We start from the raw sequence: 57,671 nt of genomic DNA, 5'->3' as shown, positions 1-57,671 counted from the left end.
TTCGCGCAACTATATGCACTACTACACCCCGTCCTTCCCATACGAGAACACGCCGTGGATGGAGCAGATGGCGGCGGAGCGCGAGGGCTTCTACGTCTATCCGCACACCTATTCCTGCTGGACGCAGACCGTGCCCGTCCTCGAACGCGCACTGACGGAAAAGAGCCAGTACAACGACAAGGAGTTCTTCGAATCGGCATCCCTTCTCGACGTGGCGAAAAAGATCGGCTATCATACCTACTGGTTCAGCAATCAGGGGCGCTATGGGCAGTTTGACAGTGCGATCACGATGGTCGCAAAGACGGCGGACGTGGCAGAGTGGACGGACGACTCGTATACCTTCACGACAAAGTTTGACGAGAGCCTGCTTCCGTACCTCACACGTATTGACCCGAACGTGAACAACTTCATTGTCCTGCATCTGATGGGCAGTCACATCTACTACAACAACCGCTATCCCGATGAATGGGCGAAGTTTACTGCCGAAGACGGCGAATCGGCGATGACAAGCGCACCGTCGTACGCGAACAGCATTCTCTACACGGACTACATCCTCTCGCAGATCTTCAGCTATGCCGAGAAAAATCTGAACCTCCGCGCGATGGTCTATTTCTCCGATCACGGGGAAAATCTCAAGATCTCGCACAACCCCGACGTGTTCAGCTTCGATATGGTGCGCATTCCGTTCTTTATCTACCTCTCGCCGGAGTACCGCGCCGCACTCCCGAATCGCACGGCGACGCTTGCGGGGCGCAGGGAGGCGTACTTCACAAACGATATGATGTACGATACGGTCTGCGGGCTGCTCGGTGCACCGTCAAACCGCTACGATCCGCGACAGGATTTCTCAAGCCCTGCTTACGGCTTCACGCGTGAGACACTGACCACGATGTTCGGTAACCACGCGCTGACCGAGGATCATACCGATGAGGGGGCTGGAACAGAAGGAATGACGAAAACGCCGTAAATCAAAGGGGCTGCTGCACAAAGTTTTCTAGCTTCGTGCAACAGCTCCCGATATATTGAAACTTCATATGTTCCAAAGGAGGAGCCGTCATGCACTTCTACTGTGAGCACTGCAAAAAGGAATACCCCATCGCAACGCACGCCTATGTGTGCGAATGCGGGGGGCTTTTTCGTCTGTATCAGAGCGCAATGGACGCGGATGACCGCCACGAGGCGGTGACGCTCGGCGAGCCCGAGACGCCCCTTCTGCCGCTTGTCATCGACGGCTGCTGCTTCTACTTTAAGATGGAGGATCGCCAGCCGACGGGCTCGTTCAAGGATCGCGGTGCGAAACGCCTCATCGGCGAACTCGCGTATCTCGGCATCGACCATGTCGCTGTCGACTCGGCAGGAAACGCGGGGGCGGCGGTTGCGGCGTATGCGGCGGCGGCGGGCATGACGTGCCGCGTCTATGTCCCCGACGACATCTCTGCCGAGCGTGCGAAGCAGATTACGGCATACGGTGCAGAGGTCGTGCGCGTGGCGAACGGGCGCATGAACGCGAGCAGTACGCTCCACGCGGAGCTCGGCAGCGACTACTATGCCTCGCACGTCTACAACCCGCTCTTTGCTGACGGAATTAAGAGTATGGCACACGAGATCTATCATCAGCTGGATGACAGCGTGCCCGACTACATCTTCGTCCCCATCGGCAACGGCTCACTCCTCCTCGGGCTCTATCAGGGCTTTGCCGAGATTGGACGGCTGCCCCATTTCGTCGGAGTGCAGAGCACGAAATGTGCGCCCGTGGTCGAGGCGTTCCATGACCTGCCCGAGATCCCGCACAAAAACACCATTGCGGAGACCATCCGCGTGAGCGCACCGCCGCGCATGGCGGACATCCTCAAAGCCCTGCGCCGCAGCGGGGGCGATGCGGTTGCCGTCGAGGACAGCGACATCCTGAAGGCGGCAAAGATGCTCAATCGGCGCGGCATCTATGCCGAACTCACGGCAGCGGCGGGGCTTGCAGGGGCGAGGGCATTCTTTGCGGACGGTATGCCCGACAACTACCGCGTCATCATCCCTGTGCCCGGCAGCGGGCTAAAGCGGTAGCCTATGCTCCACGCCATCATCGATATCGGCTCGAACACCATCCGCATGGCGGTCTATCGGATCGAAGACCGCTCGTTTGAGTTGCTCTTAAAGCGCAAACATACCGTTGGGCTTGCGGGCTATCTCAATCACGGGCGGCTCATGCGCGAGGGCATCGAAAAGACCGTCAAAATCCTGCGCGGGTTTATGGATTTTATCGATACCTTCCGCATCGCACACGTTCATGCCTTTGCGACGGCGGCACTGCGCTCCGCGACGAACAGCCGCGCCGCCGTGGAGGAGATCACGCGACGCTCGGGCGTTCACATCCGCATTATCAGCGGCGCGGAGGAGGCGGCGTACGACTTTATCGGGGCGACCGCAAGCATTGCACACGCAGACGGTATCATGGTGGACATCGGCGGCGGCAGCACCGAGATCATTCACTATGTCGCGCATGAAATGCAGGGACGGTGGAGTCTGCCCCTCGGCTCACTCGCCATGAGTAAGGCGCACGTCGCAGGTCTTCTCCCGACCTCTGCGGAGTGCGCGGCGATCCGTGCGGCAGTGGAGGACATCCTCGCGGATGTCCCCGACGTGCGTGCCCTGCGCGCCGATCACATGGTCGGCATGGGCGGTGTCCTCAGCAGTGCGAGCCGTATGCACGGGCTGCTTTATCCCGACGAAACACCGCGTATCCTGCGCGTCGCGCATTTCCCTGCGATGATCGAGCGCTTCGGCAGCGGGCAGAAACTCAGCGAGCGCGATACCGCCGTCCTCCTGCGCTCCGCCCCCGACCGCCTCCCCACCATCGTCCCCGGCATGATTGCCGCCCATACTCTCGCCGACACCTTTGCCGCAGAGGACATCCTCTACAGCGACTCGGGCGTGCGTGAGGGATATATATGGAAGGAGATTATTGGGGTGGATGAAAAATGAACGATAGAGATCCTTAAATACGCCCGCAAACAAACATCTCTGCAACGCAGCTGCGCCCCTCCGATCATTGGAGGGGCGCAGTTCTATGTCGTATGCAAATGTCAAAATCCGAGTGCTCACTCCTCGGAATCGCCTACCCACTCGTCGTCGAAGATGGGGGCGTCCTTGACGAGGGCGACGATCTCCTGACGGATCTTCTCGATCTCCTCGGGGGCGAGGATGGTGGTGAGCGGCTTGGCGAGCAGTGAGCCGATGTAGGCAATGTCCTGTTCTGCCATGCCGCGCGTTGTCGGACTTGAGGTAGACAGACGCAGGGCGTGGAGGTACAGCCCCGAGTTCATCGTGGGTACGCTGTCGGGCTTGACGCGGATGCCCATGCGTCCGATTGCCTTGACCGCCTCGCGCATGTCGATGCCGGCGGCGGTAGAGGCGAGAACAAGATGGGTGTCCGTGCCGCCGCAGAGGACGGATGCCCCGTGGTCGGCGAGCGTGCGTGCAAGCACCTGTGCGTTTCGCACGACCTGCTCAGCATAGGTGCGGTAACTGTCGCTGCCCGCCTCGCGCAGGACAACGCCGAGCGCGGCGAGGTGATTCATGTGCAGAGCCTCGTGCCCCGTGTTGATGACAGCGGAATCCATACGTGCAGCGAGCTCGCTCTTCGTGAGGAGGATGGCACCGTCAGGGCCGCGCAGCGAGTCGCGCGTGGAGAAGGTGACGACATCGGCAAGCGGCACGGGCGAGGGGACGAGCTTGGATGCGACGAGCCCGGCACTCTGGCTGATGTCGACCCAGAAGTACGCATCGACGCTCTGCGCGATCTCGAAGAGAATCTGGTAGTCGATGGTGCGCGGGTAGCTGACGGGGGAGAAGATGATGAGCCGTGGCTTTACGCGCTCCGCCTGCGCCCGTACTGCACCCCAGTCGATCTCCTGTGTACCCGGCTCGATGCCGTAGTTCTCGAATTTGTACGAGAGACCTGCGACGTGGTCCTTTTTCCTGAGGTTAAAGGAAAGGACAGTGTCGCCCGGCTCCAGGAGTGCCTGAAAGACGACGCGCGAGGCAGCGACGATGTTGCCAAGGCGGACGATGGCGTGGTCGCAGCGAAAGAGATCCATGGCGCGCTGACGAACAATGCCGGCGAGGTGCAGCCCGCCGGTTGGGGTATCGTCCCTCCGGTCAAAGATGCTGTTCGTCAGGATGCTGCCCTCAAGGTATTTCGCGAACGGCGACATGGCGTTCATGTTCGGCATGAGGGAGAGGGTGTAACGCTGGCGTTCTCGCTCCTCCTCAAGCAGATTGTAGATCTCGGGGTCAAATGTCTTCAGGTGGCTGACGACTTCTTCACGTTTCATGGATCATTCTCCTCTTCCGTAAAATGGGGGCCGTTTCCCCATTTCGTTAATGTTGTTTCCTTAGTATACCATATTGTACCGCACAGGTCACTCATTTGTTGACGTTTCTGAATATTTTTATGGGAAATCAAAGCTCCCGCATGCGACGCAAGTACACATGCAGGAGCGGTAGAGCGTGCGGATGCCTTCGTCCGCACCGATGGATGGGTGATATTTTTATTGGAACAGATTCTTGAGGATGTTCCGACGCTCGCTTGCTGCGTGCGTATGGACCGCGATACCCTCGCCCGAGACGGGGCAGTCAGCGTGCGCCATCGCATCGAGGTTCATCCATTTGTCGGAGAAGAGCGGCTTGTCCATGATGAGCTTGCCGATGCTCATACGAAGTGCATCCTGCTGCATCTCACTGAGCGAACCTGAGAGTACGCCTGCGAGGGCATCGGCGACGATCTCCATGTCTCCCGCCGTGAGCCCGCGCGTCGTCGGGTTCAGTGTCGAAAGGCGCAGTGCCGAGAGCATGAACGCCGCACGCATGGTCGGAATCCGATCGGGCTTTACATAGAGCCCGATCTGCGCGAGTGTATGCACGGCATCCATGAGATCGACCCCAGGTGCGGGTGCCGCCAGTACGAGATGCGTCTCGGTACCGCCGCAGAGCAGCGCCGTTCCTCTTTTTTCAAGTGCGGCGGCGAGTGCCTTGCTGTTCGTGAGTACCTGCTCCCCGTAGGCGCGGAACTTCGGCTGTGCGGCGGCGTGCAGGGCAAAGGCGAGCGCTGCGAGGCGGCTCGTATGCAGTGCCGTGTGCCCCGTGTTCGTGACGGCGGCATCCAGCTGCGGTGCGAGTTCCTTTTTGCAAAGCAGGATTGCGCCTTCCGGACCGCGTAGGGAGTCGTTCGTCGGGAAACTCACCACATCGGCACACGCAACAGGCGAGGGAATGAGACCCGCCGCGACAAGCCCGACACACTGACCGATGTCCACCCAGAGATAGGCCCCCACGGAACGCGCAATCGCCGTGAGGTGCTCATAGTTCGGAATGCACGGATAGCTGACGGGGGAGAAGACGATGAGACGCGGCTTGATACGCTCTGCGATCTGTGCAACCTCATCCCAGTCCACCCGTTGAAGACCTGGATCGATGCCGTAGTTCTCAAAGTGGAAATTCAGCCCTGCACAGTGCTCTTGCTTGCGCAGGTTGAACGAGAGAACGGTATCCCCCGGCTGCAGCAGACCGAGCAGTGCCACGCGTGAGGCGGCGGCAATGCCTCCGAGACGCACAACGGCATGTTCGCTGCCGAACAGCTCCTGTGCACGCGTGCGCACCAGCTCCTCGATGGAGGAGGTATGCGTTGCGCCATACATCTCAAGTGTGCTGTTGGCGAGCGCACTCCCTTCGATGAATGCTGCGAGGGGGGACATGGCACTCTCCGTGGGGATCAGTGAGAGTGCGTAGCGGCGGCGATGGCTCTCATCCTGCAGGAAGGTGTAGACTTCGGGGTCGAATGCTTTCAGATGATTGAGCAGATCTTCTTTTTTCATGGTGGTTCTCTCCTCATAGATGCACAATGAAATGACAGGCATATCAGATGGATACACCTGTCATTGATGAACAGCGCCAATTTTCAGTTCGCATAGTTCACGGTCGTGCACAATGTGGAGCAATGCTCCTGCTGCCGTTTATATATAGTAGGTCAATCTATCAGCAATTCTTTAGAACGGCCATACGAGCGGGATGACGACAAGGCAGACGATCAGCGAGATGATAACGAGCGGAACGCCAACCGTGACATAGTCCATGAAGCGGAATTGACCGGGACCCAGGACGAGCGTGTTCGGCGGGGTCGCGACGGGCGTGGTGAACGCGCAGGATGCCGCGATGCCGATCGCCATAACAACCGGATAGGGGGATACGCCGATGGTCTGGGCGATGGAGATCGCGATCGGCGCGAGGAGTGCCGCCGCCGCCGTGTTTGACATGAACTGCGTGAGACCGCAGGAGAGGACGAACATTGCTGCGACGATGACCATGGGCGCGGGGCTGTCGCCGATAAGGCCGACAACGAAGTCCGCGATGAGCTTGCCTGCGCCGCTGTGATCCATGGCACTGGCGAGCGGGAGCATTCCCGCGAAGAGGAAGATGGTCGTCCAGTCTACACCCTGATATGCCTGCTTCTCCGTGAGACAGCCCGTGAGGACGCAGAGCAGACCGCCGATGATGGCAGAGGTCTGCATCGGGACGTTGATCTGCTTTTCGAGCACCATCGCAACGACAACACCGATGAGGATGGCAGCGCAGATCATCATCTTGCGCGGATCCTTTGCCTCCTCTTCCTCGCCCGCAACAGCAACGCTGTCCACGAGGCGGCGCGGGCAGAGCTTGCGCCCGATCGTCAGCATGTAGATCATGCCGACGATGGAGAGGGGGATGCCGATCCATGCGAACTCAAAGAAGCCGAACGGCGTGAGACCACTCGCACCGAGGGTCGCACTCATGAGGATGTTCGGCGGCGTGCCGATCATCGTAATCGTACCACCGACATTCGCCGCGACTGCGAGTGCCATCAGCTGCGGTGAGACAGGCAGCTTTGCAGCGGCGCAGATCTGAATGACGACGGGCATGAGGCAGGCGACTGTCGCTGTGTTCGAGGACACGGATGAGAGAACAATCGTTATGAGCATCAGTGCTGCCATCAATGCACGCTCGTCATTGCCCGATTTTTTGACAACCGCGATGCCGATTTTTTGTGCGAGTCCCGTCTGGAACATCGCTGCGCCGATGATGAACATACCGGCAAAGAGGACGACGGTAGAGTTGGATAACCCCGAGAAAACCTGTGCAGGGGTGAGCACCCCGAGAAGGCCGAGCGCGATCGCCGCGCCCATTGCCGTGACGGCGAGCGGGATAATCTCGGTGGCGAAGAGAAACGCCGCTACGCCGAGAACACCCAGTGTCAGCATTGCTGCATCCATGAATACATCTCCTATTCATACAGTTCGTTTGAAATCGCTGCGGGTATCAGCGATCCTGTTAGTCTCCTTGAACTCATCGGAGACTTTCTTTCGACAAACTCTAAAATTCTCTCTTTTGTAGTATTTTCCTTCTGAAAATTAGGCGAAAGGTCATGAAACTTTCGCATTGAAACAATAAACAACAGTTATTATATGCTTAGTTCATTATTCAAATAGATGAATTTAGATGGGCGATCGCATTTTTCCGAAAAAACTTGACAAAGTTTATAGGATTTAATTATACTGTATGGACTTCATAAGCAGATTCGGTGCCGAAAGGCATAACAGGGAAATCGGGAAGCGCAGCCGTTCGCCGCGACTTCATAAGCCGATGCGGTCCCGCCGCCGTAATGCAGAGAAAACCTCAGGAAGCCGTGTGTGCGCGCTTCGACCACTGGGAAACCGGGAAGGTGAGGCGGACGATGATGCAGAGCCGGAAGACCTACCGAATCTCGTGCGCCGGAGTGCTGCGCCCCATGGGGGCGTGCGCCCTCCTCTGCATCCTGCGATGGACAGGACGGCAGGTTCTTTTCGTGTGAGAAAGCCCCGTCTGCCGTGGACGGGGCTTTTGTGCGAGCGATGCCGTGTGAAGTTGGAAGTTGTGTATGGGGGAACGCGGGCGATATCTGTCCGTGTGGATCAAGGGGGAAATGAACATGACAAAACGAAAGCTGGCTCTTGCGGTCGCACTTGCGACGGTTGGCTCGGTATGGATGGGTGCGGCAAGTGCCGCAGAGAAGACGGAGGCGATGGACTCCTACGAACTCGCACCTGTCGAGGTAGAGGGCGTGCGCACTGCTCCTGTGGAGGAGGAGAAAAACAGCCTTGTGAGCAGCACGGGCGGCACGGGATTCCTCGGAACGAAGGATGTGATGGATGTCCCGTTCCGTCAGACGAACATTACGCAGAAGGCACTTACGCAGTACGATGACGGCGCGAATCCGCTGCCGAATGCACTGCTTATGTCGCCGTCTGTGCGCACGAGCACGAGCACGATGTACAACGACTACTCGATCCGCGGCTTCCAGATGAACGCGTATCAGTTCAAGGTGAACGGTGTGCCGGGGCTTTTCTCGCAGACGAATATGCCCGCGAACTTTGTGGAGCGCATCGAGGTGATCTCGGGACCCGCGATCGGCATCCACGGTACGACAAACTCGGAGTCGGCGGGCGGCTCGGTGAACCTCGTGACGAAGAAGGCGGAGTACGGTAAGGAGCGCGTGACCTACAAGCAGACGATCAATGCGCGCGGTGCGCTCGGCGAGGTGTTTGATGTCGGTAAGCGATTCGGCAAAGACGAGCAGTGGGGCGTGCGCATTAACGCGGAAAATATCCAAGGAAAGACGGCAATTGAGCGTGAGAAGCTGACGACACGCGATTTCTACATCAATGTCGATCACAAGGATGCAAGGAGTACGACGAATCTCTTTGCGGGTTACCGTTACACAAAGAATGAGGGCGGTCAGCGGTACTTTGCCTTTGACGGGAAAGGGGCAAACGCCTATACGGGGGATCGTCTGCCCGATCCGCCGAGCGGCAGACGCAACTATAGCTTCCCGGGGCAGCAGATCACCGTCTCCACATGGTCGGCGGCGCTGAACCACGAGCAGAAGCTCAGCGAAAATTGGAAAGCGTTCCTGAATGCGGGGCACAGCTACAACCTCGGGAGCGGTTACGTACAGACCTCGGCGAGCCGTCTCTATATGCTCGATGAGCAGGGACATTTCCAGAATACGCTGAGTGCGGAGAAATATGCGCTGCGCAATTCCTACGTGCAGCTCGGCGTGCAGGGGACGTTCCACATCGGGCAGGTAAAGAACGATGTCGTCCTCGCCGTTGACCGCAACTGGTACCGTGCGTACTGGGGCTATCGTGTGAACGGTTCGACAACGATTCCTCCGTTCGGCAGCATGGCGGGCAGCTTTGCGGACGGGGTCACGAGCTTTACGCAGAACTATCCGTATTCTGCGGTAACAGGTCCCATCAAGACGGGGATGACGCGTTACTCGGGGATTTCCGTGACGGATACACTGGAGTACGGTAAGGCATCCGTTCTGCTCGGTATCCATCATCACAGCGTGGATGTCACGAGCTACAACAAGGCGACGGGCGCGGCGACCTCCAACGTACACAGCAGTGCGAACTCGCCGACGTACGGCATCGTCTACAAGCCGACGGAGGATCTCAGCCTCTATGCGAACCACTCGCAGAGCTTCGACAAGGGCTCGGTCGTGGGTGGCGGCCGCATGAACACGGGGGCGATGCTTGCGCCCGCTAAGACGAAGCAGAACGAGATCGGCGTGAAGTATCGGAAGAACGGGATCAGCGCAGGGCTGAGCCTGTTCCAGATCGAGCAGGATCGCTCGATGGATGTGACTTACGGCAGTGATCCGAAGCCGACAACGGTCATGGAGGGAAAGAACAAGCTCAATGGCATCGAGCTGAGTGTCTCCGGGCAGGTCGCCCCAAAGTGGACGCTGACGGGCGGGCTCATGCACCTGGCGACGGAGCAGCAGACGAACACGGTATATAACGGCAAGGATGTCGCGGGCGTTGCGGACTGGAGCGCGATGCTTGCCGCCGAGTACACGGCGGACGCAAAGACCTCGGCGTTCTTGCGCATGGTCTGGTCGGGCAAAGCACCGATCTATACGAGCACGGCAAAGCAGCTCGATGTGCCCGCCTATGTAACGGTCGATCTCGGCGTGACGTACAAGACAACGCTTGGAACGGTGCCGACGGCATTCAGCCTCACGGCGTACAACGTCCTCGACAAGCGCTATTGGATGTCACGTCCGACGTATAATTACGGGATTCAGGGCAATCCGCGCAGCGTTATGCTTTCGATGCAGATGGACATCTAAAAAAGGAGTGGGATTCGCTGCTGGGCGGCGAATCCTTTTTTACGGGGGATATCATGAAGAAAAATATATTCCTGTACGGCATCGTTCTCTGCCTCCTGCTTGCGCTTGCGGGCTGCGGAAAGGACACGGCAGAGCGGGCGAACGGAGCGGATACGATCACTGTGACAGACAGCATCGGGCGCGAAGTGACGGTGCCGCATCCGCTGACGCGCGTCGTCGTGTCGAATGCCTACAACGCCGAGCTTATCAATGCGGTTGGGGCGATCGACACGGTGGTCGGCGTTGACAACTACATCTTTAACGATGAGGCGGGCTTTAAGGGCAAGTTCAAGCAGGATCAAGTGATCGGCGCGAACCAAGGAAATCTGAACTATGAAAAGATCATCGAGCTGCAGCCGCAGGCACTCATCCTCACGGGGAACGGCGGATGGGAGGACGCGCAGGAAAAACTTGCGCCGTTCGGCATCGCGGTCATCGTGGTCGATGCGTACTACACTCGCGAGTTTCAGGACAACTGCACGCTGATCGGCAAACTCTTCGGCAAGGAGGCGGAGGCGGCAGAGCTTTCGTCGTTCTTTACGGAAAAGCTCGACTACATCAAGCGTCAGACAGCGGATGTGCCGAAGAAGAAGCTCTATTTTGAGTACCGCACGGAGGGCAAGACCACCGTGCCCGGCGACTATTTCTATGACATGGTGGAGTATTCGGGTGCGTACAATATATTTGGCGATGCAAAGAATGTACAGGTGAATCCGGAGGCAGTCATCGAGCGGAATCCCGCGTATATCGTGAAGGTCTCTGAGCCGAAGGTGAACTCCTCCTACGTCCCGCCGACGGCGGAGGATCATGCGCGGATTCTGAGCGAACTCAAGTCGCGCGAGGGATGGGATACAATCGATGCGGTGAAAAACGACCACATCCTCCTGCTCTCACACTATGTCCATGGCGGCGCATCGAAGCTCGTTGGGACGATGTATATCGCGAAGTTCCTCTACCCCGATCAGCTGCCCGATCTTCACCCCGAGGATGTGTTCAAGGTATGGCTTGAGAAATACCAGCATCTCCCATATGTCACGGGACATACTCTGCCAGCCTTCCCACTGTCGGGAGAGGAGCGCTGATGCTCGAACAGGAATATCACGCACACGGCCGCCGCTGCGTACTTGCCATCGCGGTGGGGGCGTTGCTGACGCTCGTTGCGGCATTCTTCTTTACGACGCTCGGGATGAAGGATGCGGGGGCTCTGCAGACGGTGGATGCAGTTGCTCGGTACTTTGACGGGACGATTGACGGCGGTGCGGATGCGGCGATGAACAAGATCATCCTGCTGCTGCGTCTGCCTCGTGTCCTGCTTGCGATCATCGCGGGGGCGGGGCTCGCGCTTGCCGGGGCGCTCATGCAGTCCGTGACGCGCAACTATCTTGTGAGCCCATTTACGCTCGGTATCTCGGCAGCGGCGGCGCTCGGTGCCTCGCTCTGCATTGTGCTCGCGGCGGGGACGGCCATGGATAGTGACCTCGGCATTATCACATCGGCGTTCCTGCTCTCGTCGGCGTGCGGCATCATCGTCTACGGCATTGCACGGCGGTCGGATCTCAGCCCGACGACGATTGTGCTCGTCGGCATTGCGCTGAACTACCTGTTCAGTGCGCTCACGGCGACGCTTGAGTTCTTTGCGCAGGAGCACAAGCTCGCGGCGGTCATTCAGTGGACGTTCGGCTCGCTGCACCGCGCCTCGTGGGAGTACGTCGCCATCGGCGGCGTGATCGTGACACTCGGGCTTGTTGCCGCACTGTTCTACGCACTGCCGCTCAATGTGATGGCGGTGAGCGAGGATGAGACGGCGCGCAGTCTCGGCGTGAACCCTGCGCGGCTGCGCACGATCGCAGGACTTGTCGCGGTCCTTATGACGGCGACGATCATCAGCTTTACGGGGGTGATTGGCTTCGTGGGGCTGATTGCGCCGCATATGGCGCGGTTCCTGATCGGGACGGATCACCGCTTCTATCTGCCGTTTACGGCAGTGCTCGGAGCGGCGCTCCTCCTCGTGTCGGATACGGTCGGAAAGCTGATCCTCTATCCCGTGACAATCCCCGTGGGCATCGTCATCTCGTTCCTCGGGGTGCCGCTCTTCATCCATCTGATTCTGCGCAGGGGGAGGTCGCTGACATGAGTGGGGAAAAACGCCTTGCAGTGGAGCATATCTCCTTCGGCTACCGTGCGGAGCGGCGTATCTTGGACGATGTGTCGCTCTCCGTTGCGCCAGGCGAGGTGCTCGGACTCCTCGGTCCGAACGGCACGGGGAAAACCACCCTCATCAAGTGCATCGCACAGCTCCTGCGCCCCTCAGCGGGGACCGTGTACGTTGACGGTGTTGATCTCTCCGCGCTCTCTGCGAGTGAGATTGCAAAGCGCATCGCCTATGTGCCGCAGTATACAGGCGCAGCATTTGGCATGACGGCACTGCAGGCGGTGCTGATGGGGCGTCTGCCGTATGCAGGCTATCGCTACCGTGCGGAGGACGAGCGCATCGCGTTTGATGTGATTGCGCGCATGGAACTCACAGACTTTGCCTTTCGCAATATCAGGGAGATGAGCGGCGGTGAACGGCAGCGCGTCTTTATCGCGCGTGCACTTGCGCAGGAGACAGGGCTCATCATCCTCGATGAGCCGACGGCGAGCCTCGACCTCTACCATCAGCTCTTTATTCTGCGCCTTATCACGGAGATTGCACGGCGGGACAGCATTGCCGTCCTCATGACCATCCACGATCTCAACCTCGCCTCACTCTTTTGCGATATGATCCTCATGCTGAAGGATGCCCATGTATTCGCATACGGGCGGGCGCAGGAGGTGCTGACTGCGGAGAACATTGCGGCGATGTACGGCGTACAGACACGCGTCACCGTCGAGGACGGGGCAAAGCACGTGCGGCTGTTGAAGGATGGATAGGAGGGGTCATGCGCATATTTGTTTTGATGCTCTCGTGTGTGCTGCTGTTCTCTGGGGTCGGCTGCGGGGGCGTGCAAAATGAGCGGGCAGGCGGCTACACGGTGACGGATGCCGAGGGGCGGACGGTCGCTTTTGATCAAAAGCCTGCGCGCGTTCTGAACTATGGGCTCTGGCTCGACGATATTGTACTGGGGATGCTGCCGCCGGAACGTCTCGTCGGGATCGACCATCTCGCGGATGACCCGAACAGTTCGAACATCGTCTCCATCGCGGAGACGATCCCTGTGAAGCTGAATCAGCCGTCGGCGGAACAGGTCGTTGCCCTGCATCCCGATGTTGTGTTTCTGGACACGGGAAAAGATGCAGCAGTTGCGGAGAGCCTGCGCGATCTCGGCATCCGCGTCGTCGCGTGCCGGAAGCCGCGCACGCCGGAGGAGGTTCGTGCGGCAGTGCAGCTTGTCGCAGCTGCGCTTGGTGAGGAGGCAAAGGGCACTGCCCTCATCGCCGCCTATGACACGGCATGTGCGGAGCTCACGGAGCGTGTTGCAGAGATTCCAACCGATCAGCGAAAGAAGGTGCTCGTCATCTCCATGTCGCCGACGTTTGGGAATCGCGGCGGGCTGTTCGATGCGCTCTGCACGATGGCGGGCGTTACGAACGGCGCGGCAGAGATCGGACTCACGGCGGGGCAGTCGCTGACGAAGGAGCATATCCTCGCGGTGAATCCCGATGTCCTGATTGTACCGGTTTGGAACGACCACGGCAGCTACGACATCGACAAGTTCAACCGGGAGTATCTGGACGATCCTGCGCTCCAAACGGTGAAGGCGATCCGTACGCAGCGGATTGTGCGTCCGCATGAGGGCTACATCTACAACGCCTCGCAGGACATGGTGTTCGGTGCACAGGACATCGCGCACCTCGCCTATGGGGATTTGATCGAACCGCCTGTGGGGAGGCATTTGACGGTTGCGGAACAATAGGAATATATTTTAGGAGGACATTATGGGAAAGAAACGATGGATGGCAGGGATGGTATGTGCATTCTGCACGCTGCCGCTCGCGGTGCAGGCGGCAGAGGGGGAGATGCAGAGCTATGAGACGACTGCGGTCAACGTGACAGCACAGGGCTATGAGAAGCCGACACTCGACACGCCTGCCGATACGGTGGTCTACACGGCGGAGGAACTAAAAAAGACGGGCGCTCGCGATGTGATCTCCGCACTGAAATTCAAGAATGGCGTGCACTTTACCAATATGGGACCCGACGGACAGACGTGGATCACGGGCAACGCGGGCGTAAACCTGCGTGGCGTTGAGAATGGGACGCTCATCCTTATTGATGGCGTGCCTGCTTCGTTCAATAACGTGAGCCACCTCGATATGATGAGTCTCGACGCTGTGGAGCGTGTAGAGATTGTGAAGGGAGGCGGTGCGGTACTCTATGGCTCGGAGGCGTTCGGGGGTGTCGTGAATGTCATCACAAAACAGACGTACAAGAACTCGGCACACGTAGCAGCAGGGGATCGTGGGCAGCGCGACTATGCGGCGACCATCGACCTCGGCAGGGTGGGCATTGCCGTCAGCCGCTCGTACTATGGCACGACAGGGAATTTGACAAATGCTATGGGGAATCTGAAGATCAACGGGACACAGACCCCCTATATGGTCGGATTTGGCAAGAGCCGCAAGGATCACGTCAACCTCACGTACAAGATCAATGACGAGATGCGCCTCTCCTATATGTACAGCGGCAAGAATCACTCCATTCATTACAACGATGCTGCAGGGAATCTCCTCAAGTATTTCAAGTACGACGACGATGAGCATTTTGCGAATTTCGGCTATCAGGATAAAAAGGGGTGGTCAGGCAGTGCGTACTACAATTTCCGCTCGATCTCGAACCCCGATTGGTTTATCGTGAATCCGAACACCGTAGAGTGGGAGAAGAGCCATCACCGCCAGTACGGCGCCGAGGTGAAGAAGATCTGGAAGGACGATGTGAGTACGACGCTCGTCGGTATTTCGGCGAAGCGGCAGACCTATGTCAATCAGAATCAGAAGTATCGAAAGTATTCAGAGAGCGACAGTACGCTAAAACCCTACGCAAAGTTCGGCGGCTACGGCATGAATGAATACTCGCTCGTTGCCTCGTATGATCGTGACCTCAGCCCCGTGACGGCGGCGATTGTCAGCATGCGTCAGGATTGGGTGAAGTCCTCGGCGGGCGACTATGACGCCTTTCTTCCGCAGCTGCAGGTGACCACGCGCCTCAGTCGTGACAGCGCCGTCTATGCGAGTGTGGGCAAATTTTTCCGTATGCCGAATTTCCGCAACCTGTACTATGCGAGCGCTGTCATGGTTCCCAATCCGAATCTGAAACCGGAGTCCGGGTGGAACTATGAAGTGGGGTACAAGTATGACGGCAAAGGCCGCCGCTTTACAGCGACTGTGTTCCATACAGATGTGTGCGATCAGATTGTCGGTGTGAAGGGCAGCGACGGCAGGAGTTACCAGACGAACGCAGCATCCTATCAGAACACAGGACTGGAGGTGTCTTATGCACAGGATGTCGATGCACACGTCACGTTCAACACCGGTTTTACCGTTGGCAATCCCGAGCGCAAGTACAAGGATGGGCAGCCCTTCGTGCGCGCGCTCGGCCGCTATCAGCTGACTGCCGGCGTAAACTACGAGAACCGCGACCTCTCGGCGGCACTCAGTCTTAGCTACTGGGGCGACCGCGGCTACAACAGTACGAGTAATGAGCGCGTACGCTTTATGCCAATTTCGGGCAATCTGCTTGCCTCGAATCTTCATGTCGCCTATCGCTTCACCCCTGACCTCACCGGGACATTCGATGTGGACAATCTCTTCAATCGCCGTGACTATACGAACAGCGGCAACTATTACACCGTCGGACGTTCCTTCCTCATTGGTATGAACTACGCGTTTTGATTTAGGAATCGCTGATAAAATGAAGTCCGTCAGATCGGCGTAGATTTTTTCGTCCGATTGAGGAGGCAAACCGGACGCATAGCCAAAGCTATGTGGAGGATTTGCAGGCATTGAGCGGGCAAAAAAGATGCGCTAAGATGGCGTGGCTGAATTTATCAGTGCTTCCTTTACACTCTGTTCTTATGAAAGTCCCCCGACAGCGTTTGCTGTCAGGGGGCTTGTGCGTTATGGATGAATTTTTTCGAAGCGGTACGCCTGCGATGCGTCGGGATATTTCGCACGGTCGACCGCGCTCAGGAACATCGCAAGAGGGCGGGCATAGATGCCGTACGTCCCGTAGAGTGCCTGATAGATGACGAGCAGCTCGCCCGTCTCCGTGTGCTCTGCCACGGTCTCGATGCGGTAGAGATTGCCCTTGAAGTGCCGCCAGATCTCGCCGTGCTGTGGTGTTTCACGTGTCATATTCTGCTCCCTTCTGTTATGTCCGATTATAGGGCGGTGTACATCCGATGTCAAAGCATCGGTACGAATCTCTGCCGAAGCGGCAGTTTTATATTGACAAAACACAGAAAGTCGTTATAATAAATGTAAGATTCAAAGGTGTTACTGTTCGGCAGGCATTACCGCGATCTCTGCGCAGAGCGCAGGCGTACGGTGATGTCTGTTTTTTGTTGCACAGAAAGGTCGTGTTTCGGATGTCTTTTCTTCAGATATTCAAAAGGGGACCGCAGGCAAAGCACCCCAAAGAGGTGCGGGAAAATGTGGTCTATGCTCCTGTGGAGGGAGAGCTGATCCCTCTGGGACAGGTGGATGATGAGGCGTTTGCGTCGGGCAGCCTCGGGAACGGCTGTGCCATTCGCCCCACGGACGGCACAGTCTATGCACCCGTGAGCGGAACGGTGAAGATGGTGTTTCCCACGGGACATGCCGTCGGTATTGTCAGTACTGCGGGGATGGAACTGCTCATCCACGTGGGGCTCAATACGGTCGAGATGAACGGGGCAGGCTTCCACGCGCTCGTATCTGCCGGACAGACGGTGCAGGTGGGGGTCCCGCTCCTGACGTTCGACCGCGCGAAGATACGCGAGGCGGGATACGATTCAACCGTCATCATGGTTGTAGGAAACGATAAGGATTTTCCGCCGTTTCAGATGCGGCCGTCGAGAACAGTCGCGGCGATGGCGGAGGCATTTTCTTTTTGAATGCGCGAAGGAAGGAGGCTTCCTTTGAAGATTTTGCGTGTATACAGCAACAATGTGGTCTTGGCCAGCGACGAGGGCGGTGCAGAGGTTGTGGCCATCGGCAAGGGCCTCGGCTTCGGGGCGCATGTCGGCGACACGATCGCGGAAACGGCCGTGGAGAAACTCTTCGTGCTGAAAGACAAGCAGGTGCAGAACAGGCTCGGTGAGATCATCGGCGATCTGCCCAGTGTCTATCTGGAGATCGCAGGGGACATTCTGAAGGTGATTCAGGATGAGGCGGGACGGCCGCTTGACGAGGCGATCTACCTCACACTGACGGACCATATCAGCGTATCGCTTGCACGCGAGAAAGCGGGCGTGCGCTGTGTCAATCCGCTGCTGCCCGAGATTCGTCTGCTCTATCCCGAGGAATTTCGTCTTGCGCAGCTTGCGGTGCCGATCATTCGGCGCTTCCTTGATGTCACGATCTCGGAGGATGAGATTGGATTTATTACACTTCATATCGTCAATGCATATATGAATCACCGCATGGTTGACACGATGAAAGTGACGCGCATGATACGGGACATCCTCGCGATTATTGAGGCAGCTTTTCCGGAGGCCTATCGGAAGAAGGGCCTTCCCTACGATCGCCTTTTGCGGCACCTGCAGCTCTTTCTCTGGACGCTGGTGACGGCCGAGACGGTGGTGCAGGAGAAGAGCTACTTTTACACATGGGGAAAGAGTGAGCATAAGGACGCCTACGCATGTGTGCAGCAGATTGCTGCCTATCTCGAGGAGGAAACAGGCAAGAAGATCACAAACGGTGAGCAGGGTTATCTCCTGCTGCATCTGGTCAATTTGATTCATTCATAGGAGGTAATTATGCGGGAAAATTTAACTGCGGAGATTCTGGCTGCCGTTGGCGGACCGGAAAATGTTGCGTCGCTTGTACACTGCGCGACACGGCTGCGGTTTTCGCTGAAGGATGATGCGAAGGCGGATGATGCGAAGGCACAGGCGATTCCGGAGGTGCTCAGCCTCGTGAAGAAGGGCGGACAGTACCAGCTTGTCATCGGCAACGATGTGGATCGTGTCTATGCCGCACTGATCGCCGCTGCACCTGCGCTGCAGCAGGAGAAGGCACCCAAGGCGGAGACGAAGGCCGTCGAGGAGAAAACGCTCATCAACAGGATCCTCGGAACGATCACAGGTTCTATCGCACCTGTTGTGCCGCTCCTTGCCGGTTGTGGTATGGGCAAGGTGCTGCTGCTCGTTCTGGTGATGACAGGCTTGCTCGACAAATCGTCCTCTTCCTATGTGTTTCTCAACATGATCTTTGATACGGGCTTCTACTTCATGCCTGTCTTTATCGGCTTCTCCTCGGCAAAGATGTTCGGCTGCAATCAGTATATGGGCGCATTCATTGGTCTCGCCATGGTCCATCCGACGTGGGTGGCGATGGTGTCGAAGGGGAACCCCGTGGACTTCTTCGGCATCCCCATCATGCTGGCGAAGTACTCATCGACGATTGTGCCGGTGCTGCTCTCTGTCTGGATCATGTCCTACATTGAGCGTGTAGTGAAACGTATTACGCCTGCAATGGTAAAGATCTTTGTCGAGCCAATGCTCGTCGCGCTCATCAGTGTGCCGCTCGCACTCATCTGCATCGGCCCGGTGGGCAACGTTATCTCGCAGGCGATCGCGGACGGCAGCATGTTTGTCTACAGCCTGCTTGGCAGCTTTGCACTCGCGGTACTCGCGGCACTCTATCCGTGGCTCGTATCCATTGGCATGCACAAGGCACTGAGCCCGATCAGCATCATGCTCGTCGCGCAGCAGGGCTTTGACCCTGTCATCCGCGTGGTGGCACTCTGCTCGAACATGGCGCAGGCAGCTGCGGCGATGGCGGTTGCATGGAAAACGAAGAATCAGAAGCTCCGCTCGCTCGCTTTCTCGTCCGGCATGACCGCCTATCTCGGCGGCATCACGGAGCCTGCCATGTACGGTGTCAACCTGAAGCTGAAGCGTCCCATGTACGCTTGTATGCTTGGCAGCGGTGCGGCGGCGCTCTTTGCGGGGATCGTAAAGCTCAAGGCTTTCATCTACGTCACGCCGGGCCTGCTCAGCATGGCAATGTGGGTCAGCGAGGATGAGAACTACATCGTATATGCACTCATTACCCTGCTCATCTCGTCCGTCGTCACCTTTGCAGCGGCGCTTGTGATCGGCTTTGAGGATCCGAAGGAGGAGGAAGAGGCATGAAGCGTGCGTTTATCTTCGATATGGACGGCGTCATCGTCGACAGCGAGCCGCTTCACACGGCGACGAAGATGGAGACCTTTCATCATTTTGGCATCCCGTTTGAGGAATGCCGCCTCGAACAGTACGCGGGGCGCACGAGCAAGGAGCTGTTCTCCGATGCGCTTGCAGACTGCCCGACAGAGTTGACGTGGAAGGATCTCGCAGACTACAAGCACCGGCTCTACATCGACCGATTGACACATGCTGCCGACATCGTGCCGATCCCTGGCGTCGTACAGCTCATTGCGCGCCTCCACGCGAAAGGCAATCTGCTCGCCGTTGCCTCTTCCACGGGGCGAAACATTATTGAGATGGTGCTGCGGCGCTTCGGTGTACGTCCGTACTTCACTGCCGTCATCAGCGGGGCGGAGCTTCCACGGAGCAAGCCTGACCCTGTGATCTACCGCAAAGCAGCGGACTCTCTCGGCATCGTGCCTGCGTACTGTACCGTGATCGAGGACGCGGCCGCCGGCATCGCGGCGGCAAAGGCCGCCGGCATGACCTGCATCGCCTATCACAACCCGAACTCCGGCAATCAGGATCTTTCCCACGCCGATTGGATTGCCGAGAGTTTTGACATGATTGAACCATAATTCTGATAGCAGACAGTCCGCCTTCGCTGCTGCACTTGTGCAGCAGCGAAGGCGGACTGTCTGGTTCGAACAGGAACCCACTTGGGCTCTATCACATAAGTTGTGGCCACTTGTGGAGTGTCCCCCGCGCGAACACAGAGTTACGCAAGCGGCCGTGCGCTTATCTGCCAAAATACCGTCGCACTTCTTAAAGGTCCTTCAGCTGGTAAGAAGAAGTGCGACGGGGGCAGAACGCACCCTTGTTCCGCTTGCTTCACTACGGATCGCTTTGGGGGACGCACCACATTCATACAAGCGGTTTCAAAATACCCCACAACATTTGATAAAGATCAAACCTTGCCGAGGCTTCCATTGTGTAGCGAATTCGTGTAAAATTGGGAAAAGAAGGATGATGGAGCAGCCCTATTTCCTAAACGATAAGGAGGATGCTGCGATGAAACATACGGTAACATTGTCAAACGGAGTGAGTGTTCCCGCGCTCGGACAGGGGACTTGGTATCTTGGCGATGCGGAGGAAATACGGGCACGCGAGATTGACGCGCTGCGTGCGGGGATCGAGGCGGGGATGACCCTGCTCGACACGGCGGAGAACTACGGCGACGGCCGCTCGGAGACACTCGTCGGCGAGGCGATCCGCCCGTATGACCGTGCGAAGCTCTTTCTCGTATCGAAGGTCATGCCGTCGAACGCGTACGGCACGCGGCTCATGCAGTCGCTCGATCGCAGTCTCTCCCACCTCGGGACGGACTACCTCGATCTCTACCTCTACCACTGGCGCGGCGAGCGGCCGCTTGTGGAGATGGTTGCGGCGATGGAGGAGGCGCGTACAGCGGGCAAGATCCGCGCGTGGGGCGTGTCGAACCTCGATACTGCGGATATGGAGGAGCTGTGGCGGATCGATGGCGGCACGAACTGCGCGGTGAATCAGGTGCTCTACCACATGGGCTCGCGCGGCATTGACTACAGCCTCCTCCCGTGGATGCGGGCGCATCATGTTGTACTGATGGCGTATTGCCCGCTCGCGCAGGTGGGGCGGCTCGGCTGCGACCTTCTCGGGAGCAGCGTGCTCGGAGAGCTTGCGGCGAAATACGGCGCAACCCCTGCGCAGATCGCACTCGCATGGGCAATCCGCGACGGGAATACGATTGCCATTCCGCGCACGGGGCGGCGGGAGCACGCCGTCAGCAATGCGGGTGCGGATGCCTTCGACCTCACGGCAGAGGACTGTGCCGCGATTGACCGCGTATTCCCGCCGCCGACGCAGAAAGAGCCGCTGCATATTGAGTAGAGGGGCTGTGCCTTGCATCCTCCACATGAACGCTTAGTTGCGCAAGTGATTGTATGCCTATCTGCCTAAATACCGGCGTACTTCTTAAACGCGCTTCGCTTGAACGAAAGAAGTACGCCGGGGGCAGAACGCATACTTTACTCACTTGCTTCACTAGGGTTCGCTTTGGAGCAATGCAAGGCATACCTCATCATATCTGAAAATAATCATAGTAACCGCCGACAGGAGGAAATACGATGAAAATAGTGGTACTCGACGGCTATGCGGAGAATCCAGGGGACATCAGCTGGTCGCCCCTTGAGGTTCTCGGTGAGCTGACGGTCTATGACCGCACCGCGCTTACGGAGTCGCCGCTGATCGCCGAGCGCATCGGCGACGCGGAGATCGCTGTCACGAACAAGACCCCGATTACACGCACCGTGATCGACGCGTGTCCGAACCTCCGTGCCATCGCCGTACTCGCGACAGGGTATAACGTCGTGGACACGGCGTATGCGCGTGAGAAGAATATCCCTGTCATGAATGTGCCTGTCTATGGTACGGACAACGTCGCACAGTATGCAATCGCCCTGCTCCTTGAGGCGTGCTCGCAGGTGGGACATCATGACCGCTCCGTGCACGCGGGCGAATGGACGCGGAGCATCGATTTCTGCTATTGGCAAAAACCTCTCATCGAGGTCAGCGGCAAGACGGCAGGCATCATCGGATTCGGGCGTATCGGTCAGGCGGTCGCACGCATCCTCTCCGCGATGAATGTCCGCGTCCTCGCCTATAGTGGTTCCGAACGCGCGGAGGGGTGGGCACTCGCGGACTATGTGCCGCTTGACACATTGTTTCAGAAATCGGACTTTATCTTCCTGCACTGCCCGCTTACACCCGAGACCGATGGCATCATCAATGCGGCGAACATTGCAAAGATGAAGGACGGTGTCATCATCGTCAACAATGGGCGTGGACAGCTCATCGTGGAGGAAGATCTCGCAGCGGCACTCACGCGCGGCAAGGTCGCCTATGCGGCGGTCGATGTGGCGTCGTCCGAGCCGATTGCGGCAGAGAACCCGCTCCTGTATGCACCGAACTGCATCATCACACCACATATCTCGTGGGCAACGAAGGAGGCGCGCGAGCGCATCATGCAGATGACGGCGGACAACGTGCGGGCATTTATGGACGGAAAACCGACGAATGTTGTGAATTGAGATGGTCGTTCGGTATAAAAAAGCCCGTGGATACAACGCGGCCACGGGCGAAAATTTGTTTGTGTTTATCGGTTGCTCATAGTATACTGTAACTGAAACGTCCTGGGCAGGAGCAATCCTGCGGCGGTATCTTTTCCCCGAAAGGGGGTGAGCAGATATGTCTGAAATCAGAGCGATTCTTTTATTGATCGTTGCGACAGGGTATATCTTAGCGATACAAAAAAAGTAACCGCCCATTCCCACAAATGAGCGGTTATTTGAAAAAATAATTCAGCCAATTTGGAAAGATGCCGTCATAGGACGTTTCTTTCTACACCTATTATAACAGCCAGCTGCGCTTTTGACAAGCGTGCATATGCTATGATGGAAAAAATGATTGCAAAAAAGGAGTGATCATGATGAACTTGCGCAGTGATGCAGACGGTATTATTAAGGAAGCCCTTGGGGCGGTTTTGCCTGATGCGGCGGTGCGGCGTGCACTCGCGGGGAACACGTTCGGCAGCGGGCGGATCGTGCTCGTTGCCGTGGGCAAGGCAGCGTGGCAGATGGCGCGCGCGGCGGCGGACGTGCTCGGGGAGCGTATCGACTGCGGCATTGTGATTACAAAATACGATCATGTCATGGGCACGATCCCGCGCGTCATCTGCATGGAGGCAGGGCATCCCGTGCCCGATGCGAACTCGTTCACGGCGACAGAGGAGGCTCTGCGGCTGACGGAGCAGCTCACAGCGGAGGACACCGTGCTCTTCCTCCTTTCGGGCGGCGGCAGTGCACTCTTTGAAAAACCGCTGATCCCCGCCGCAGAGCTCACGGCTCTCACGGAGCAGATGCTCGCCTCGGGCGCGGATATCGTTGCGATGAACACGATCCGCAAGCGCATGAGCGCGGTCAAGGGCGGTAGATTCGCAGCGCACTGTGCTCCCGCGCGCGTCTTTTCGATCGTGCTCAGCGACATCCTCGGTGATCCCCTTGACATGATCGCATCGGGCCCTGCACACCCCGATACATCGACGGCGGCAGACGCACACGCCATCGTACGAAAATACGGGCTGCAGCTCTCGGATGCGGCACGCGCACTCCTCAATGCGCCGCTGCCGACGGCACTGCCAAACGTCACGACGCACATCACGGGCAGTGTGCGCGAGCTGTGCACTGCGGCTGCGACGGCAGCGCAGAAGCGCGGCTATGCGCCCGTCCTCCTCACCGATCGGCTCGATTTGGAGGCCCGTGCGGCGGGACAGTTCCTCGCGTGCATCGCGCGGACGCACGCTGCGGACAGTGATTCGACGGCATACCTCGCGGGTGGTGAGACCGTGGTGCGGCTCATGGGCAAGGGGCGCGGCGGCCGCAATCAGGAGGTCGCGCTTGCGGCGGCGGAGGGCATCGCAGGGCTTGACAATGTCGCCGTGTTCAGCATCGGCAGCGACGGTACGGACGGCCCGACGGATGCGGCGGGCGGCTACGTTGACGGTGGGACGATGGCGGCCCTCGCGCGTGCAGAACAGAGTGCGGCCGAGGCCCTTGCGGAGAACGATGCCTACCCCGCGCTGAATGCTGTCGGCGGGCTCATCATAACAGGTCCGACGGGGACGAACGTGAACGATGTCGCCGTGCTGCTCATCCGTGGAAAAGGGGACACACATGGCGGACTTTGAGGACATCCTTGCGGCACGCGCCGCCGAGGCGGGGCTCGCACTGACCGAGGCGCAGATCGCGCAGTTTGCGATTTACAACAATATGCTCGTCGACTGGAACACGCGCATGAACCTCACAGCGCTCACCGTGCCGGAGGACGTGGCGGTCAAGCACATCATCGACAGCCTCACGGCGTACGAGCCTGTACTCTTTGCCGCAGCGGAGGCCCTCATCGACGTGGGCACGGGCGCGGGACTGCCCGGCATTCCGCTCGCCGTCTATGTACCGCACATCCATGTGACGCTGATGGATGCACTGCAAAAGCGTGTGCGCTTCCTCACAGAGGTCACGGCGGCAATGGGGCTCACAAATACACGCTGCATCCACGCACGCGCGGAGGAGGCTGCTCATACGGCGGAACACCGCGCCGCCTACGACATCGCTGTGAGCCGCGCCGTCGCCCGTATGCCCGTGCTGCTCGGCTACACACTCCCCTTGGTGCGCGTGGGCGGCACCGTGCTCGCACTCAAGGGAAGAGCCTACATCGAGGAGGCAGAGGAGGGGGCGGCGGCAGCGGAACGTCTTGGCGGCGGCGCGATCCATGCGCGTCCCGTGCACCTGCCCGGGCTTGACGACGTACGCGCCATTCTCTCCGTTACGAAGAAACGCTCCATACCGAAGGTCTATCCGGCACGCAAGGGAAGGCGGAAAAATAAGGGATGAACGGTGTTTTTGTGAAATTATATCCTTATTAAGAGGGTTTCGTTATTTCATGTCGAAATTAAACAGAGACTATGGTATATTTGTTGTGCGTTTTTTCGGAATGAGAATTCGCAGGTATATGTCCTCGGGTTCCGTAGGATACGGGAAAATGGATTGATAAGGGGATAACGAGATGAGACAGTGGAAAGGATTCGCACTGGGCACGCTGACGATGCTTCTCGCAGCGGCACCGCTTGCGGAGGCGGCAGAGGACGCAGCCCTGACACGCGCAGAGGTGCGTGCATCGGCGGTGGCGGACGCCAAGGCAGCACGTGCAGCCGCCTTGGAGGAGAAAGCTGCTGCGCGTGCTGCAGACAAAGAGGCACGCCAAAAGGAGCGCGCCGATGCGATCGCAGCGCGTAAGGCGGACAAGGAAGCGCGTCAGCAGGAGCGCGCTGCCGCACTCGCTGAGCGCAAGGCGGCAAAAGAGGAGCGCAAGGCGGCACTTGCCGCCGCAAAGGCGGAACGCCGTGCAGAACTCGCCGCCGAGAAGGCAGAGCGGAAAGCGGCACGCGCGCAGACAACGGCACGCAATAAACGCGAACGGGGGGCACGCTACAGGACACTCTTTACGGACAACGGGTTCACCTACTATCTGGATGTCAAGAATACGCGTTGGATTCCGCGCCCCTATCAGAGCTCGGAGTACATGATCGACGCATGGGTGCGTCTGGTCGAGGACACGACGGGGGCGCCCGTCGCAGAGGACGGGAAAATCCGCCCCGCAAAATACTTTCTCGAACACTACTATATCAGTCCGAAGCACCGTCAGATCATGTTCCTCTCGGAACTTGAAGTCACGGGGCGACCGGAGAACGCCGTCAAGGAACGTGCCTACGACCCGAAGAATTGGGAGCAGCTGGTACCGGGCTCCATCGAGGACGACTTGTACGAGGCAATCACCGCACGGATGGGATCGGCACCGGGTGAGCGTGGAGGACTGCTCAGCGGGACGAGCGGCATGAGCCTGCGCGATATGGTTGAGGAGTACGCACGTATTTCGTTCTAAGGAAGCACTGATAAATTCAGCACCGCCATCTTGGTGCATCTTTTTTGCCCGCACTGTGTCGACAAATCCTTCACATAGCTTTGGCTATGCGTCCGGTTTGTCTCCTTGTTCGGACAAGAAATCTACGCCAATCTGACGGACTTCATTTTATCAGCGATTCCCTAAACGGATACGACGAGAGGAAATGGGGGGCTCATTTTGTTGGAAAATTATGGAGAACGTGATCTCTGTCAGGTCACAGGCCTCCTCAACATGATGCAGTTTATGCGCCATGCGTCCGTCCATCTGCAGGATGACCTGGCGGAGCCGCTGACATTCATCTACTTTGACATCGAGAACTTTAAGAGCTTTAACCAACGGTACGGCTTTCAGCAGGGCAACCGTCTCCTGCGCTACGTCGCTGATCTTCTGCGCGAGACATTCGAGGGGAAGCTTGTCGCGCGCTTCAACGATGATCACTTTGCCGTCGCGACCAATGGAAAAGACTACGCCGACGCCATCCAGTTCATTCACGAGCGGATTCATGTCTACGATCTGGGGCTGCCGATGGAGGTCAAGGCGGGCATCTATCGTCCGGGCAGGGGGGTCATGGATGTCGCGCTCATCATGGACCGCGCAAAGATCGCCTGCAACAGCATCAAGAACACCTACGACCTCACATGGGCGGAGTTCAACCCGTCCATGGAGGAGGCGCTGAACTTCCGCAGTCACATCATCCGCTCCTTTCAGGAGGCGATGATCGAGGGCTACATCGAGGTCTACTACCAGCCTGAGATTCGTGCGATGACACGGGAGATCTGCGGATTCGAGGCGCTCGCACGCTGGAAGGATCCCGAGCACGGCATGATCTCGCCGGGGGTGTTCGTTCCCGTCCTTGAGGACGCGCATCTCTCGCCGCAGCTCGATCTCTACATCATCGAGCGCGTCTGTCAGTCGATCGATCAAATGCGCCGCGAGGTCCCGGGGTGGGAACTCCTGCGCGTTTCGGTCAATCTCTCGCGCGCGGACTTCCGTCTCATGGACATGGTGCAGGCAGTCGAGGATGTCCGCCTGCGCTACGATGTCTCGCGCTCCATGCTCAACATCGAGGTTACGGAGGGAGCGCAGAGCGGGGATGAGAAATTCCTGCAGGGCGAGATCGCACGATTCCGCGAAAAGGGCTACGAAGTCTGGATGGATGACTTCGGCAGCGGCTACTCCTCGCTGAACAACGTCAAGGACTACGTCTTTGACGTGCTCAAGATCGATATGAACTTTCTGCGTTCCTTCGAGACCAACCCGAAGTCCGCGATCGTCATCCGCTCCATCGTCAACATGGCTAAGGAATTGGGAATGCACACCCTCGCCGAGGGCGTGGAGACCGAGGCACAGTACGAGTTCCTGCGCGAGATCGGCTGCGAGAAACTGCAGGGCTATCTCTTTAGCCCGCCGATGCCGCTCGACCAGGCGATTGCCTACTGCCATGGACCGGAGGCAAAGGCTAAAGTCGAGCCGTTCCGGCTTGGTGGTTACTATACGGAGATCGGTGCAATCAACCTGCTCTCAAGCGAGCCGTTGGAGCGCCGCGGTTCGCCCGAGATCGGCGACGCGCTCTCGCTTGCCGTGCTCGAAGAGTGTGACGGTGAGATCCGCTACCTCTATCAGAGCCGCATGTTCAAGAACTTTCTGCGCAGCATAGAGCTGGACGATGAAAGCGTACACACGCCGCACTACGAGCGGCGCAAACGCCAGAACGAGCGCATGATCGCACGCATGATGGAAGAGGCGGACCGCACCGGGCGCGAGGTGTATACCGACTTTATCACGCGCAACTCGTTCAACTCCGTACGCCTCAGGCTTGTGACGCGTGACGTGGATGACACGCGTGCCGTATTCCTCATGGCGACGGTCAACATCTCGCGCTTTTCTCCCGAGGCGGGGTCGATGCAGGAGGCGCTCAACCAGATCGTCGCACTCTACGATCGTGTGGATCTCTTCGACCTCGGCGCGTGCAAGCTCATGCAGCTCTACCGCGATGTCTATGAGCCGAACTACACACAGGAATACGGGCATTTCGAGGAGATCGTCGCGCGCTATGCCGAGGAAAAGATCCTGCCCGAAGAGCAGAACATTTTCAAGAGATTTTACAGCGAGAAACATCTGCGCGCCGTCCTTGAGGACAAGGAGACGAACGAACAGGTCACGGTCCTTCTCCACAAGTGGGTGCCGGGCAAGGAGCGTATTCTGCGCCTGCACCATCTCGTTCCGTTCCGCCTCGGGGAGCGCGAGTATGTAATTTCCTGCGTCCAGACCGTCAACGAGAACATCATCGGCGCGGCAATCGCCGCACTTGCGGCCGAGGACGAAACGGGTGAAGCGTAGGGAAAGTGCTGTCGCTGCCGCTTGCGGTGATGGATGTGCTATAAACCTCAAACAATAATCTCACATCAGAAGTGTGGGGAGCACTTGAGCGATCGGGTGCTCCTTTTTGCGTCCATCACACTGATGCGAAATTTGCATCGTATGTTTTCTTTTGCTATACTTCCTTCTGATAAAACAAATGTTTGAAGAAGGAGTGTCATATGTACGAGAACAACAAGGGAATCGCTGATAAAATGTCGTCTGTCAGATTGGTACCCAAGTACGCCGCACTCACGAAGGCGGAGGAGGATGCGCTCATCACGCGTGCCGTGCGCGGCGAGGCACAGGCGATGGCGGAGATGCACGCGCGGTATCGCGGGCTGATCGTCAGCGAGGCGCACGCCTCGTACCTCAGGAACGCGGCACTTGCGGCGGATGCGGAGAACATCGCCGTGCTTGCCTTCATCGAGGCACTGCACGACTACGACCCGAAGCACGGCGCACCGTTCGCGGGATTCGTCAAGGCACGCGTCCACCACGCACTCTACACCGAGTTTCGCCGCGAGCGGCGGCTCTGGGAGCGGACGTGCCACCCCGAGCAGGGTGCGGAGGGGCGCGACGTATGGGAACGCTGCGGCGGCACGGAGGACATGGCGGAGCGTGCGGATCTGCGCCTCCTCGTGCGCGGGATTCTGCGCAGCGTCATGCACCGCCTCACCGAGCGTGAGAAGGAGATTTTGAGTCTGCATTACTTCCGCGACCTCACACTCCGCCGCATTGCCGTCCTGCTCGGAACATCGGCGAGTGCTGTCTCCAAGAGCAAGGCGAATCTCCTGCGGAAATTGCGTGCAGGAGCGGAGGGAGAATGTGCGTGGTGCTGAGTTTATCAGTGCTTCCCTATCGCCAGGAGCTTTCCCCATGAATACGCTTGCAAGCGCAGGTAAAATATGCTATTCTGTGATAGGGTAATGGATTTGTAAAGGAGATGTCCTACATGGCACAGACCAGCATTAGCATTCGCATGGACGCTGAACTCAAAAAGAACTTCGAGACCTTCTGCGGCGCAGTCGGCATGAATATGTCCACGGCGATCAATATGTTCGCCATCGCCTGCGTGCGCGAGCAGCGCGTCCCGTTCGAGATCTCCGCCCAGCGCGCACTGCCGGGCGAGTCGCTCGACCTCTTTACGGATACGACGTGGAGCGATGGGGAAAGCTGAACGCCTGCGGGGCATATTATGCGCATGACTACAGCGGTAATGTGTGGATTGGGAAAAACCTTGAAGGATGCAGCAATCCGCGCCTGCACGACAAAGGGCTGACCGCGAAGCGGTGGTAGGGGCGCTATGGACGATAAAGGCTGTCTGCCGTGAGAAAACGGCATTCGCCACAAGTGCCCCTATCGCCTCACTACGTTCGGCACTTCCCCCGCACTGGCGGGGGAAGCTAAAATAGCAGCATCCCTGCAAGGGGACGGCACACACGAGGGACGGTTGCACGAAGCTAAAACTTCGTACAACCGCCTCCTTATTTTTTTGCAATTTTTTAGACTCCTTGTGACTTTTGCAACAGAACGGGGGATAATTCTCAATTATAATGTTCCCATAGATGATAGATGTTTTCAATTATATAGATGGGAGCGATACCAATGGCTGAAGAAAAGAAGCACGAACCGGGACATGAGTTCCTTGCGCGTCTGGGCAAGACACGGCTGCGTCCGGGTGGGCGTGAGGCGACGGAGTGGCTGCTCGGTCACGTTGACTTTACCGCAGATACGCGCGTACTTGAGGTCGCGTGCAATATGGGTACGACGATGGTTGCCCTCGCGGAGGCGCACGGCTGCCGCATCACGGGGCTTGATATGAATCCAAAGGCACTGGAGAAGGCGCGTGCGAACATCGCGGCGCACGGGCTGAACGATGTGATCGACGTGGTGGAGGGAAATGCGCTCGCGCTGCCCTTCCCCGACGCAACGTTCGATGTCGTCATCAACGAGGCGATGCTCACGATGCTGCCGCGTGAGAACAAGGCAAAGGCGATTGCCGAGTACTTCCGCGTGCTGAAGCCGGGCGGTGTGCTCCTCACGCACGATGTCGCACTGCGCGTGACGGATGAGGCGGAGGCGGCGGAGCTGCGTGCGGGCATCTCCCGCGCGATCAATGTGAACGTCGATCCGCTCCCGCACGCACTCTGGGAGAAGCTGCTGCGCGACGCGGGCTTTGCCATCGAGGTGCAGACGGGCGATATGACGCTGCTCGACCCTGCGGGGCTCGTGCGCGACGAGGGATTCGACGGCGCGATGAAGATCATCCGCAACGGACTGCGCACGGAGAACCTCGACCGCTTCCGCAAGATGTTCAACTTCTTCTTTGACCACAACAAGGAGTTCTCGTACATCGCCGTCGTCAGCAAAAAATAGGTGGATCAGGAGAGCGAACGAAGGCATCCATGTGTCGGACAGATGAGGAGGAATCGTATGCGAATGACAAAGCAGAGGGCTCTTGCGGCGGCGGTCGCGCTCACACTTTCGGGCACGGCGCACGCCGTCTATGCAGAGGACACGCAGGCGCAGAAAGAAGGCTATGAGACAGCCCCCGTTGTGGTGACGGCATCGGGCTTTGAGGAGGATGTGCGCTTTGCGCCCGCGAGTATCTCGGTCATCAAGGCGGATGAGATCGCGCAGCGCGGCTATACAGATCTCCGTCAGGTGCTTGATATGGTGGAGGGTGTCGACACGTTCGGCGCGACGGGGCGGTTCGATACGCCCGCAGTCTCGATTCGCGGGATGGACGACGGCTATACGCTGCTCCTCGTGGATGGGGTGGCGCAGGTGGGCCCCGGCATCGCGGGCGGGATGATGCGCAGCTTCAACCAGCTCGCGAATACGAGCCTGCCAACACCGAGCCAGATCGAGCGCATCGAGGTGGTGCGCGGCCCGATGTCGACACTCTACGGCTCGGATGCAATGGGCGGTGTCATCAACATCATCACGAAGAAGGTGACGGACGAGTTCCACGGCTCTGTCTCCGTCGGCAGTATCCTTGAGACGACGGATGGCAAGTCGAACACGATGAAGTACAACTTCAACGTGGCGGGGCCCATTACGCGCGGCAAGGTCGGGATGCAGATGCGCGGCAGCTATCTGAAACGCGGCCCATCGGCATTCGGTGTGGACAAGGAGAAGCGCGACTATGACAACTGGAATCTCGGGACGCGCGTGACCTATACGCCCGCCGCAGGGCACAGCTACTATCTCGACATCGACCGTGGGCAGAACATGCGCGACGGTGATTTTGCACAGCGCGGCAAAATGAAGCCGCCCTCCCCACCCGCTCCGCCGAACGCACAGGTGGTGACGAAGCTCGACGGCGATGTCGCGCAGCGGTTCGACCGCATGAAGATCGTGCTCGGCGCGGAGAACAAGGTCGGCAAGGAGGGGACGTGGACGAATACCCTGTCCTTTCTGCGCAACGAGATGCACCTCGATGCGGATATGACGGGGACGGCAAAGCCGAACATCCTGCCGCTGCGCATTCCGATCCGCTCACAGATCCGCAACAATGTGAAGAATGACTTTGTGACGTTCGATACGAAGTACGTCACGCCGCTCGGCGACGATCACACACTGGCGGTAGGGGCACGCTGGCAGCGCGAGGGGGTGGACTATCATCTGAAGCGGACGATTGCGCCGACGGGCTGGGCTCCGCCGATGTTTGCCAATATGATGCGTCAGCGCAGCTCGAACGACAACGGCAGTCTCTCGCGTTCGAGTTGGGCACTCTACGGCGAGGATACGTGGGCACTCACGAAAAAGCTCGTCTTTACCTACGGTCTGCGCTACGATCATCCCGAGGACTACGACGACAATCTCAGCCCGCGCGGCTACCTCATCTATATGCCGAACCGCAATTTCACGGTAAAGGGCGGCGTTGCGACGGGGTATAAGGCTCCGACGATGCTCCAGTCCGCGCCCGTGGACATCCATCTCAATATCACGGGCGAGATCTATCGCGGCAACACGGGGCTGAAACCAGAGAAGTCGACGACGGAGGAAATCGGGTTCTACTACCACAACGAGCACGATACGGATGCACACGTGACGTTCTTCCATACGGATTTCAAGAACAAGATCGACCTCAGTGATGCGGTGAATGTCGCGGGCATCGGTGCTGTCCGCACCTACGAGAATGTCGGCAAGGCACGTATCCACGGCATAGAGGTCGGTACGAAGTTCGCGATCGCGCCAAAGGTGACGGCGGGGCTGAACTGGACGCTGCTCACCAGTCAGATAAAGAGCGGCAAGAATGTCGGTCAGCCGCTGCGCTCCACACCAAAGCAGGCGGTCAACCTCAAACTCGACTGGATGCCGACGGATGCGACGAATGTCTGGCTCAGTGCGCAGTACCGCAGTGGGATGTACCGCTCGAAGCAGGCAGCAGGGATCGCCTCGCACTATCGTCCGTTCACCGTCCTCAACATGGGCGTGACGCACAAGCTGCGTGACGGGCTCTCCATGCAGTTCGCCGTCAACAATCTGCTGAACCGCAACTTCGACCAGACAAGAACGGCGGCAGACGGCACGAAGTACGGCGACTACTATGACGAGATCGACGCAGACGGCATTGCGGGCGGTTCCTATATCTCCCACCGCAGCTACTGGCTCGGTCTGACATACGACTTCTGATGATCGGATAAAAAAGAAGCTGCCTCCACCGAAAATAAATCGGCGGAGGCAGCTTCTTTGTATTCATAAAATAAATAACGATAAATATGTACAAATAACTATAAAAAGAAAACAATTAAGAAAAATAATTCAAGCCGTGTACGCCGTTTCGTGCGTGACGCTCTGCAATCCATGCCTTGAGGCGGGCGGGATCGCTGTTCAGCACGAGTTCCTCGGGGAAATCAATGTCCGCGAGAATGGCATGCGTATGACTGTGCTCGCCGACATCGATGTCGATGTGCGCGTCGCTGCCGATGAGGATGTGTGCGCCGTGATGGCGGCAGGCGGCGAGGAGATCCCGCGCGAGGAGTTCCGAGCCGACGCGCGGACCGTTCGGGTTGTGCGAGGCATTGTTTGCCTCGATGAGGACGTGCTCTGCGGCGGCGGCGCGGGCAAGCGCATCGAAATCCACGGGGTAGGCGGGGTTGTCGGGATGCCCGATGATCGTGACGTAGGGATTTGCCATTGCCCCGAGGAGGGCGCGCGTATTCTCCTCCTGCGTGCCGGGCGCAATCACAATATCATGCAGACTTGCGATGGCGTAGTGCATTTTTTGCAGGACGCGCACGGGCAGATCGACCCTGCCCTCGTAGTCCATGACGTTCAGCTCCGCGCCCATGATGATGTCGATACCGTAGGCGGCGGGGCGGATGACTTTGAAGTTGCGAAAGTACATCTCGTGAAAGGTGCCGGGCAGCGCGGGCGCATGGTCGGAGATGCCGACGAGGGCGAGCCCCTTCTCCTTTGCCATCGTCGCGATCTCACGGATCGTGCTGTAGGCGTGCATACTGGCGATGCTGTGCGTGTGGATGTCGATGATGTCGGTCATGGGGATCCTTTCATTAAAATCAAATAGAGCTGCTGCATGAAGAAGAAAATGTCTTCGTGCAGCAGCCCCACATATCATTTATGCTTAGAGTTTGAACTTGTTCGTTGTGTTCTGCAAGTCGGTCGCGAGAGTTGCGAGGGACTGGGATGCGGAGGCGATCTCTTCGCTCGATGCGGACTGCGACTCGGACGAGGAGGAGATGTTCTGCATGTTCTCCGCCGTTTTTTCCGTGATCTCGCCTACCGTGGTAGCGGACTGGATAATCAGCTCCGTGCCATGTGTGACGGTCTGCATGGACTTGTTGATGTTCGCGATCTGCTCCTTCATCTCGTCGACCATGCGCGTGATGTTCTCGAACTGTGTACCGACCTCGCGGATGGCAGCCGTACCCGCCTGCACTTCGCTCGTACCGCTCTGCATGGCGGTGACTGCCTGTGCCGTGTCTCTCTGGACGCCCGCGATGCGCTCCTTGATCTGATCTGCTGCCTCGCGGGACTGCTCGGCGAGCTTTCGGACCTCCTCGGCGACGACGGCGAAGCCGCGCCCCGTCTCCCCTGCACGCGCTGCCTCGATGGCGGCGTTGAGGGCGAGGAGGTTGGTCTGCTCGGCGATGGCGGAGATGGTCTCGACGATCTCGCCGATCTGCTTGGAGCTCTCGCCGAGCTTCTCGACGACCTCAGCGGAGCACAGAACGCTCTGCTCGATGCCGTTCATCTTTGCCATGGCGTCGTTCATGAGGGCTTCGCCCTTTTCGGCGGCCTCGGCGGTCGCGGTCGAGCTGCCCGCGACACGCTCGGCTTCATGGGTGACGCGCTCAATGTCGCCGGAGACGATGTCGATGTTTTTCTTTGCCCCTGCAATGCTTTCGAGCTGGCGATCCGTACCATCTGCGACGTTTGAGACGGTGCCTGCAATCTCGGTGGCTGCCTCGGCAGTCTGGTGTGCACCTGCCGTGAGCTGCTCGGAAGCGGCGGCGAGTTGTTCCGCTGTGGCCGCGACCTGACGAATGAGATCGCGGATGTTCTTCATCATCGTGTTGAAGTTTGCGGCGAGCTGTCCGAGCTCATCCTGCGAGGTGACAGGGAGATCCTGCTGACTGAGGTCGCCCTTTGCGAGTGCATCGACGTGGTGCATGAGCCGCTCGGTCGCCCCCGTGATGGTCGCGGCAAAGCGCAGGAGTGCAAAGAGGATGCCCGCAACGAGCAGGATGCCGATGAGGGTGAGCACGCCATACGTCACCTTGAGTCCGGCGAGCTGTGCAAATGCGATGCGCTCGGGTACGGCAATGGCAACAATCCAGTCTGTCGACGGAACGGTTGCGTAGGCGATGATTTGCTCCTCGCCGTCCTTTTCCATGGCGAAGAAGCCGTTCTTGTTCTTCAGCATCTCGGGGAAGCGTTCCTTGAGCACGGGATTTTCCTCGACCTTGTGCATCGCCAGGCCCTCAGTGGAGGCGATGATGAGACCGTCCTGGTCGATGACGATGCCCGCCCCCTCACCGTGGAATTTCACTTCCTTAACGCGGTCGGCAAGCGCGTCAAGTGCAATATCAGAGACGACGACACCACGGAATGTGCCGCTCGCGTTTTTGTACGGGACGGCGATGGAGACAACGGTTTTCTTGGAGATGGCATCTTGATAGACGGGGGTGATGATGGTCTTGCCCGCCGCCTTGGCATCCCGATACCATGGGCGATCCAACGGGTTGAACTCGCCCGTGAGGTTGCCGTCCGTGTAGCTGATGAAGCGCGCATCCTCCGAGCCGTAAGCGAGGTCGATCAGTTCATTGTCCCCTGCGGCGAGGCTCATGATCGACGGATCCATCTCGATGGGGTTGCCGTCGAGCGCGGACACCAGATTTGCGGCGCTCTCGGCACGCTGCACCTTGCGTGACATCCATGCGTCCATCTTCTCAGACTCAACGTGCAGCGCAGCGTTGATCTCCCCCGATACGCTCTCTTCGAGTGCGGTCTGCGCCTGGTGGTAGCCGATGCCGCAGATCGCAGCAACGAGCAGCGCCATGAGCGTTCCCATCAGGAGTAATTTTTGTTTGATACTCAAAATACGATCCCTTCCCTTCCTTTATTTTGAAGTGTCATTTAATGATATATTATTTTATATTTTTAAGCAAGTCTTTCTGTCTCCAGGACGTAATTTTTTGAAAAAAGCAGAGATTTTTCCCCGCATCAGAAAAGGCACGGCAACACATAGAATGCTGCATTTTTCCGGCTAGAATCTAAATCGGTTCGTTGTGTTCTGTAGGTCGGTTGCGAGCATGGCGAGTGATTGGGACGCGGAGGCGATCTCCTCGCTCGATGCGGACTGCGACTGGGATGCGGAGGAGATGCTCTGCATATGGTCTGCGGTCTTCTCTGTGATCTCGTTGACGGTGGTCGCGGACTGGACGATCAACTCCGTACCCTGGGAGACGGCGTGCATGGAGTGACTGATGTCGGCGATTTGCTCCTTGATCTCCTCGACCATGCGCATGATGTTCTCGAACTGGATGCCGACTTCGCGGATGGCGGCAGTACCCGCCTGCACTTCGTTCGTACCGCTCTGCATGGCAGTGACCGCCTGTGCGGTGTCATGCTGCACGACGGCGATGCGCTCCTTGATCTGATCCGCTGCCTCGCGGCACTGCTCGGCGAGCTTTCGGACCTCCTCGGCGACAACGGCGAAGCCGCGCCCCGTCTCACCCGCACGCGCTGCCTCGATGGCGGCATTGAGGGCGAGGAGGTTGGTCTGTTCGGCGATGGCGGAGATGGTCTCGACGATCTCGCCGATCTGCTTGGAGCTTTCGCCGAGTTTCTCGACGACCTCGGCGGAGCGTAGGACGCTCTGCTCGATGCCTGTCATCTTTGTCATGGCATCGTTCATGAGGGTTTCGCCCTTTTCGGCGGCATCTGCCGTTGCTGCGGAGCTGTTCGCGACGCGCTCCGACTTTTGTGTGACGTTTTCGATGTCGCCGGAGACGATACCGATGTTCTTCTTTGCCCCTGCGAGGCTCTCAAGCTGGCGATCCGTACCCTCCGCGACGTTTGCGACGGTGCCTGCAATCTCGGTCGCTGCCTCGGCGGTCTGGTGTGCACCCGCCGTGAGCTGCTCGGAGGCAGCGGCGAGCTGTTCGGCAGTGCCCGCGACCTGACGAATGAGATCGCGGATGTTCTTCATCATCGTGTTGAAGTTTGCGGCGAGCTGTCCGAGCTCGTCCTGCGAGGTGACGGCGAGATCCTGCTGACTGAGGTCCCCCTTTGCGAGTGCATCGACCTGGTGCATGAGTTGCTCGGTCGCCCCCGTGATGGTCGCGGCGAACCGCAGGAGCGCAAGGAGAAGGACTGCGACGAGCAGGATACCGAGCACTGTCATCCCGGCATAGGTTGTTTTGAGCTGCATGAGTTCAGCGAACGCGATGCGTTCGGGAACGGCGATCGCGATGATCCAGCCTGTCGACGGGACGGTTGCGTAGGCGATGATCTGCGTCTCGCCGTCCTTCTCCGTAGCGAGGTAACCGTTTTTCTTCGTGAGCATGGTCGGGAGATTTTCTTTGAGGACGGGGTTCTCGTCTGCCTGCTGCATGGCAAGCCCCTCAGTGGAGGCAATGATGCGTCCGCTCGGGGCGACTACAATGCCCGCGCCATCACCGTGATATTTCAGAGCTGCGACGCGCTCGGCAAGCGTTTCGAGACTGATGTCCGCAGCGACAACGCCGTTGTCATAGGGGGTTGCGACGGAGACTACCATCTTCTTCGTGCGTGCGTCCTCATAGACATCGGTGAAGATCGGCCCGCTTGCAGCCATGGCGGCTTTGTACCATGGGCGCTCACGCGGGTCGCGTTTGCCGGTGACGTTGCCCGCCAGCCCGCTGATGAATCGACCGTCCTCTCCGCCGTAGTAAAAGCTGAGGATGTCCTTGTCATGCAGGGGGAACTGCATGATCTCCTGCTCCATGGCGATGGGGTTGTCTCCGATGAGGGAAATGAGCGCCGCACCGCTCTGTACCTGTTTCTGCTTGTCGAGCAGCCATCCTTCGACGACGGCAGCTTCTTTGTCCAGTGTGGCTTCGATTTCGCCCTCGGTGCTTTCGATGAGCGATGTCTGTGCGGTGTAGTAGCCAATCCCGCAGATCGCCACGACAAGCAGCACCATGATTGTCCCCGTCAGGAGAAGTTTTTGCTTGATGCTCAATGCGCTTGCTTCCTTTCCATTAAACCTATCAACGTATAGATAATTAAATCTTATACCGTTATAAGAAAATAAGCAAGGACTTTTATCGCATATTTCCGGTAAAACAAAAAATAATGACAAATAATATAAAAGGATTTTTCTTTTATGTGATTTCAATACGTTGCGCGTGCGTGCATGATATGGTAGGATAAGAAAATATATGATTCACGCTGCAAAGAGCCGTGTGCCTTTGACAGCAGGGGTTCAATTTCATAGGAGGTTTTTTCACATGCAGGATGAAAAAAAGGCGGCGGACGCCATCGCTCGCGAGGCGAGGCGTACCGCTGCCGCAGGTGTTCTCTTTGCCATACTCTGGACGGTGCTCGGCTTCGGTCTTGCAGAGGTCGATGTGACGATCGCGGGCTTCCCGCTCTGGGCGGTTACGTCGAGTGTCGGCGTGCTCGCCGTGGGGGCTGTGCTCGCCGTCTATCTGGCATTTGCAGCAGAGGACGTTCCCCTCGATGAACGCGGAGAGGGGGCGGCACGATGAACGGGAATCTCATGGTGCTCCTGCCGCTCCTCGGCTTCATGGCGGCAATGCTCGCGCTCGGCATCTATGTGCGGCGGCAGAGTCACGCGGGCGGCTTCCTCTCGGGCTACTTTGTCGGCGGGCAGACGCTCGGCGCATTCGTGCTCGCGATGACGATGGTCGCGACCTACAGCTCGGTCAGCTCGTTTGTCGGCGGGCCGGGTATGGCGTACGAGATCGGATTTGGCTGGATCTACATGGCGGTCATCCAGACCATGACGATCTTCCTCGTGCTCGGCATCTTCGGCAAGAAGGTCGCGCGTCTGGCGCGGCGCATCCACGCTGTCACCATTGTCGATATCATCCGTCACCGCTATCAGTCGGATGCTCTTGCGGCACTCGCGGCATTCGCCATCGTGATTTTCTTTGCCGCGTCGATGGTCGCACAGTTCGTCGGCGGGGCGCAGCTCTTTGCCGCCGTCACGGGCTACAGCTATGAGCTCGGTCTGGTGCTGTTCGGCATTGTGGTCGTTGTCTATACGTCGATTGGCGGATTCCGTGCCGTTGCACTGACAGATACCTGCTGTGCGATTGTCATGATGCTCGGCATCGTTCTGCTGTTTTACTATGTACTTGAGGCGGGCGGCGGTCTTGCGGCGATTTTCGCGAATCTGCGTGCGGCACATCCCGAGATGCTGACACCGACGGCGGCGGGACGTATGCCCATCTCTCTCTATGTCTCGCAGTGGCTGCTCGTGGGTGCGCTCACGATTGCCCTGCCGCAGTCCGTTGTGCGCGGCATCAGCTATCGGAGCAGCCGCGATATGCACCGCGCCATGATTATTGGCACGGTCGTCATCGCCTTTATGAACATCGCCGTGAACCTCGTCGGTGTACTCGGACGCGGGGTGCTCGGTGTCGATGCAAAGGCTCTCGGTGGTGTGGACAGTGTCATCCCGCAGCTCATGGCGCAGGTCATGCCGCCCGAACTCCTCGGATTTGCGATCATCGGGCCGCTCGCGGCGTCGATCTCCACCATCTCGGGCGTGCTCATCGTCGCCTCGTCGGCGGTGGTAAAGGATGTCTACCTCCACCATCAGCAGCAGCGCGGCAAGTGCGTCGAGGAAAAGACGCTGCGCCGGCTCTCGATGGGGGTCACCGCAACGCTCGGCATCATCGTGTTCGTGCTCGCGATTGCGCCGCCATCACTCATTTGGCTCATCAATATGTTTGCGTTCGGCGGGCTTGAGACGGCGTTTTTCTGGGTGCTCGTCTTCGGTCTCTTTACCACATGGGCGCGGCGCACGGGCGCACTCGCCGCAATGGGCGGCGGCACCGTCATCTACTGCGCGGCGATGGCGGCGGGATTCAAAACGCTCGGACTGCACCCCATCGCCATCGGCATCACCGCCTCACTCGTTCTCTTCCTCGCGGGAAGCTGGTGGGAGCGAAGCAGGGAGACTTGACAGTGTGATTTAAGGTTGTTATAATAAAGACACAAAAAGAGTGACTGACGAGTGGTTCCGTCGGTCTCTCCCCATTATTCTTTGTGTTTGAAGAAAGAGCCTTCGTTACCTTGCGATAGGTTCTTTTTTCTTGTCTATGATCCTATGACCAGCGGCAGAAAGTACGCCTCCGTCCCCGCGATCTCGGCAGGGGAGAAGCGTGCGCCGACGGCAGAGGGCGTGTCAAAGAGCATGAAGCACGAGAGGGTCAGGCAGCCCTCGATCGTGCCGGAGTCGACGGTATGGACGAAGCGCGGCTGACGGACGAAGTCCTGATACATTGCCGCGCGGCTTGGGCGGCAGATGATCTCGTCCGCGTTGTCGGGCTGCTTCTCATGCACGGTTTTCGCGTGACCGCCCTGCTTTTCGACCAGACGGACGTTCTTCCCCTCGCGCCCCCAGATCTCCTTGCGGATGTATGTGCCGTCCATGAGCGCGGCAAAATCCTCCTCAAAATACGAGGGGACGAGATAGCGGCGGATGAGAGCACACTCCTCGGCGGTCAGGAACTGCTCCGTCCGTGCGAGTGCGTAGACGAGTGCCATAAAGGACTTGTTTTGCAGGAGAATCGCCTCGGGCGGATTCATCAGTGCAAATTTTCCTTCCTTATATAAATCCAGAAACAGCGCACCGAGCGGTTCACCGTCCTCCGTGCGCTCATCAATCAATATCTCCATCGGATGCAGGCGATAGAGTGCTGTCGCATATCTGCTGTCTATGAGAGGGATACCCTTATCATCAATCTCCATCTCGTAGAACGAGAGGAAGCGGATATCGCCGTGCGGAACCCCCTCCTGCATCTGTTCCATGAGGAAGCGCGTCGTTGCCAGATCTTCGGGATAGTCGTCGAAGCAGCTGAATACGAAGGGGCGGTGCGTGAGCGTTTGTCGCTTTAGATCGGCGATGGGTGCAGCAAGCTGATTGTGGATGCGCGTGAGAAAATCCCGCAGCTGCGTCCGCGTGCCCGCGTTCGGGTCACGTCGGCCATGATACGCTGCCGCAACGACATTGGCATAGAAGGATTCTACAATAAAACAGGGCGTATCCGCATTGATCTCGACCATGCGGATATGCCCTTTCTTGTCGAGGACAAAGTCAAAGCGCGAGAGCCACGTCGGCAGTCCGAACGCATTTGGGATGCGCAGATAGGGAAGCAGTTCGCGTGGCAGATCCATCGCACGCGCAAAGTCGTCGGGGGCGTTTTGCAGCACCTGCGCTGCCTTGCAGAAGATGCGAAACAGCCCCGCCGAGGCACGGCGCATCTCGTCATAGAAGTCCTGTGAGAACTCCTGCACCGTATGTGTGGGGTAGCGGTCAGCATAGTCACCGTATTGGATATAGGTGAAGATTGTCGGGTCAAGTGCGTCGATGTAGGTCTCTTTCTGTGTGCTGCTCACGTTAGGAACCTCCCGAGGAGCGGATGCCCGCCTGCCCGAAGCCGGATCTGCGGCTGACCTCGCCCGACTTCTCGCTTTTTTTTTCGTTGTAGCTGCCGCGCCCCGTATAACCACGGGAAAAACCGTGGGCGTGACTGCTGGAGGATACCTTGAATGTTCCAGGGAGCGGTGTGAGCGGAGCATTCGTGCGGTAGGTCATATGTGCGAGATCCATTGTGCCGCCCGCGTAGGAGAATCCGTGAAATGCGAAGTAGTTCGGCGCGAGGGGGGCGAGGAGGCTCGCCGTCCCGAACAGCCAGACGAGGTCGCCCGCGCCGTCGTGGCGAAAGGTGACGGCAGTGCTGTCGTCATAGAGTGCGGTCTCCGTGCCGTCGCCGTTGTTGAGAAGGGTGTAGCGGCGGTCATAAGCATCCGCAAGCCGCGCCTCGCCCGCATTCCACTCGGGATGCACGGCATCAGCGATGGAAAAGGCGATGTCATGACGATAGAAATACGCTGCGCCGAGTGCGCCGACCGAGGCAAATGCGGCGGCGAGGATGGCTGCCTTGCGCCCTATGTTTTCCATCGTTCACATCCTTTCTAAGATATGATGCCCCACACGAACACCTCGTTGCGCAAGTGATCGCGTGCTTGTATGCTTAAATACCGACGGACTTCTTAAACGCGCTTCGCTTGAACGAAAGAAATCCGTCGGGGCATACCGCACGCTTTACTCACTTGCTTCACTAGGGTTCGTTTAGGGACATCATACCCGTACGCTCGCGACATCAATGCACCGCGCCGCTGATGACGAGCGACAGCCCGACGAAGATCCCGAACACGAAGATGCCCGCCGCCGTATTGCCGCGCTGAATCTCGGCGGCAAGCTCATATTTGCGGTGCCACGCGTTGATGATGAAAAAGCCGACGATGAAACAGAGGATGCCGACAGCGGCATAGACCGCACTTGCGACAACCCCCTGCACAAAGTCCGCTGTCAACGCCTCGTATGTGGGAGACATGATGACAGCACGCAGGATCTCGCCGATGCCGATGAACGAGCCCGCCGACAGCCACGCGACCGCACGGTTGCCGCGCCGAATCTCCTCGGCGAAGTTGCCGGGGATGAAGAGGTCGATCACGATGTTGGATACAACCATGAGCAGGATGCCGAATGCGGCGTAGAATACGGTAAGCATCAGGGTGGACAGATCAATCATGTGGGTTCTCCTGTCTTTCATATCATTGCCCGCAGAGCGGCGCAGTCAGTGTGCAAGATGGCGCATTCGGCGCGGTGTCTCCTCGCTCGCGGAGGTGGTCGGTGCGGGCGCAGTCGTAGGGGGTGCTGCTGCCGTTGCAGATGCCGCTCTATCCGCAGGTGCGGCAGAGGGAGTGTCGGCCCTCGGACTTTCCTGCAGCACCACGACGGCACGCCCGCGCTGATCGCCCGTGCGTACGAGCTCGGCATAACGCATGAGGACGTAGCCGCGTTCCAGTTTTTCGGCGGCAGGTGTGAGGTCGGGTGTTGTCTCCGTGAGGATGATGTGCGTTGTGCCGTCCGCCGCGCCCGTAATGCGTGCAATCTCCTGCTGGGTGCGAATCACGAGCGGAGCATCCGCAGCTGCCTTTTCGATAAAGGCATCCTGCACCATACCGTCCACCCCCTCGATGAGGTCGAGGGCAGCCGTACCGCCGTCGATCTGCGCCGCATAGAGCCGTGTACCGTTCTCCGCAGCCCCCTCCTTGTAGTAGGGGGCATCTGAGAGCCGCTCATGCAGCGCATAGGGCATATTCACGAAACGTCGAAAATCATGCCAATCCCGCGTGTCGAGGTCGGGGATACCGGATAGGAAGAAAAGGACGATGCCGACGGCAGCCAGACCTGAGCCCGCATGGACGGCTAAATCGCGCAGCCCCGAGCGCAGATACACAGCTCGCGCCCTCTGCCGCGCACCGACATCCGTGTCTGCGACGATGACAGCGGCAGAGATCTTGCGTCCCGCAGAGCTGCTGCGCCTGCCGTTCCAATGTTCGACAAAGAAGGTTGCGTTGCCGTCTGCACTTTCATACTGTTCGTATTCCGTCTCATCGCCGACGGAGGCATCCGTATCGCCCCATACACCCGTTACAACCTCTGTGCCGCTGTCATGGAGACGGTAGCCCTTCGGCATTTTGTTTCCCACAGGGGAGGACAGGCTGCACGATAGTCCATCGTCTGCGATGCTCAACCAGAGGCGTATATCACTTTTGTCTGTGATGAGCCCATACTCTGTCCATACATCATCTGATGTTTTCTCCTTGTAGCGGATCTTTTCTGCGATGATGTAGGATGCTTCCCCGATTTTGAGACTTGTCCAACAATCAAAATCCATGCGCTCACCTCCACTTCTTTATTCTATCAGCGATTCCTTAGACGTATATTTTATGGCGCAGAAAAGGAACTGCGCACACGCAGTCTCTTTTTACAGCGAAAACACAATTCCCTCCACGATCAGCACCATGACGGATGCCCCCGCCGCACAGCGGAAAAGGCTCGCGCCGTTCCACGCGAGATAGAGGGCAAAGACGAATGCCGCCGCGCCCGCGACGGGGGTGCGGGTCGCCTCTACAATCGCGGGGAAGGTCATGACGGCAAGCGTCACATAGGGAACGTAAAAGAGGAAGGAGCGGACGAATACATTCTTGATCTCGCGCCGCAGGAGGAGTGCGGGGGTCAGACGAATCGCAAGCGTCACCGCACTCATGACGGCGATGTAGAGCCAGATATCAGGCATGGTCGTCCTCCTTTTCCGCGTCGATCGGGCAGAGAGCCGCACCGACCCCAGCGATGAGGAGCGTGAGGAGGATCGTGCGTGTGCCGCCCGAGAGCTCGCTCGTGACGGGTGCATAGGTTGCCGCGAGCGAGAGAACGCAGCTCGTGAGCACCATGCCGCCGATGGGGCGGCTCCGCTTCGCGGCGGGGAGGACGACCCAGACGAACATCCCGTAGAGGGCGACCGAGAGTGCGGAGACAACAGCGGCGGGGAGGATGCCGCCCGCGAGGATGCCCGCCGACGTGCCTGCCGCCCACGCGGGCACGGAGATCGCCATTGCACCGTAGTTGTAGTAGGGGTTGAGTGCTCCGCCGCGCGCGACCGTGATGCCGAATATCTCATCCGTCACGCCGAAGCTCACGGCGAGCCGATGGAGGAGCGATGTCTCGGGTGCGAACCGCTGCGTCAGTGCCGCCGTCATGAGGAAGTAGCGTGCATTCGCAACGAGCGTCAGCACGGCGATCTCAAGGTAGGGTGCCTGTGCCGCAATCACGGTAAAGCCCGCGTACTCACCCGCCGAGGCGATGTTGACCGCACTCGTCACGAAGCCCTGCCACGGGGTCAGCCCCGCCGTCTTCGCGAGAATGCCGAGCGTGAACGCCACGACGAAATAGCCGAGCGCAATCGGCACGCCATCGTGTACGCCCGCCATGAACACCGAGCGTCGCGATGTGTCAAGTCTTTCCTCCATCATCGTCACCTCACAGATTGATTTTCTTATTGTAGAATAAATCTGTCATTTTGTAAATCTATGTGAGGATACTTTTCTTTATGTGCATAGAAAAACGTCCATGCGCACATGGACGTTTCCCGCTGTATGGAGGGCATTTACCATGTCACATCAAGCTGCTGATAGAGATCAGGACGGTCGAACTTGACGTGCTGCATGACCATCTGCGCCATTCCGGAGAAGTCCACCGCCCATTTCTGCGTTACGGGATCAAAGGGCTTGTGCTGTGGCGCAAAATCGTCGATTTTCTCCCATTTAATCGGGTTGTCCGTACCCCAAAGCTGATTTTTTGGGTCGACCGAAAAGAGGAATCTGCTGAAATGCTTCAGATTCTTCCCGCGCAGGATGTGGACAGGCAGCTGAATGATCCTGTGTCCGCCCACGGTGACAACGCGGACATCCACATCGCGAAACACATAGTACCCCTTGAGGTTCGCGCCCGACTCGGGTGTCCAGCGCAGCGTCTCGGCGACGATCCAGTCTGTATTCTCGATCTTCTGCAAATAGTCGTAGATCGGGAACGGCTTTGCCAGAGCTGCACTCGGCGGAGTGCAGACGATGAGGGCACATGCGGCGATAACGAGTGGAATCATTTTTTTCATAGGGCATTACCTTTCCTTCCACAATGATACGATTGTTTTATTCGACAGGAGAGAGGCTTTTCCTCTACTCGTGTGTGATTTTTGGTTTTAGTTGTCAGTGTGCATCAAAGATGCTAGAATAGAAATGAAAGGATGGTGACAGATATGTTGAATGCAGCCGCACTTTGTCATCAGACGGAATCTGCGGAGGGATGGAATGTGATGCCGCCCACGAAAAGACCCGTCGCCATTGGCGGAATGTCCCGCGCAGCATTGGACTGCGAACTTGCAAAGGGCGTGGATTCCCTGCATGACGGCAATGGAATGACACCGGACGAGGTGGATGCGGCACTGGCGCGGGAATTTGGCAGATGAGCCGTTATCGCGTGCAGTATTCTCCCGCCGCCTATGAGGACTTGCGGGCAGTTTATCGCTATATTGCATTGGAGTTACAGGCGGAAGAGACGGCGCAGCATCAGACAACGCGGATTCGTCGTGCTGTCCGCACACTGGACAGATTTCCCCACAGACATCCAACGGTCGATTGGGAGCCGTGGATGTCAATGGGGGTTCATAAAGTGCCTGTGGACAATTACTATGTGTTCTATCGCGTGAATGAGGATCGGGCGACGGTCACGGTTCTCCGTATTTTTTACGCAGGCAGAGACATCGAAAACATCATATAAAATAAACGCTCATGCAGAACTTCTCTCGCATGAGCGTTTTTGATTGCAAATGTAGCTTAACCCAGCTCGTAGCCCGCATCGTCGAGGACGGCGGCAAGCTCCGTGTCGGGGATGTCGCGGGCGGCGGTGAAGGTCGCCGTACCTGCTTCGAGGTTAACGTTCACATCACTGACACCATCCATACCGCTGAGTGCTTTCGTGACGTGCTTGACGCAGTGCGGGCAGGTCATGCCCTTGACATTGATGGTCTTTTCCATGGTAAAATCTTCCTTTCCCTGTGCGGCGGCAGTATCCGCCGTTTCTTCATGTATCTCATCCACCGCAGAGGCGATGGGGCTTACCGTGACCTCATGGCGCGTGTGCGCCGTCTCCGCCGCGGGCGCGTGCTCGATGGCGAACAGGCGCAGGCGCAGCGCGTTCAGCACAACGCAGACGCTTGACAGGCTCATCGCCGCCGCGCCAATCATGGGCGAGAGCTTGATGCCAAAGGCGGGATAGAGAACGCCCGCCGCGAGCGGAATGCCGATGACGTTGTAGAAGAACGCCCAAAAGAGGTTCTCCTTGATGTTCCGCATGACACTGCGCGACAGACGGATCGCGCTCACAGCATCGAGGAGGTCGCTCCGCACGAGCACCGCATCTGCGCTGTCGATGGCGACATCCGTGCCCGCGCCGATGGCGATGCCGAGATCCGCCTGCACAAGTGCGGGCGCGTCGTTCACGCCGTCACCGATCATGGCGACGCGGTGTCCCTCGCGCTGCAGACGCTCTACATGGGCGCGTTTGTCCGCAGGGAGAACACCCGCAATCACCTCCGTGATGCCGAGTCGTGCGGCAATCGCCCGTGCCGTGCGCTCGTCGTCACCCGTCAGCATGACGGGCATGAGGTTCATCGCCTTCATCTGCGCGACCGCCGCCGCACTCGTCGGCTTCTCCGCATCGCGCACGCCGAGGAGGCCGACAACGCGCCCCGCGCGTACGACGATGAGTGCCGTCTCGCCGCGCTCTGCCATCTCCGCCCGCGCCGTCTCAACCGCGTCCGCGAGCGGGATGCCGAGCTCTGCGAGGAGAGCCGCATTGCCCGCCGCACAGTCCACGCCCGCCACACGCGCACGCACACCCTTGCCGAACACCGCCGCGAAATCCGCAGCGGCGGGAACGGTCAGTCCCTTTTCCGCAGCATAGCCCGTAATCGCTGCCGCAATCGGGTGCTCGCTGCCCTGCTCAAGCGCGGCCGCCAGTGCGGCAAGCGCATCGGCATCCATCCCGACGGGACGGATGCCGACGAGCTGCGGGCGACCCTCGGTGAGCGTGCCCGTCTTGTCCATCAGCACCGCGCTGATGTTCCCCGCCGTCTCCAATGCCTCGCCCGACTTGATGAGGATGCCGTGCGCCGCGCCGCGCCCCGTGCCGACCATGATCGCAACGGGGGTTGCAAGCCCCAGTGCACAGGGGCAGGAGATGACGAGAATCGAGATCGTGATGGAAAACGCGAACTCCACCGTCGCCCCCATCATGAGCCAGATCGCGCCCGCCGTGAGGGCAATCGCAATCACGACGGGGACAAAGACCGCCGAGACGCGGTCGGCAAGGCGTGCGATGGGTGCCTTTGACCCGCTCGCATCATCCACCAGACGGATGAGTTGACGGATCGTCGTGTCCTCACCGACGCGCGTTGCGGTGAAGCGAATCGTCCCCTCGACGTTCAGCGTCCCCGAGGTCACGGAGTCGCCCTCCGTTTTCGGAACGGGCATGGATTCGCCCGTCACGGCGGATTCGTCGATGCTCGTCGCACCGTCCGTCACCGTCCCGTCCACGGGGATGCGTGCGCCGGGACGCACGATGACCATATCGCCGAGGACGAGCGTCGCCACAGGTACGACCTGCTCCACACCGCCGCGCACGACCGTCGCCTCGGCGGGTGCGAGCTGCATGAGGGCGCGGAGTGCGCCCGTCGTCTGCCCCTTCGCCCGCGCTTCGAGGTATTTACCGACCGTAATAAGCGTTACGATCATACCCGCCGACTCGAAATAGAGGTTCGTGCTGTACTCCGCCGCGAGTGCGAGATCGCCGTGCCCCAGCCCCCAGCTCATGCGGAACATCGCGAACACACCAAACAGCGCAGATGCCATCGAGCCAATCCCGACGAGCGTATCCATATTCGGTGCACCGTGCAGGAGGTTGCGGAATCCATTGACATAGTATGGACGATTCACATACATGATCGGAAGAATGAGCACGAACTGCGCGAGTGCGAACGTCAGCGCGTTCTCCGCCCCCCAGAACACAGCTTTGAATCCCGCCGCGTAGGGCACGCCCCACATCGCGAGCATCGGGCTCATCGCAAGATACATCGTCGGCAGGAGGAAGAGGATGGACGTGAGAAGCCGCGACCGCATGGCACGCGTCGCCCTCTCTGCGGCATCCGCCCCCGCATCCGCTGCGCTGCCACTCTGCGGGGCTGCCTGTGCGCCCCCCGCGCCCTTGATGCTCGCGCCGTAGCCCGCGTCCTCGACCACGGCGATGATCGCGGCGGGGCTTGTGACTGCTGCGTCATAGGCAAGCGTCATCGTATTCGTCAGGAGATTGACGGAGACCTCCGCCGTCCCTTCCATCTTCTTTACGGCGCGTTCCACGCGCGCCGAACACGCCGAGCAGGTCATGCCCATTACGTTGAATGTTTCTTTTTTCATAGACTGCCTTTGTTGAATGTTTTTTGTTACAGTATAACATTCCTGTCAAGCACAAATAGTAATGAGAAAAAATTTCAAAAAATATTGCGTTGAAATATGAGAAGTGTTATCATCGAAGAAGCAAAAGCAAATCATCCAAAGGAGGATTTTACATGGCAAAGGTTGCAGTTGTATTTTGGAGCGGCTCGGGAAATACCGAGACGATGGCGAACGCGGTCATGGAAGGGGTTGCGAAGGGCGGCGCGGAGGGCGAGCTCATCCGCGTCGGCGATTTCTCCGCTGACCGCATCGCGGACTACGATGGGATCCTTATGGGCTGTCCCGCCTGCGGTACAGAGGAGCTCGACGAGGGCGAGTTCGAGCCGTTCTTCGCTGAGGCGGAGAGTCAGCTAAAGGACGTGAAGGTCGGTCTGTTCGGCTCGTATGGCTGGGGCGGCGGCGCGTTCATGGAGACGTGGACACAGCGCACGAAGGATGCAGGGGCGACGATGGTCGCGGACGGCGTGACCTGTGAGAACGAGCCCGACGATGATGCGCTCGCTGCGTGCACGGCACTCGGTGAGGCGATGGCAAAGGCGGTCGGCTGAGAAAAATATATCGATAAAAAACGAGACTGCTGCACGTTGATGCAGCAGTCTCGTTTTTGTCGAATGGATTGTACTCAGTCTGCAAGCACGTCGGTATATTCCTCCCTGCCGCGCATCATCTTCTCTGCATAGGAGCAGAGCGGGACGATCTTCTTCCCCGCACGGCGCGCCTCGGCGACGATCTCCTCGATGAGGCGGCGGGCAATGCCCTGCCCTCCGTAGGCGGGGTCAACCTCGGTATGTGTGATGACCCAGCATCCGTGCGTGTCCTCGATCTCAGCGACGCCGACGAGCTTTTTTTTGTCATAGGCCGCACTGCGGGGCTGTTCCGCTTCAAATACGATCTGCATGGCGATGCCTCCTTTGCCCGTATTGTAACGCATGAGGAATGTGCCTGTCCAGTATGCGGCAGCAGATTATAAATTGTGCACAGCAGGAAATCGGAGGGCTTTTCTCGAATACCGAATGCAGGTAAATTTTGTCAGCGAAAGGAGAAAATATGGACAAGAAAGGGTATGCTCTGTTGAGCGATCCGTTCCAAAACAAGGGGACGGCGTTCCGTGCCGACGAGCGCGCACAGTTTGGACTTACGGGCCTCCTGCCGCCGCATGTTGACACGATTGCGGAGCAGGCGCAGCGCATCTATCAGCAGATGGAACGCAAGAGCTCGGGGATCGAGAAGCGCCGCTTCCTGATGGATGTGTTCAACCGCAACCGCCGTCTGTTCTACTATGTGTTCCGTCAGCATATCGCAGAGTTCATGCCGATCGTCTACGATCCCGTGATCGCTGAGAGCATCGAGCAGTACAGCGAGCAGTTTATCAATCCGCAGGAGACAGCGTATCTCTCGATCGATCATCCGGAGGAGGTCGAGACGACGCTGCGGCAGGCGGCGGGCGACCGGGAGATCCGTCTCATCGTTGCAACGGACGCAGAGGGCATTCTCGGCATCGGCGACTGGGGGACGAACGGTGCCGATATCGCCGTCGGGAAGCTGATGGTCTATACCGCAGCAGCGGGAATTAACCCCGCGTCGGTGCTGCCGGTCATGCTCGACTGCGGGACGAACCGCGAGAGCCTCCTGCAGGATCCGCTCTACCTCGGCAATCGTCACGAACGCGTGCGGGGCAAGGCATACGACGACTTCATCGATGCCTTTGTGCAGACGGCGGAGCGGCTTTTCCCACGCCTCTATCTCCACTTTGAGGACTTTGGACGGCCGAACGCCGCGCCGATTCTGCGCCGGTACCAGAAGACCTATCCAGTCTTCAACGACGACTGTCAGGGGACGGGCATCATCACGCTCGCAGGACTCCTTGGCGCGATGAAGATCACGGGGCAGAAGCTCACGGAGCAGAGATACATGTGCTTCGGCGCGGGGACGGCGGGCGCGGGCATCACGAGCCGTATTTGCCGCGAGATGGTCGAGCAGGGGCTCAGCGAGGAGGAGGCGCGCGGGCATTTCTACCTCGTGGACAAGCAGGGCCTCCTCTTTGACGACATGGGCGACCTGACGCCGGAGCAAAAGCCATTCGCGCGAAAACGCAGCGAGTTCGACCATGCGGATTCGCTCACGACGCTCACGGCCGCCGTGATGGCGGTAAAGCCGACCATCCTTGTCGGCACGTCGACAATGCCGGGCGCGTTCACGGAGACGATCGTGCGAGCGATGGCATCGTGGTGTGATCGTCCGATCGTTTTTCCGCTGAGCAATCCGACGGAGCTTGCCGAGGCAACAGCGGAGGACCTCATTCGCTGGTCGGACGGGCGTGCGTTGGTTGCGACCGGTGTTCCGCGTGATCCGGTCTCCTACCGAGGAACGACCTACGAGATCGGACAAGCGAACAACGCACTTATCTATCCGGGACTCGGCCTCGGCAGCATGGCCGTCGATGCGAAGCTCGTGACCGATGAGATGATCTCGGCCGCGGCGCATTCACTCGGCGCATTCCTTACGCCCGAGGCAAAGGGCGCTGCCGTCATTCCGCCCGTTACGCGCCTCATTGAGTTCTCTGCCGCCGTCGCTGTTGCCGTTGCGGAGTGTGCCGTGAAGCAGGGACTGAACCGACGCGCGGTCGCGGATGTAAAGGCCGCTGTCGAGGAAATGGTCTGGAAGGCGGAATACTGACGCATTGAGAAATCCCCCTGCATCCCAAATATGGATGCAGGGGGATTTTGCCGTTCCGATGCCGTAAAGATCAGAAGAAGAACTCGACGCGGCCGAAGAGTTTCGAAGCCTTGTCCTGATTTATCCCGAGGTATTTTGCGTACAGGTCTTTGCCGCGGAAGTACTTCGCTGAGAGGACGACGTTCGGGAAGAGCGTGTACTCCGTGCCGAGCTCGATGCCGCGCGTTCCCTCCATGGCGCCGTCTCCAGTCGGCTCAACGGAGGCCCCGGCAAGCTGACGATAGGAGACGTATGCGCCCCACGAGCCCTTGTCCTCCGGCTCTGCTCCCTTGTACTCGTAGGTGATCTGATAGGACTTGTTGGGCATGGAATCTGCCAAGACCATATGGAAGTCCTTGCTGTGTGCATACGCTGCCGAGAGGAAGCTGTTCTTGTCGAAGCGATAGGCGGCATTTACACCCCAGATCTGCATGGTCTGCTTCTTGTTCTTAAGCATCGCGTCGAAGTCCTCCGCCTTGAGGCGATAGTAACCGACCCCTGCCGTAAAGCGTCCGTTGTACTGGAGTTCTGCACCCTGATAGTTTGCTGCCTTATCCCTCTGAATCTCATCGCTGCTCATGCGGCCTGCCTGCAGCTTGAACTGGACGTCCTTGCCGAAGGTGACCTCCGCACCCGAGAATTCACGGTCGAAGATAATCGCACCCGGCTTTGCATACGCCTCTGCCGAGAGCATTTCCATCTTACCGAGCTTCACGTTGAAGTTTGTGTAGTCGCCCTCTGCCCATGCGCGTTTGAGCGACACCCTGTCGTCCGAGGAGGCTTTGTCCTCAGTGACATCCCATGCGGCATCCTTGTTCATCTTGGTCTCGGCCTCAAGACGCGCGTGTACCGACCAGTGGTCGTTGACCTCTGCCGTCGGCTCAAGCCGGAAGAGCAGGTTGTCTGAGTTGACCTTCTTGCGGTTTTTTCCACTTTTCATGTCCCGTGCAGAGTTCTCAAAGCGGGAGCTCGTGTAGGTGTATTCGAGCACGCCCTCCCACTTCACCATATCGGCGTGCTTCTCGAGGTTCGACACGCGTACGCCGAGGTTGTTCAGCTCATCCGCGAACTCCGCAGCGAGACGGTCGACGAGTGCCTTGTCCGATGCGGACATATCGTCTTTTGCCATCGCCTTTGCCGTCATCTGCGCCATCTCATAGCGCGTGATGTTGCGGTCGCCGCGATACGTGCCGTCGCCGTAGCCTTCGACCACACCGTCGGCGGCGAGCTGCGTCACAGCGTCATACGCCCAGTGGTCGCGCGGTACATCGCTGAACGGATTTGCCGCCGCGAACGTCGTCGACGCTGCGCCGATGACGAGTGCCGCACTGAGTGCGGATACCAGAGTTTTCTTCATGGGGAATTCCTCCTTCTGAAGGCACGAAATGAATCCGTGCCTTACATCTGCGGGAGGAGACATACCTATGTTTCCAATGCAATGCACTGTGTCTGCGGTGTTGTCTCCTGTCCGCTAATATTGAAATCAAATCTTATTATACGAGGTGCGAAAGTAATTGTCAACAAAGAGTCAGAAAAGCGAATAAATATCTGAAAAAATATATTTTGTGATTCTTACCAATGATTTGTGTGTGTGCTATAATGAAAGTAAATTATGAAACAATGATTGTAGGGAGGAATCTACGATGAACGAATCCATTAAGGCGGTACATCTCGCGCATACTGACGGTACGCGATCGGATGTCACCGCGTTCGACTCCGGTGTGACGGCGCGTGCGGTTGCGTTCCATCAGGAGCTGCCGGACTACGTACCGACACCACTTGCCGATCTCAAATGTCTTGCGGCGGGGCTCGGACTTGGACGGATCGCAGTCAAGGATGAGAGCGGGCGGTTTGGGCTGAACTTGTTCAAGGGGCTCGGGGCGAGCTACGCGGTCGCACGCTATCTCGCGCAGCGTCTCGGACTCTCCGAGAGCGAGATGACCTACGAGAACCTCACGAAGCCGGAGTACCGCGAACAGCTGCGCAAGGTCACGCTTGTGACGGCGACGGATGGCAACCACGGACGCGGCATCGCATGGGCGGCGAAGATCTTCGGGCTGTTTGCTCATGTCTTTATGCCCAAGGGCAGCTCGACCGAGCGTCTGGCAAACATCCGTGGGCTCGGTGCGGAGGCATCGTTTACAACGTACAACTACGATGACACCGTGCGCCATGCAGCGAATCTCGCGAAGGAGCGCGGCTGGGTGCTCGTGCAGGACACGGCGTTTGACGGCTATACAGAGATCCCGCGTTGGATCATGCAGGGCTACACCACGCTCGCACATGAGGCGATGAAGCAATACGACGACATGCCAACACACATCTTTCTGCAGGCGGGGGTCGGCTCGCTGCCGGGGGCAGTCACGGGCTATCTTGCCGCGCATCATGGAGCGCAGCGTCCCGTCATCACCATCGTTGAGCCGAACCGCGCAGACTGCATCTATCGCACGGCTGCTGCCAGCGACGGCGAGCGGCATATCGTGACGGGCGAGATCAGTTCCATCATGGCGGGGCTCTCCTGCGGAGAGCCGAACCCGATCGCATGGGAGATCCTGCGCGATTATGCCGATCACTTCGTCTCCGTGCCCGAGTGGGTCGCGGCGAAGGGGATGCGCATCCTCGGCAACCCGCTGGACGACGATCCGCGCGTCGTCTCGGGCGAGAGCGGCGCCGTCACCACGGGGCTCGTCGCAGAGCTCATGCAGAACCGCAGCCTCGACTACCTGCGCGATCGCATCGGTCTCGGCAAGGACTCCCGCATTCTCTGCATCTCCACCGAGGGCGACACCGACCGCACGAACTACCGCCGCGTCGTCTGGGACGGGCTGTACCCGAGCTATTGAGGGGCATGTTCGGAGCAAGGATGCGCCTTTCGTTGGAGGTGTCAGGATGAATGAGAACGAACGCTATATCGAAAGTGTAGCCGTGGATGAAGTACCCTGGCACCGACTGACAACGCCCTATGGACGCGCGACAAAGTTTCCACAGTATTTTTCGGCGCTGGAGTCGATGGACGACGCTGTGGCAGTGGAGGATGCGCTCTACGAGCTGACGATCAATACGGAGCACCAGGGGACATTCTGGCACGCAACACCGTTTGCCATGATCTTTCTCGTACGGATCTTTCGGCGTGCCTGTGCAGCGCAGCACGAGAACGAAATTGCTCGGATGATTGCAGAGCGGCTGCTCGAACATTTCCGGTTGATCGTGGAATGTGTCCATATGGGTGAGGAGATGGAACACGCCGATCCGCTGCCGCAATTCTCCGATCTGCTTCGGGAGGAATATCTCTGGTCGGAGGTCTACGACGAGGAGGAGGACGAACTGCGCTACGAGGATGATGAGGTTTTTCCTGCAGAACTTTTCTATAGCTTTTACTATTACTCTGCTCAGACGCTTGCTTTGTGCGAGGCTGAACGCACACAATGAGCCTCGGACAGTGAGATGATGAATTATAAAACGTGAAAACACCTCTGTACGATAAACGTGCAGAGGCGTTATTTCATAATGAAGGCTATATTTCTATTTCATGTGTGATGAGGATGGATATGGAATCGGGAGTAGGGTAAATATTATCGATCATCTCATGTGTTGCTACACTTCTGATCTAGAAGGGCATATTGGAGTAGCGGGAACAGCTCGGGAAAACACGGAGTAATTTGTATGTAGAGTATTTGGGATATTACGAAAAGATTTGTGAGAGGAGCAGAGTGCATTGTCTACGTTAGATAATACGATTGAAGTACAATATAAGAAACTGGAGCGATATCGAACATTAGAATATATTGATTTGTATCAAATATTTCCGCACCGTAAATTACGGGAAGTGCTTTCTACTGTGCACGAATTGATGACAAGAAATTATGAAGCAATGAATAGCCGTCTGCCTACGAATGATTGTGGGCAACATTTTTGGGCGGAACATAGCAGGGAACTGCTTCTCGCCATTCGCGTGGTTCAGTCATTGCAGCGAGCCCTAGAAAACACAGCCTATGCTTTTATCGTAGATGAGTACTATCAAAAAATTATTTTGAAATCGAAAGAATTTCTTTGTGATAGTGGGGGGAGTGAGATTCCTCCTTATATGGAAGAAGTGGAACTCTACTATAAAATCCCAATTTTTCTCAAGAGGGGCGATAGAAAAATTGAAATAAGCACTCCTAAAATCAAAAAAATAGATCATGAATATATTAGGGGAATGCTATCTCGAGCAATGGAGGATATTGATCATAGTCATTATGACAGTGCACTTACCAAAGCGCGCACAATGCTGGAAGAGGTGTTTATTTACGCAATTGAAGCAAAAAAAGAAAAGCCGGTATGCTCAGGCGAAATTGCAAAATTATATAAGCAAGTTCGGGATCTGTATAATATGCACAGCGATAATGAAACTGATCAGCGCATTAAGAAATTGTTATCTGGGCTTGGAACCATTGTAGTTGCTATCACTGAAATGAGAAATAAGGAAGGTGATGCGCATGGAGTTGGCTCGGGCAGACGACGTATTGCCGAGCATCATACCAGACTTTTTGTAAATGCTTCTATGATGATGGCGGATTTTATTTTATCAGTAGTGGAAAATAGCAAGACCCGTCATATTTAAGAGTATAAAACTCCCGAGGTCATTGACCTCGGGAGTTTTATACCTATCGTTTACCACCGTTAGCGTACGAACACGACGGAGCCGTTCATAAGCATCTGGCTCTGCTGGTTTGCTGCGAGGATGCGGTCGCCATCGTCGACGCTGACGACGACGTTGACGGGGTTGGTGGAGTTGTTGCCGCCGCGCACCTGCACTGCCTTGATGACGAGCGGGGTTGCGCCGACGCGCGGGAGGGTCTGTGCGGAGGAGACGCTGGAGGAGTAACCGACCATGCCCTGCGAGATTGCCTGATCGTAGTTGATGTTGCTGACACCGTAGATGGCGCGGCCGTTCGTGTCATAGATGACGGGGGAGAAGCTGGGCTTGAGTCCCATGCCGCCCGCATCAATGATGACCCCCGTGTAGGTGCCGCCCATCTGGATCTGCGTGGTGATGGTGGCAGAGATGACCGGCGGGGGCGGGGTGGGCGGCGTGTTGTCGCGAATCGCGGGCATGATCGCCGAGGCGAGACCCTGCGAGCCGTACATCGGCATGGACATGACGACGCGGTATGCGCCGTCGGGCATCATCTGCTCCTCGACGACGACAGCACCCTTGATGAGGGCACTGACCTTGGTCTTGACGAGGTCGCTGCTGATGACGAAGTTCTCGACCGTCGTCTCGGCATCGACCTGCACGCCGCTTACCTGCTCGGCGAGGTTGCGCTGTGCGTCTACGATGGCGGCACGGCGCGCCATGATGCTTGCCTTCGATCCGTATGCACCCATCGGCGGCGTGCCGAAGCCCTCCGCCGTGATCGTGCCCTGCTCCCACTGCGGAGCTGCCTCAGCCGCCTGCATGATGGTAAGGGAGGGGAGGGAGGTGTTCGGTGCGGCATAGAAGCCCGCCCCAAATGCAAATACGCCTGCAATGGCGCTGACGAGAGCTTTTTTCTTCAGGTTCTTCATTGTTGTCGCTCCTTTTCATGAAAACGAAACTGTTCTAACGGATGGCTGCTGGATGAGCCACCTGCCGGATTCCTTAACGTTTCTTTCCCTTTTTGTCGTTGACGCCCATCTTCGTAAAGAGTCCTTCTTTGCCGTTGACGGCATCCTTGATCGCCTTGGAGACGGCGTTGAATGCCATTTCATCGGTGACGCTCGCGGAGCCGAGCATGAACGCGCCGCCCTCTGAGGCTATGCCGCCCGATACTCGTTTCGAGCTGCCCTTGCCCTGCCCGACGAGGACGACGCGCCCCGTCGAGACCTCGACGACGCGAATA

At 58.2% G+C, this 57,671-nt stretch carries 51 protein-coding genes and 1 riboswitch (2 of these 52 running past the window's edge); of the genes, 32 read left to right on the top strand and 19 right to left on the bottom strand.

Translation table 11 applies throughout. The annotated features are described in order from the left end of the window. The 3 genes from HMPREF9334_RS04485 to HMPREF9334_RS04475 all read left to right on the top strand — a co-directional run. Nucleotides 1-967 carry the 3' portion of a phosphoethanolamine transferase gene (locus tag HMPREF9334_RS04485; RefSeq protein ID WP_006692312.1) on the top strand. 887 nt of this gene lie to the left of the window's left edge, so the window shows 967 of its 1,854 coding nt (coding positions 888-1,854); the start codon falls outside the window, past its left edge; the stop codon is at nucleotides 965-967. An 89-nt stretch (nucleotides 968-1,056) separates the two neighbouring features. Then, entirely contained in the window at nucleotides 1,057-2,058 is a 1,002-nt protein-coding gene (locus HMPREF9334_RS04480) for a pyridoxal-phosphate dependent enzyme (RefSeq protein WP_006692311.1), read from the top strand. A 3-nt stretch (nucleotides 2,059-2,061) separates the two neighbouring features. Next, nucleotides 2,062-2,976 (top strand): Ppx/GppA phosphatase family protein, encoded by a 915-nt coding sequence (locus HMPREF9334_RS04475; protein WP_006692310.1) that lies wholly within the window; start codon nucleotides 2,062-2,064, stop codon nucleotides 2,974-2,976. Between the two features lie 116 nt (nucleotides 2,977-3,092). Here the strand turns inward: HMPREF9334_RS04475 and HMPREF9334_RS04470 are convergent, their stop codons facing one another. From HMPREF9334_RS04470 to HMPREF9334_RS04460, 3 genes are all read right to left on the bottom strand, one after another. Continuing rightward, complete coding sequence (locus tag HMPREF9334_RS04470; protein WP_006692309.1) at nucleotides 3,093-4,328, bottom strand: serine hydroxymethyltransferase; 1,236 nt, start codon at nucleotides 4,326-4,328, stop codon at nucleotides 3,093-3,095. A 216-nt stretch (nucleotides 4,329-4,544) separates the two neighbouring features. Then, entirely contained in the window at nucleotides 4,545-5,867 is a 1,323-nt protein-coding gene (locus tag HMPREF9334_RS04465; RefSeq protein ID WP_006692308.1) for a serine hydroxymethyltransferase, read from the bottom strand. Nucleotides 5,868-6,038: 171 nt separating this feature from the next. After that, nucleotides 6,039-7,298, bottom strand: a complete 1,260-nt coding sequence (locus tag HMPREF9334_RS04460) for an SLC13 family permease (protein WP_006692307.1) — start codon at nucleotides 7,296-7,298, stop codon at nucleotides 6,039-6,041. 289 nt (nucleotides 7,299-7,587) lie between these two features. Continuing rightward, nucleotides 7,588-7,801, top strand: a riboswitch (cobalamin riboswitch). Between the two features lie 192 nt (nucleotides 7,802-7,993). Between HMPREF9334_RS04460 and HMPREF9334_RS04455 the strand changes: the two genes are divergently transcribed. From HMPREF9334_RS04455 to HMPREF9334_RS04430, 6 genes are read left to right on the top strand one after another with little or no spacing between them, the layout of a single operon-like run. After that, complete coding sequence (locus tag HMPREF9334_RS04455; RefSeq protein ID WP_039957365.1) at nucleotides 7,994-10,201, top strand: TonB-dependent receptor; 2,208 nt, start codon at nucleotides 7,994-7,996, stop codon at nucleotides 10,199-10,201. 53 nt (nucleotides 10,202-10,254) lie between these two features. Further along, nucleotides 10,255-11,322 (top strand): ABC transporter substrate-binding protein, encoded by a 1,068-nt coding sequence (locus HMPREF9334_RS04450; RefSeq protein ID WP_006692305.1) that lies wholly within the window; start codon nucleotides 10,255-10,257, stop codon nucleotides 11,320-11,322. Continuing rightward, nucleotides 11,322-12,374, top strand: coding sequence for a FecCD family ABC transporter permease (locus HMPREF9334_RS04445; protein WP_006692304.1), 1,053 nt, complete (start codon nucleotides 11,322-11,324; stop codon nucleotides 12,372-12,374). Before HMPREF9334_RS04450 ends, HMPREF9334_RS04445 begins: the two co-directional genes overlap by 1 nt. Continuing rightward, a complete protein-coding gene (locus tag HMPREF9334_RS04440) occupies nucleotides 12,371-13,153 on the top strand; it encodes an ABC transporter ATP-binding protein (RefSeq protein WP_006692303.1) in 783 nt (260 codons plus the stop codon). Before HMPREF9334_RS04445 ends, HMPREF9334_RS04440 begins: the two co-directional genes overlap by 4 nt. 8 nt (nucleotides 13,154-13,161) lie before the next feature. After that, nucleotides 13,162-14,136 (top strand): ABC transporter substrate-binding protein, encoded by a 975-nt coding sequence (locus tag HMPREF9334_RS04435; RefSeq protein ID WP_006692302.1) that lies wholly within the window; start codon nucleotides 13,162-13,164, stop codon nucleotides 14,134-14,136. Between the two features lie 22 nt (nucleotides 14,137-14,158). After that, a complete protein-coding gene (locus HMPREF9334_RS04430; RefSeq protein ID WP_006692301.1) occupies nucleotides 14,159-16,111 on the top strand; it encodes a TonB-dependent receptor plug domain-containing protein in 1,953 nt (650 codons plus the stop codon). A gap of 225 nt (nucleotides 16,112-16,336) precedes the next feature. Here HMPREF9334_RS04430 and HMPREF9334_RS04425 read toward each other — a convergent pair whose 3' ends face one another. Continuing rightward, nucleotides 16,337-16,573: a DUF1653 domain-containing protein gene (locus HMPREF9334_RS04425; protein WP_006692300.1), complete on the bottom strand. Its 237-nt coding sequence runs from the start codon at nucleotides 16,571-16,573 to the stop codon at nucleotides 16,337-16,339. Nucleotides 16,574-16,872: 299 nt separating this feature from the next. On the opposite strand from HMPREF9334_RS04425, the gene HMPREF9334_RS12495 reads away from it, so the two are divergent. The 14 genes from HMPREF9334_RS12495 (at nucleotide 16,873) to HMPREF9334_RS04355 (ending at nucleotide 33,105) form a co-directional block, all read left to right on the top strand. Then, complete coding sequence (locus HMPREF9334_RS12495; RefSeq protein ID WP_245535223.1) at nucleotides 16,873-17,313, top strand: PTS sugar transporter subunit IIA; 441 nt, start codon at nucleotides 16,873-16,875, stop codon at nucleotides 17,311-17,313. Nucleotides 17,314-17,337: 24 nt separating this feature from the next. Then, nucleotides 17,338-18,168, top strand: a complete 831-nt coding sequence (locus tag HMPREF9334_RS04415) for a PRD domain-containing protein (protein ID WP_006692298.1) — start codon at nucleotides 17,338-17,340, stop codon at nucleotides 18,166-18,168. Nucleotides 18,169-18,177: 9 nt separating this feature from the next. Further along, entirely contained in the window at nucleotides 18,178-19,557 is a 1,380-nt protein-coding gene (locus HMPREF9334_RS04410; RefSeq protein WP_006692297.1) for a PTS transporter subunit EIIC, read from the top strand. Further along, nucleotides 19,554-20,189 carry an HAD family hydrolase gene (locus tag HMPREF9334_RS04405; RefSeq protein WP_006692296.1) on the top strand — a complete coding sequence of 212 codons (636 nt, stop codon included), beginning with the start codon at nucleotides 19,554-19,556 and terminating at the stop codon, nucleotides 20,187-20,189. The genes HMPREF9334_RS04410 and HMPREF9334_RS04405 overlap by 4 nt, the downstream gene beginning before the upstream one ends. A gap of 433 nt (nucleotides 20,190-20,622) precedes the next feature. Continuing rightward, nucleotides 20,623-21,477: an aldo/keto reductase gene (locus HMPREF9334_RS04400; protein WP_039957364.1), complete on the top strand. Its 855-nt coding sequence runs from the start codon at nucleotides 20,623-20,625 to the stop codon at nucleotides 21,475-21,477. Nucleotides 21,478-21,713: 236 nt separating this feature from the next. Next, nucleotides 21,714-22,676, top strand: coding sequence for a D-2-hydroxyacid dehydrogenase (locus HMPREF9334_RS04395; RefSeq protein ID WP_006692294.1), 963 nt, complete (start codon nucleotides 21,714-21,716; stop codon nucleotides 22,674-22,676). 398 nt (nucleotides 22,677-23,074) lie between these two features. Next, a complete protein-coding gene (locus HMPREF9334_RS04390; RefSeq protein ID WP_211204842.1) occupies nucleotides 23,075-24,331 on the top strand; it encodes a glycerate kinase type-2 family protein in 1,257 nt (418 codons plus the stop codon). Then, entirely contained in the window at nucleotides 24,318-25,034 is a 717-nt protein-coding gene (gene rsmG / locus HMPREF9334_RS04385; RefSeq protein ID WP_006692292.1) for a 16S rRNA (guanine(527)-N(7))-methyltransferase RsmG, read from the top strand. The genes HMPREF9334_RS04390 and rsmG overlap by 14 nt, the downstream gene beginning before the upstream one ends. Nucleotides 25,035-25,206: 172 nt before the next feature. Then, on the top strand, nucleotides 25,207-26,082 hold the full coding sequence (locus HMPREF9334_RS04380) for a hypothetical protein (protein ID WP_006692291.1): 876 nt from the start codon (nucleotides 25,207-25,209) through the stop codon (nucleotides 26,080-26,082). A gap of 201 nt (nucleotides 26,083-26,283) precedes the next feature. Next, nucleotides 26,284-28,443, top strand: a complete 2,160-nt coding sequence (locus HMPREF9334_RS04375) for a putative bifunctional diguanylate cyclase/phosphodiesterase (protein WP_006692290.1) — start codon at nucleotides 26,284-26,286, stop codon at nucleotides 28,441-28,443. A gap of 233 nt (nucleotides 28,444-28,676) precedes the next feature. Then, a complete protein-coding gene (locus HMPREF9334_RS04370) occupies nucleotides 28,677-29,303 on the top strand; it encodes a sigma-70 family RNA polymerase sigma factor (protein WP_039957362.1) in 627 nt (208 codons plus the stop codon). Nucleotides 29,304-29,416: 113 nt separating this feature from the next. Next, nucleotides 29,417-29,641 (top strand): type II toxin-antitoxin system RelB/DinJ family antitoxin, encoded by a 225-nt coding sequence (locus tag HMPREF9334_RS04365; RefSeq protein WP_009656571.1) that lies wholly within the window; start codon nucleotides 29,417-29,419, stop codon nucleotides 29,639-29,641. A 428-nt stretch (nucleotides 29,642-30,069) separates the two neighbouring features. After that, a complete protein-coding gene (locus HMPREF9334_RS04360) occupies nucleotides 30,070-30,840 on the top strand; it encodes a class I SAM-dependent methyltransferase (protein WP_006692287.1) in 771 nt (256 codons plus the stop codon). Between the two features lie 57 nt (nucleotides 30,841-30,897). Next, nucleotides 30,898-33,105 (top strand): TonB-dependent receptor domain-containing protein, encoded by a 2,208-nt coding sequence (locus HMPREF9334_RS04355; protein ID WP_245535221.1) that lies wholly within the window; start codon nucleotides 30,898-30,900, stop codon nucleotides 33,103-33,105. 115 nt (nucleotides 33,106-33,220) lie between these two features. Here the strand turns inward: HMPREF9334_RS04355 and HMPREF9334_RS04350 are convergent, their stop codons facing one another. The 3 genes from HMPREF9334_RS04350 to HMPREF9334_RS04340 all read right to left on the bottom strand — a co-directional run bounded on the left by HMPREF9334_RS04350 (nucleotide 33,221) and on the right by HMPREF9334_RS04340 (nucleotide 38,161). Beyond that, complete coding sequence (locus HMPREF9334_RS04350) at nucleotides 33,221-33,973, bottom strand: phosphatase (protein WP_006692285.1); 753 nt, start codon at nucleotides 33,971-33,973, stop codon at nucleotides 33,221-33,223. A gap of 84 nt (nucleotides 33,974-34,057) precedes the next feature. Continuing rightward, on the bottom strand, nucleotides 34,058-36,034 hold the full coding sequence (locus tag HMPREF9334_RS04345; RefSeq protein ID WP_006692284.1) for a methyl-accepting chemotaxis protein: 1,977 nt from the start codon (nucleotides 36,032-36,034) through the stop codon (nucleotides 34,058-34,060). Between the two features lie 168 nt (nucleotides 36,035-36,202). Continuing rightward, nucleotides 36,203-38,161 (bottom strand): methyl-accepting chemotaxis protein, encoded by a 1,959-nt coding sequence (locus HMPREF9334_RS04340; protein ID WP_006692283.1) that lies wholly within the window; start codon nucleotides 38,159-38,161, stop codon nucleotides 36,203-36,205. A 268-nt stretch (nucleotides 38,162-38,429) separates the two neighbouring features. Here HMPREF9334_RS04340 and HMPREF9334_RS04335 point away from each other — a divergent pair, with 268 nt between their 5' ends. Next, nucleotides 38,430-38,690: a DUF997 family protein gene (locus HMPREF9334_RS04335; protein WP_006692282.1), complete on the top strand. Its 261-nt coding sequence runs from the start codon at nucleotides 38,430-38,432 to the stop codon at nucleotides 38,688-38,690. Next, complete coding sequence (panF, locus tag HMPREF9334_RS04330; RefSeq protein ID WP_006692281.1) at nucleotides 38,687-40,135, top strand: sodium/pantothenate symporter; 1,449 nt, start codon at nucleotides 38,687-38,689, stop codon at nucleotides 40,133-40,135. The genes HMPREF9334_RS04335 and panF overlap by 4 nt, the downstream gene beginning before the upstream one ends. 134 nt (nucleotides 40,136-40,269) lie before the next feature. On the opposite strand, the gene HMPREF9334_RS04325 is transcribed toward panF, so the two are convergent. From HMPREF9334_RS04325 to HMPREF9334_RS04295, 7 genes are all read right to left on the bottom strand, one after another. Then, nucleotides 40,270-41,571: a glutathionylspermidine synthase family protein gene (locus tag HMPREF9334_RS04325; RefSeq protein ID WP_006692280.1), complete on the bottom strand. Its 1,302-nt coding sequence runs from the start codon at nucleotides 41,569-41,571 to the stop codon at nucleotides 40,270-40,272. Between the two features lies 1 nt (nucleotide 41,572). Continuing rightward, nucleotides 41,573-42,136 (bottom strand): hypothetical protein, encoded by a 564-nt coding sequence (locus HMPREF9334_RS04320; protein WP_006692279.1) that lies wholly within the window; start codon nucleotides 42,134-42,136, stop codon nucleotides 41,573-41,575. A 202-nt stretch (nucleotides 42,137-42,338) separates the two neighbouring features. Further along, on the bottom strand, nucleotides 42,339-42,770 hold the full coding sequence (locus tag HMPREF9334_RS04315; RefSeq protein ID WP_006692278.1) for a DUF350 domain-containing protein: 432 nt from the start codon (nucleotides 42,768-42,770) through the stop codon (nucleotides 42,339-42,341). A 45-nt stretch (nucleotides 42,771-42,815) separates the two neighbouring features. After that, nucleotides 42,816-43,922, bottom strand: coding sequence for a DUF4178 domain-containing protein (locus HMPREF9334_RS04310; protein WP_006692277.1), 1,107 nt, complete (start codon nucleotides 43,920-43,922; stop codon nucleotides 42,816-42,818). Nucleotides 43,923-44,012: 90 nt separating this feature from the next. Then, complete coding sequence (locus tag HMPREF9334_RS04305; protein ID WP_006692276.1) at nucleotides 44,013-44,324, bottom strand: AzlD domain-containing protein; 312 nt, start codon at nucleotides 44,322-44,324, stop codon at nucleotides 44,013-44,015. Further along, nucleotides 44,317-45,057 carry an AzlC family ABC transporter permease gene (locus HMPREF9334_RS04300; protein ID WP_006692275.1) on the bottom strand — a complete coding sequence of 247 codons (741 nt, stop codon included), beginning with the start codon at nucleotides 45,055-45,057 and terminating at the stop codon, nucleotides 44,317-44,319. The genes HMPREF9334_RS04305 and HMPREF9334_RS04300 overlap by 8 nt, the downstream gene beginning before the upstream one ends. A gap of 134 nt (nucleotides 45,058-45,191) precedes the next feature. Next, complete coding sequence (locus tag HMPREF9334_RS04295) at nucleotides 45,192-45,695, bottom strand: hypothetical protein (protein ID WP_006692274.1); 504 nt, start codon at nucleotides 45,693-45,695, stop codon at nucleotides 45,192-45,194. A 144-nt stretch (nucleotides 45,696-45,839) separates the two neighbouring features. Here HMPREF9334_RS04295 and HMPREF9334_RS04290 point away from each other — a divergent pair, with 144 nt between their 5' ends. Together HMPREF9334_RS04290 and HMPREF9334_RS04285 are read left to right on the top strand one after the other, a co-directional pair. Beyond that, nucleotides 45,840-46,049, top strand: coding sequence for a hypothetical protein (locus HMPREF9334_RS04290; RefSeq protein WP_050803406.1), 210 nt, complete (start codon nucleotides 45,840-45,842; stop codon nucleotides 46,047-46,049). After that, the gene (locus HMPREF9334_RS04285) at nucleotides 46,046-46,360 is read left to right on the top strand and encodes a type II toxin-antitoxin system RelE/ParE family toxin (protein ID WP_006692272.1); all 315 of its coding nucleotides are present in this window, start codon (nucleotides 46,046-46,048) and stop codon (nucleotides 46,358-46,360) included. Before HMPREF9334_RS04290 ends, HMPREF9334_RS04285 begins: the two co-directional genes overlap by 4 nt. Nucleotides 46,361-46,416: 56 nt before the next feature. Here the strand turns inward: HMPREF9334_RS04285 and HMPREF9334_RS04280 are convergent, their stop codons facing one another. After that, entirely contained in the window at nucleotides 46,417-49,053 is a 2,637-nt protein-coding gene (locus HMPREF9334_RS04280) for a heavy metal translocating P-type ATPase (RefSeq protein ID WP_006692271.1), read from the bottom strand. Between the two features lie 152 nt (nucleotides 49,054-49,205). Here HMPREF9334_RS04280 and HMPREF9334_RS04275 point away from each other — a divergent pair, with 152 nt between their 5' ends. Next, a complete protein-coding gene (locus HMPREF9334_RS04275; RefSeq protein ID WP_006692270.1) occupies nucleotides 49,206-49,640 on the top strand; it encodes a flavodoxin in 435 nt (144 codons plus the stop codon). Nucleotides 49,641-49,714: 74 nt separating this feature from the next. On the opposite strand, the gene HMPREF9334_RS04270 is transcribed toward HMPREF9334_RS04275, so the two are convergent. Then, nucleotides 49,715-49,990: a GNAT family N-acetyltransferase gene (locus HMPREF9334_RS04270; protein ID WP_006692269.1), complete on the bottom strand. Its 276-nt coding sequence runs from the start codon at nucleotides 49,988-49,990 to the stop codon at nucleotides 49,715-49,717. 149 nt (nucleotides 49,991-50,139) lie between these two features. On the opposite strand from HMPREF9334_RS04270, the gene HMPREF9334_RS04265 reads away from it, so the two are divergent. Then, a complete protein-coding gene (locus HMPREF9334_RS04265; RefSeq protein WP_006692268.1) occupies nucleotides 50,140-51,768 on the top strand; it encodes a malolactic enzyme in 1,629 nt (542 codons plus the stop codon). A gap of 70 nt (nucleotides 51,769-51,838) precedes the next feature. On the opposite strand, the gene HMPREF9334_RS04260 is transcribed toward HMPREF9334_RS04265, so the two are convergent. After that, entirely contained in the window at nucleotides 51,839-53,164 is a 1,326-nt protein-coding gene (locus HMPREF9334_RS04260) for an S-layer homology domain-containing protein (protein WP_006692267.1), read from the bottom strand. 286 nt (nucleotides 53,165-53,450) lie between these two features. Between HMPREF9334_RS04260 and dpaL the strand changes: the two genes are divergently transcribed. The 3 genes from dpaL (at nucleotide 53,451) to HMPREF9334_RS11370 (ending at nucleotide 56,410) form a co-directional block, all read left to right on the top strand. After that, nucleotides 53,451-54,650, top strand: a complete 1,200-nt coding sequence (dpaL, locus tag HMPREF9334_RS04255) for a diaminopropionate ammonia-lyase (protein WP_006692266.1) — start codon at nucleotides 53,451-53,453, stop codon at nucleotides 54,648-54,650. Nucleotides 54,651-54,696: 46 nt separating this feature from the next. Then, nucleotides 54,697-55,236: a hypothetical protein gene (locus HMPREF9334_RS04250; protein WP_006692265.1), complete on the top strand. Its 540-nt coding sequence runs from the start codon at nucleotides 54,697-54,699 to the stop codon at nucleotides 55,234-55,236. Between the two features lie 286 nt (nucleotides 55,237-55,522). Then, on the top strand, nucleotides 55,523-56,410 hold the full coding sequence (locus HMPREF9334_RS11370) for an abortive infection family protein (RefSeq protein WP_050803404.1): 888 nt from the start codon (nucleotides 55,523-55,525) through the stop codon (nucleotides 56,408-56,410). 59 nt (nucleotides 56,411-56,469) lie between these two features. Here HMPREF9334_RS11370 and HMPREF9334_RS04240 read toward each other — a convergent pair whose 3' ends face one another. Next, entirely contained in the window at nucleotides 56,470-57,357 is an 888-nt protein-coding gene (locus tag HMPREF9334_RS04240) for an LPP20 family lipoprotein (protein WP_006692264.1), read from the bottom strand. Between the two features lie 73 nt (nucleotides 57,358-57,430). Next, on the bottom strand, nucleotides 57,431-57,671 hold the 3' end of the coding sequence (locus HMPREF9334_RS04235) for a CsgG/HfaB family protein (RefSeq protein ID WP_006692263.1). It continues 434 nt past the right edge of the window; only the last 241 of its 675 coding nucleotides appear in the window; the start codon falls outside the window, past its right edge; the stop codon is at nucleotides 57,431-57,433.

Source organism: Centipeda infelix ATCC 43532 (assembly GCF_000234095.1).
GTDB lineage: Bacteria > Bacillota > Negativicutes > Selenomonadales > Selenomonadaceae > Centipeda > Centipeda infelix.
Note: the sequence above shows the minus strand (reverse complement) of the source record. Positions and strands in the feature narration are given on the sequence as shown.

Coding starts and splice junctions, on each gene's coding strand:
- HMPREF9334_RS04480 (WP_006692311.1), top strand. CDS start 1,057: ATGCACTTCTACTGTGAGCACTGCAAAAAGGAATACCCCATCGCAACG.
- HMPREF9334_RS04475 (WP_006692310.1), top strand. CDS start 2,062: ATGCTCCACGCCATCATCGATATCGGCTCGAACACCATCCGCATGGCG.
- HMPREF9334_RS04470 (WP_006692309.1), bottom strand. CDS start 4,328: ATGAAACGTGAAGAAGTCGTCAGCCACCTGAAGACATTTGACCCCGAG.
- HMPREF9334_RS04465 (WP_006692308.1), bottom strand. CDS start 5,867: ATGAAAAAAGAAGATCTGCTCAATCATCTGAAAGCATTCGACCCCGAA.
- HMPREF9334_RS04460 (WP_006692307.1), bottom strand. CDS start 7,298: ATGGATGCAGCAATGCTGACACTGGGTGTTCTCGGCGTAGCGGCGTTT.
- HMPREF9334_RS04455 (WP_039957365.1), top strand. CDS start 7,994: ATGACAAAACGAAAGCTGGCTCTTGCGGTCGCACTTGCGACGGTTGGC.
- HMPREF9334_RS04450 (WP_006692305.1), top strand. CDS start 10,255: ATGAAGAAAAATATATTCCTGTACGGCATCGTTCTCTGCCTCCTGCTT.
- HMPREF9334_RS04445 (WP_006692304.1), top strand. CDS start 11,322: ATGCTCGAACAGGAATATCACGCACACGGCCGCCGCTGCGTACTTGCC.
- HMPREF9334_RS04440 (WP_006692303.1), top strand. CDS start 12,371: ATGAGTGGGGAAAAACGCCTTGCAGTGGAGCATATCTCCTTCGGCTAC.
- HMPREF9334_RS04435 (WP_006692302.1), top strand. CDS start 13,162: ATGCGCATATTTGTTTTGATGCTCTCGTGTGTGCTGCTGTTCTCTGGG.
- HMPREF9334_RS04430 (WP_006692301.1), top strand. CDS start 14,159: ATGGGAAAGAAACGATGGATGGCAGGGATGGTATGTGCATTCTGCACG.
- HMPREF9334_RS04425 (WP_006692300.1), bottom strand. CDS start 16,573: ATGACACGTGAAACACCACAGCACGGCGAGATCTGGCGGCACTTCAAG.
- HMPREF9334_RS04410 (WP_006692297.1), top strand. CDS start 18,178: ATGCGGGAAAATTTAACTGCGGAGATTCTGGCTGCCGTTGGCGGACCG.
- HMPREF9334_RS04405 (WP_006692296.1), top strand. CDS start 19,554: ATGAAGCGTGCGTTTATCTTCGATATGGACGGCGTCATCGTCGACAGC.
- HMPREF9334_RS04400 (WP_039957364.1), top strand. CDS start 20,623: ATGAAACATACGGTAACATTGTCAAACGGAGTGAGTGTTCCCGCGCTC.
- HMPREF9334_RS04395 (WP_006692294.1), top strand. CDS start 21,714: ATGAAAATAGTGGTACTCGACGGCTATGCGGAGAATCCAGGGGACATC.
- HMPREF9334_RS04390 (WP_211204842.1), top strand. CDS start 23,075: ATGAACTTGCGCAGTGATGCAGACGGTATTATTAAGGAAGCCCTTGGG.
- rsmG (WP_006692292.1), top strand. CDS start 24,318: ATGGCGGACTTTGAGGACATCCTTGCGGCACGCGCCGCCGAGGCGGGG.
- HMPREF9334_RS04380 (WP_006692291.1), top strand. CDS start 25,207: ATGAGACAGTGGAAAGGATTCGCACTGGGCACGCTGACGATGCTTCTC.
- HMPREF9334_RS04370 (WP_039957362.1), top strand. CDS start 28,677: ATGTCGTCTGTCAGATTGGTACCCAAGTACGCCGCACTCACGAAGGCG.
- HMPREF9334_RS04365 (WP_009656571.1), top strand. CDS start 29,417: ATGGCACAGACCAGCATTAGCATTCGCATGGACGCTGAACTCAAAAAG.
- HMPREF9334_RS04360 (WP_006692287.1), top strand. CDS start 30,070: ATGGCTGAAGAAAAGAAGCACGAACCGGGACATGAGTTCCTTGCGCGT.
- HMPREF9334_RS04355 (WP_245535221.1), top strand. CDS start 30,898: ATGCGAATGACAAAGCAGAGGGCTCTTGCGGCGGCGGTCGCGCTCACA.
- HMPREF9334_RS04350 (WP_006692285.1), bottom strand. CDS start 33,973: ATGACCGACATCATCGACATCCACACGCACAGCATCGCCAGTATGCAC.
- HMPREF9334_RS04335 (WP_006692282.1), top strand. CDS start 38,430: ATGCAGGATGAAAAAAAGGCGGCGGACGCCATCGCTCGCGAGGCGAGG.
- panF (WP_006692281.1), top strand. CDS start 38,687: ATGAACGGGAATCTCATGGTGCTCCTGCCGCTCCTCGGCTTCATGGCG.
- HMPREF9334_RS04320 (WP_006692279.1), bottom strand. CDS start 42,136: ATGGAAAACATAGGGCGCAAGGCAGCCATCCTCGCCGCCGCATTTGCC.
- HMPREF9334_RS04315 (WP_006692278.1), bottom strand. CDS start 42,770: ATGATTGATCTGTCCACCCTGATGCTTACCGTATTCTACGCCGCATTC.
- HMPREF9334_RS04310 (WP_006692277.1), bottom strand. CDS start 43,922: ATGGATTTTGATTGTTGGACAAGTCTCAAAATCGGGGAAGCATCCTAC.
- HMPREF9334_RS04305 (WP_006692276.1), bottom strand. CDS start 44,324: ATGCCTGATATCTGGCTCTACATCGCCGTCATGAGTGCGGTGACGCTT.
- HMPREF9334_RS04300 (WP_006692275.1), bottom strand. CDS start 45,057: ATGATGGAGGAAAGACTTGACACATCGCGACGCTCGGTGTTCATGGCG.
- HMPREF9334_RS04295 (WP_006692274.1), bottom strand. CDS start 45,695: ATGAAAAAAATGATTCCACTCGTTATCGCCGCATGTGCCCTCATCGTC.
- HMPREF9334_RS04290 (WP_050803406.1), top strand. CDS start 45,840: ATGTTGAATGCAGCCGCACTTTGTCATCAGACGGAATCTGCGGAGGGA.
- HMPREF9334_RS04285 (WP_006692272.1), top strand. CDS start 46,046: ATGAGCCGTTATCGCGTGCAGTATTCTCCCGCCGCCTATGAGGACTTG.
- HMPREF9334_RS04280 (WP_006692271.1), bottom strand. CDS start 49,053: ATGAAAAAAGAAACATTCAACGTAATGGGCATGACCTGCTCGGCGTGT.
- HMPREF9334_RS04275 (WP_006692270.1), top strand. CDS start 49,206: ATGGCAAAGGTTGCAGTTGTATTTTGGAGCGGCTCGGGAAATACCGAG.
- HMPREF9334_RS04270 (WP_006692269.1), bottom strand. CDS start 49,990: ATGCAGATCGTATTTGAAGCGGAACAGCCCCGCAGTGCGGCCTATGAC.
- HMPREF9334_RS04265 (WP_006692268.1), top strand. CDS start 50,140: ATGGACAAGAAAGGGTATGCTCTGTTGAGCGATCCGTTCCAAAACAAG.
- HMPREF9334_RS04260 (WP_006692267.1), bottom strand. CDS start 53,164: ATGAAGAAAACTCTGGTATCCGCACTCAGTGCGGCACTCGTCATCGGC.
- dpaL (WP_006692266.1), top strand. CDS start 53,451: ATGAACGAATCCATTAAGGCGGTACATCTCGCGCATACTGACGGTACG.
- HMPREF9334_RS04250 (WP_006692265.1), top strand. CDS start 54,697: ATGAATGAGAACGAACGCTATATCGAAAGTGTAGCCGTGGATGAAGTA.
- HMPREF9334_RS04240 (WP_006692264.1), bottom strand. CDS start 57,357: ATGAAGAACCTGAAGAAAAAAGCTCTCGTCAGCGCCATTGCAGGCGTA.